Source organism: Streptomyces sp. NPDC051909 (assembly GCF_040681095.1).
Lineage (GTDB): Bacteria > Actinomycetota > Actinomycetes > Streptomycetales > Streptomycetaceae > Streptomyces.
In genome coordinates, this window is the sequence record NZ_JBFAYA010000003.1 from 394,639 (window position 1) to 445,821 (window position 51,183).

General features: G+C 74.6%; 39 protein-coding genes (1 of these 39 only partly in view). 24 read left to right on the top strand and 15 right to left on the bottom strand.

Going from position 1 to position 51,183, the window contains the following annotated elements; genetic code table 11:
- Positions 1–1,084: the 3' portion of a phosphotransferase family protein gene (locus AB0M18_RS07355; RefSeq protein WP_365755832.1), read on the top strand. Its footprint begins 20 nt before the window's first position; the window shows 1,084 of its 1,104 coding nt (coding positions 21–1,104); its start codon lies off the left edge, out of view; it ends in the stop codon at positions 1,082–1,084.
- A gap of 22 nt (positions 1,085–1,106) precedes the next feature.
- Here AB0M18_RS07355 and AB0M18_RS07360 read toward each other — a convergent pair whose 3' ends face one another.
- Positions 1,107–1,475, bottom strand: coding sequence for a hypothetical protein (locus AB0M18_RS07360; protein ID WP_365755833.1), 369 nt, complete (start codon positions 1,473–1,475; stop codon positions 1,107–1,109).
- A 235-nt stretch (positions 1,476–1,710) separates the two neighbouring features.
- Between AB0M18_RS07360 and AB0M18_RS07365 the strand changes: the two genes are divergently transcribed.
- The 4 genes from AB0M18_RS07365 (at position 1,711) to fxsA (ending at position 5,721) form a co-directional block, all read left to right on the top strand.
- Positions 1,711–2,151 (top strand): Lrp/AsnC family transcriptional regulator, encoded by a 441-nt coding sequence (locus AB0M18_RS07365; protein ID WP_189976755.1) that lies wholly within the window; start codon positions 1,711–1,713, stop codon positions 2,149–2,151.
- A 70-nt stretch (positions 2,152–2,221) separates the two neighbouring features.
- Entirely contained in the window at positions 2,222–3,844 is a 1,623-nt protein-coding gene (locus AB0M18_RS07370) for an amidohydrolase (RefSeq protein ID WP_365755834.1), read from the top strand.
- A gap of 402 nt (positions 3,845–4,246) precedes the next feature.
- Complete coding sequence (locus AB0M18_RS07375; RefSeq protein WP_365755835.1) at positions 4,247–5,020, top strand: polyprenol monophosphomannose synthase; 774 nt, start codon at positions 4,247–4,249, stop codon at positions 5,018–5,020.
- A gap of 107 nt (positions 5,021–5,127) precedes the next feature.
- Positions 5,128–5,721, top strand: a complete 594-nt coding sequence (fxsA, locus tag AB0M18_RS07380) for an FxsA family membrane protein (protein ID WP_365755836.1) — start codon at positions 5,128–5,130, stop codon at positions 5,719–5,721.
- Positions 5,722–5,839: 118 nt separating this feature from the next.
- Here fxsA and AB0M18_RS07385 read toward each other — a convergent pair whose 3' ends face one another.
- From AB0M18_RS07385 to AB0M18_RS07400, 4 genes are all read right to left on the bottom strand, one after another.
- On the bottom strand, positions 5,840–6,214 hold the full coding sequence (locus AB0M18_RS07385; protein WP_026278069.1) for an RNA polymerase-binding protein RbpA: 375 nt from the start codon (positions 6,212–6,214) through the stop codon (positions 5,840–5,842).
- A 255-nt stretch (positions 6,215–6,469) separates the two neighbouring features.
- Positions 6,470–7,843 carry an MFS transporter gene (locus tag AB0M18_RS07390; protein ID WP_365755837.1) on the bottom strand — a complete coding sequence of 458 codons (1,374 nt, stop codon included), beginning with the start codon at positions 7,841–7,843 and terminating at the stop codon, positions 6,470–6,472.
- 85 nt (positions 7,844–7,928) lie between these two features.
- A complete protein-coding gene (locus AB0M18_RS07395; protein WP_365755838.1) occupies positions 7,929–8,696 on the bottom strand; it encodes a glycerophosphodiester phosphodiesterase in 768 nt (255 codons plus the stop codon).
- Positions 8,693–9,361, bottom strand: coding sequence for a hypothetical protein (locus AB0M18_RS07400; protein WP_365755839.1), 669 nt, complete (start codon positions 9,359–9,361; stop codon positions 8,693–8,695). Before AB0M18_RS07400 ends, AB0M18_RS07395 begins: the two co-directional genes overlap by 4 nt.
- A 147-nt stretch (positions 9,362–9,508) precedes the next feature.
- Here AB0M18_RS07400 and AB0M18_RS07405 point away from each other — a divergent pair, with 147 nt between their 5' ends.
- On the top strand, positions 9,509–11,011 hold the full coding sequence (locus AB0M18_RS07405) for a PLP-dependent aminotransferase family protein (protein WP_365755840.1): 1,503 nt from the start codon (positions 9,509–9,511) through the stop codon (positions 11,009–11,011).
- A 71-nt stretch (positions 11,012–11,082) separates the two neighbouring features.
- Here the strand turns inward: AB0M18_RS07405 and AB0M18_RS07410 are convergent, their stop codons facing one another.
- Both AB0M18_RS07410 and AB0M18_RS07415 read right to left on the bottom strand, forming a co-directional pair.
- Positions 11,083–12,726: a hypothetical protein gene (locus AB0M18_RS07410; protein WP_365755841.1), complete on the bottom strand. Its 1,644-nt coding sequence runs from the start codon at positions 12,724–12,726 to the stop codon at positions 11,083–11,085.
- A gap of 37 nt (positions 12,727–12,763) precedes the next feature.
- Positions 12,764–12,958: a hypothetical protein gene (locus AB0M18_RS07415; protein ID WP_128976945.1), complete on the bottom strand. Its 195-nt coding sequence runs from the start codon at positions 12,956–12,958 to the stop codon at positions 12,764–12,766.
- Between the two features lie 351 nt (positions 12,959–13,309).
- On the opposite strand from AB0M18_RS07415, the gene AB0M18_RS07420 reads away from it, so the two are divergent.
- The 10 genes from AB0M18_RS07420 (at position 13,310) to AB0M18_RS07465 (ending at position 31,476) form a co-directional block, all read left to right on the top strand.
- Positions 13,310–13,720 carry an ankyrin repeat domain-containing protein gene (locus AB0M18_RS07420; protein ID WP_365755842.1) on the top strand — a complete coding sequence of 137 codons (411 nt, stop codon included), beginning with the start codon at positions 13,310–13,312 and terminating at the stop codon, positions 13,718–13,720.
- Between the two features lie 231 nt (positions 13,721–13,951).
- Entirely contained in the window at positions 13,952–15,373 is a 1,422-nt protein-coding gene (locus tag AB0M18_RS07425) for a HEAT repeat domain-containing protein (protein WP_365755843.1), read from the top strand.
- A 184-nt stretch (positions 15,374–15,557) separates the two neighbouring features.
- Complete coding sequence (locus tag AB0M18_RS07430; protein WP_365755844.1) at positions 15,558–16,685, top strand: glycosyltransferase family 1 protein; 1,128 nt, start codon at positions 15,558–15,560, stop codon at positions 16,683–16,685.
- Positions 16,686–16,747: 62 nt separating this feature from the next.
- Positions 16,748–17,950, top strand: a complete 1,203-nt coding sequence (locus AB0M18_RS07435) for a glycosyltransferase (protein ID WP_365755881.1) — start codon at positions 16,748–16,750, stop codon at positions 17,948–17,950.
- 416 nt (positions 17,951–18,366) lie between these two features.
- A complete protein-coding gene (locus AB0M18_RS07440) occupies positions 18,367–19,530 on the top strand; it encodes an SGNH/GDSL hydrolase family protein (protein WP_365755845.1) in 1,164 nt (387 codons plus the stop codon).
- Positions 19,531–19,947: 417 nt separating this feature from the next.
- Positions 19,948–23,541, top strand: a complete 3,594-nt coding sequence (locus AB0M18_RS07445; RefSeq protein ID WP_365755846.1) for a hydantoinase B/oxoprolinase family protein — start codon at positions 19,948–19,950, stop codon at positions 23,539–23,541.
- A 210-nt stretch (positions 23,542–23,751) separates the two neighbouring features.
- Entirely contained in the window at positions 23,752–25,299 is a 1,548-nt protein-coding gene (locus AB0M18_RS07450) for a hypothetical protein (protein ID WP_265867067.1), read from the top strand.
- Positions 25,296–25,805, top strand: a complete 510-nt coding sequence (locus tag AB0M18_RS07455; RefSeq protein WP_365755847.1) for a hypothetical protein — start codon at positions 25,296–25,298, stop codon at positions 25,803–25,805. The genes AB0M18_RS07450 and AB0M18_RS07455 overlap by 4 nt, the downstream gene beginning before the upstream one ends.
- Entirely contained in the window at positions 25,802–26,698 is an 897-nt protein-coding gene (locus AB0M18_RS07460; protein ID WP_365755848.1) for a hypothetical protein, read from the top strand. Before AB0M18_RS07455 ends, AB0M18_RS07460 begins: the two co-directional genes overlap by 4 nt.
- 59 nt (positions 26,699–26,757) lie before the next feature.
- Positions 26,758–31,476 carry a hypothetical protein gene (locus tag AB0M18_RS07465; RefSeq protein ID WP_365755849.1) on the top strand — a complete coding sequence of 1,573 codons (4,719 nt, stop codon included), beginning with the start codon at positions 26,758–26,760 and terminating at the stop codon, positions 31,474–31,476.
- Between the two features lie 80 nt (positions 31,477–31,556).
- On the opposite strand, the gene AB0M18_RS07470 is transcribed toward AB0M18_RS07465, so the two are convergent.
- Positions 31,557–31,991 (bottom strand): hypothetical protein, encoded by a 435-nt coding sequence (locus tag AB0M18_RS07470; protein WP_365755882.1) that lies wholly within the window; start codon positions 31,989–31,991, stop codon positions 31,557–31,559.
- Between the two features lie 427 nt (positions 31,992–32,418).
- Between AB0M18_RS07470 and AB0M18_RS07475 the strand changes: the two genes are divergently transcribed.
- Genes AB0M18_RS07475 through AB0M18_RS07490 form a run of 4 tightly spaced genes read left to right on the top strand, consistent with a single transcriptional unit; the run spans position 32,419 to position 36,604 of the window.
- Entirely contained in the window at positions 32,419–35,151 is a 2,733-nt protein-coding gene (locus AB0M18_RS07475) for a nitrate- and nitrite sensing domain-containing protein (RefSeq protein WP_365755850.1), read from the top strand.
- A complete protein-coding gene (locus AB0M18_RS07480; protein ID WP_365755851.1) occupies positions 35,148–35,585 on the top strand; it encodes a roadblock/LC7 domain-containing protein in 438 nt (145 codons plus the stop codon). Before AB0M18_RS07475 ends, AB0M18_RS07480 begins: the two co-directional genes overlap by 4 nt.
- Positions 35,586–35,601: 16 nt before the next feature.
- The gene (locus AB0M18_RS07485; protein ID WP_361579798.1) at positions 35,602–36,015 is read left to right on the top strand and encodes a DUF742 domain-containing protein; all 414 of its coding nucleotides are present in this window, start codon (positions 35,602–35,604) and stop codon (positions 36,013–36,015) included.
- Positions 35,996–36,604 carry an ATP/GTP-binding protein gene (locus AB0M18_RS07490; protein WP_365755852.1) on the top strand — a complete coding sequence of 203 codons (609 nt, stop codon included), beginning with the start codon at positions 35,996–35,998 and terminating at the stop codon, positions 36,602–36,604. Before AB0M18_RS07485 ends, AB0M18_RS07490 begins: the two co-directional genes overlap by 20 nt.
- Before the next feature lie 22 nt (positions 36,605–36,626).
- Here the strand turns inward: AB0M18_RS07490 and AB0M18_RS07495 are convergent, their stop codons facing one another.
- Genes AB0M18_RS07495 through AB0M18_RS07505 form a run of 3 tightly spaced genes read right to left on the bottom strand, consistent with a single transcriptional unit; the run spans position 36,627 to position 39,095 of the window.
- Complete coding sequence (locus AB0M18_RS07495; RefSeq protein WP_365755853.1) at positions 36,627–37,814, bottom strand: lipid-transfer protein; 1,188 nt, start codon at positions 37,812–37,814, stop codon at positions 36,627–36,629.
- Entirely contained in the window at positions 37,811–38,296 is a 486-nt protein-coding gene (locus tag AB0M18_RS07500) for a zinc ribbon domain-containing protein (RefSeq protein ID WP_365755854.1), read from the bottom strand. The genes AB0M18_RS07495 and AB0M18_RS07500 overlap by 4 nt, the downstream gene beginning before the upstream one ends.
- Positions 38,297–38,333: 37 nt before the next feature.
- Positions 38,334–39,095, bottom strand: coding sequence for a M15 family metallopeptidase (locus AB0M18_RS07505; RefSeq protein WP_365755883.1), 762 nt, complete (start codon positions 39,093–39,095; stop codon positions 38,334–38,336).
- Positions 39,096–39,286: 191 nt separating this feature from the next.
- Between AB0M18_RS07505 and AB0M18_RS07510 the strand changes: the two genes are divergently transcribed.
- A complete protein-coding gene (locus tag AB0M18_RS07510; protein WP_365755855.1) occupies positions 39,287–39,805 on the top strand; it encodes an NUDIX domain-containing protein in 519 nt (172 codons plus the stop codon).
- A 378-nt stretch (positions 39,806–40,183) separates the two neighbouring features.
- Here AB0M18_RS07510 and AB0M18_RS07515 read toward each other — a convergent pair whose 3' ends face one another.
- Positions 40,184–42,556, bottom strand: a complete 2,373-nt coding sequence (locus AB0M18_RS07515) for a glycoside hydrolase family 31 protein (RefSeq protein ID WP_365755856.1) — start codon at positions 42,554–42,556, stop codon at positions 40,184–40,186.
- 216 nt (positions 42,557–42,772) lie between these two features.
- Between AB0M18_RS07515 and AB0M18_RS07520 the strand changes: the two genes are divergently transcribed.
- The gene (locus AB0M18_RS07520) at positions 42,773–44,737 is read left to right on the top strand and encodes an acetoacetate--CoA ligase (RefSeq protein ID WP_365755857.1); all 1,965 of its coding nucleotides are present in this window, start codon (positions 42,773–42,775) and stop codon (positions 44,735–44,737) included.
- A gap of 62 nt (positions 44,738–44,799) precedes the next feature.
- On the opposite strand, the gene AB0M18_RS07525 is transcribed toward AB0M18_RS07520, so the two are convergent.
- A complete protein-coding gene (locus tag AB0M18_RS07525) occupies positions 44,800–46,119 on the bottom strand; it encodes an aminotransferase class I/II-fold pyridoxal phosphate-dependent enzyme (protein WP_365755858.1) in 1,320 nt (439 codons plus the stop codon).
- A gap of 47 nt (positions 46,120–46,166) precedes the next feature.
- Here AB0M18_RS07525 and AB0M18_RS07530 point away from each other — a divergent pair, with 47 nt between their 5' ends.
- Entirely contained in the window at positions 46,167–47,474 is a 1,308-nt protein-coding gene (locus AB0M18_RS07530; RefSeq protein WP_365755859.1) for an MFS transporter, read from the top strand.
- A gap of 34 nt (positions 47,475–47,508) precedes the next feature.
- A complete protein-coding gene (locus tag AB0M18_RS07535; RefSeq protein ID WP_365755860.1) occupies positions 47,509–48,438 on the top strand; it encodes a hypothetical protein in 930 nt (309 codons plus the stop codon).
- A 68-nt stretch (positions 48,439–48,506) separates the two neighbouring features.
- On the opposite strand, the gene ptsP is transcribed toward AB0M18_RS07535, so the two are convergent.
- Positions 48,507–50,177, bottom strand: a complete 1,671-nt coding sequence (ptsP, locus tag AB0M18_RS07540) for a phosphoenolpyruvate--protein phosphotransferase (RefSeq protein ID WP_365755861.1) — start codon at positions 50,175–50,177, stop codon at positions 48,507–48,509.
- A gap of 81 nt (positions 50,178–50,258) precedes the next feature.
- Positions 50,259–50,708 (bottom strand): PTS glucose transporter subunit IIA, encoded by a 450-nt coding sequence (locus tag AB0M18_RS07545; RefSeq protein ID WP_365755862.1) that lies wholly within the window; start codon positions 50,706–50,708, stop codon positions 50,259–50,261.
- Between the last annotated feature and the right edge of the window lie 475 nt (positions 50,709–51,183).

Genomic DNA, 51,183 nt, shown 5'->3' on the forward strand with positions numbered 1-51,183 from the left:
ACCCCGTACCTCCACCCGAGACCCCGAGGAACTGGGCCGCCGGCTCGCCGCGTGGCTCGACGCGCGGCTGCCCGGCGCCCGGGTCACCGGCCTCGCCGTGCCCGGGTCCAACGGGATGTCCAGCGAGACCCTGCTCTTCGACCTGGAGCACCCGGACGCGCCGGTACGGGGCTGCGCCCTGCGGCTGGCCGCCGACCCCGCCGCGTACACCGTCTTCCCCGTCTACGACATGGCCCGCCAGCACCGGGTGATGCGACTCGTCGGCGCGCACACCGACGTGCCGGTGCCGCGCGTGCTGTGGCTGGAGGAGGACCCGGGGCCGCTGGGCGCGCCGTTCTTCGTGATGGCCCGCGCCGAGGGCCGGGTTCCGCCGGACGTCATGCCCTACACGTACGAGGGGAACTGGCTGCACGCGGCGAGCGACGCCGAACGGGCGCGCCTGGAGGCCGCGTCGGTCGCGGTCCTGGCCCGGCTGCACGACCAGTTCCCCGCGAAGCGGGCGGAGTTCCTGCTGCCCGAGGGACCGGGGAGTCCGCTGCGCCGTCATGTCGACGCCCAACACGCCTACTACGCCTGGGTGGTGGACGGTCTGGCCCGCTCGCCGCTGATCGAGTCGGCCTTCGACTGGCTGGAGGCGCACTGGCCGACCGACGAGGGTCCGGCCGTGCTCACCTGGGGCGACGCCCGGATCGGGAACATCGTCTACGACGGCTTCGAGCCCGCCGCCGTCCTCGACTGGGAGATGGCGGCCTGCGCCCCGCGCGAGGTCGACCTCGGCTGGACGGTGTATCTGCACCGCTTCTTCCAGGACCTGACGGTGAGCTTCGGCCAGCCCGGCCTGCCGGACTTCCTGCGCCGCGACGCGATCGAGCGGCGGTATGCCGAACTCACCGGGCACACGCCCCGGGACATGGAGTTCCACACCCTGTACGCGGCGCTGCGGCACGCGATCGTGATGCTCAGGATCGCGTACCGGCAGGCGTACTTCGGCGAGGTGGAGGTGCCGGTGGACGCGGAGTACGCCGACGGCCTGATCCTGCACCACGCCACGCTGGCGGCGATGGTGCAGGGACGCTACTGGTGAGGGCCCCGGGCCCGGCGAGGGATCAGGCCGCGCGGCGCAGCTGGGCGGGCTTGATCGGGCGCGAGCCCGGGCCGCCCACGTGCGAGAACGGCTGCATCCGCCAGTCGAGGCCCTGGGGCAGCGTCAGGAGCAGGGCGGTGTCCTGCTCCTGGACCTCCAGGGTGTCGTCGGCGGCGCGGGCCCCGGCGGCGGCGCGGCCGGTGCCGGAGCAGACCGTGAGCACGAAGGGGTTCCACGGCGTCGGGCAGAGCGCGTGCTCCGGCAGGACGTCCTCGTCCGCGAGCAGCGCGATCGGCTGCTCGCAGTCCGGGCAGATCACCCGGTACATCTCAAAGGTGTCGTACGCGTCGAGCTCGTCGACGGTGTCGACGGAATCAACAGGCTCCTGCATGGAGAATCTCCCCCTCGGACGGGTCGGCCGGATCTGAGTGGCCTCGACCACAGCAAGCAATTCCCATGCGGCCCGCCGCATAACCGTGAGGTCACGCCCCAGACCCCGAGATGCCTGTGGCGTTCGTCACATGCCCCTCGCAGGTGCCTCCCGGATGCCCCGAACACCGGCGAACAGCGGCATACGGGCCGCCCCCGGCTGTGCCCCGGTACCGCCGGGGCAATAGGGTCACCGCATGGAGGAGCTGGATCGTCAGATCGTCGAGTTGCTCGTCAAGGACGGGCGCATGAGCTACACCGACCTGGGCAAGGCCACCGGCCTGTCCACCTCGGCGGTGCATCAGCGCGTCCGTCGCCTCGAGCAGCGCGGAGTCATCCGCGGCTACGCCGCCGTCGTCGACCCGGAGGCCGTCGGTCTGCCGCTCACCGCCTTCATCTCGGTGAAACCCTTCGACCCGAGCGCCCCCGACGACACCCCCGACCGGCTCGCCGACATCCCCGAGATCGAGGCCTGCCACAGCGTCGCCGGCGAGGAGAACTACATCCTCAAGGTGCGCGTCGCCACCCCGCTGGAGCTGGAGCACCTGCTCAGCCGCATCCGCTCCCAGGCCCATGTCTCCAGCCGCACCACGGTCGTCCTCTCCACGCCGTACGAGGCCCGCCCGCCCCGCATCTAGAACGCCCCGGCCGGAGCACCCCCGGGACCCGGCGGACAAACCGGGTCTCCGCAGGTCCTAGCCTGGTGGGATGAGCGCGAACGAACACCGCACCGTGCTGCTGCGCGGTGGAGAAGTCCACAGCCCCGCCGACCCCTTCGCCACCGCCATGGTGGTGGAGCGCGGGCACGTCGCCTGGGTCGGCTCGGAGGGCGCGGCCGACGCCTTCGCCGCCGGTGTGGACGACGTGGTCGACCTGGAGGGCGCGCTCGTCACCCCCGCGTTCGTCGACGCCCATGTGCACACCACCGCCACCGGCCTGGCGCTGACCGGCCTCGACCTGTCCGCCGCGGGATCGCTCGCCGAGGCCGCGGAGCGGATCCGCGGCCACGCCGAGGCCCGCCCGGCCGACCGGATCCTCATCGGGCACGGCTGGGACGCCGCCCGCTGGCCCGAGCGCCGCCCGCTCACCCGCGCGGAGCTCGACGAGCTCACCGGCGGCCGGCCGCTCTACCTCACCCGGATCGACGTCCACTCGGCCGTCGTCACCACCGCGCTGCTCGACCTGGTGCCCGGCGTCCGCGCGCTCGACGGCTTCCACGACGGGCAGCAGCCGCTCACCGGCGACGCCCACCACGCCGTACGGGCCGCCGCCTACGCGGCCCTGTCGCCGAGTCAGCGCACCGAGGCCCAGCGGGCCGCCCGGGAGCACGCCGCCTCGCTCGGCATCGGCACCCTGCACGAGTGCGGCGGCCCGGAGATCTCCTCCGAGGAGGACTTCACCGGTCTGCTGGACCTGGCCCGCAGCGAGCCCGGTCCGCGGATCGTCGGCTACTGGGCCGACCTGGACGTCGAGCGGGCTCGCGCCCTCGGCGCCCTCGGCGCGGCCGGCGACCTGTTCGCCGACGGCTCCCTCGGCTCGCACACCGCCTGCCTGCACGCCCCGTACGCCGACCACCCCGGCGCCGGGCACACCGGCACCGCCCACCTGGACGCGGCCGCCGTCGCCGCCCACATCGTGGCGTGCACCGAGGCCGGCCTCCAGGGCGGCTTCCACGCGATCGGCGACGCCGCCGTGGACGCGGTCGTCGAGGGCGTCCGGGCCGCCGCCGAGAAGCTGGGCCTGGCCCGCGTCCGGGCCGCCCGGCACCGCGTCGAGCACGCCGAGATGATCAGCCCGGAGTCGATCGCCGCCTTCGCCGAGCTCGGCCTGACCGCCTCCGTGCAGCCGGCCTTCGACGCGTACTGGGGCGGCGAGGAGGGCATGTACGCCGACCGCCTCGGCGTCGAGCGGGCCCGCGGCCTCAACCCGTACGCGGCGCTGCTGCGGGCCGGCGTGCCGCTCGCCTTCGGCTCGGACAGCCCGGTCACCCCGCTGGACCCGTGGGGGACCGTGCGGGCCGCCGCCTTCCACCGCACGCCCGAGCACCGGGTCTCGGTGCGGGCCGCCTTCACCGCGCACACCCGCGGCGGCTGGCGCGCGGTCGGCCGCGACGACGCCGGCAGCCTGGTGCCGGGCGCCCCCGCGGACTACGCGATCTGGCGGACCGGCGAGCTGGTGGTGCAGGCGCCGGACGACCGGGTGGCCCGCTGGTCGACCGACCCGCGCTCCGGAACGCCCGGACTGCCCGATCTGTCCCCCGGTGGCGATCTTCCGGTCTGCCTGGAGACGGTCGTCTCCGGACAGACCGTGTTCGTGCGGCCGAACGAGTGACCTAAGGACATTTCGCACCGCCGCGTGAACCCCGCCGCGCTCGCCCGCGACCTGCGGATCTTCGTCCCCGGCCTGCAGTGACGGTTCATCGCCGCAGGTCAAACGGGTGTTGACAGCGCACGGGCCGCGGCCGGTAGGTTCGCAGCGTCCACCAAGGACGTCCGACCGGTTTCAAACCTCCACGCAGGCACCGAACGCCGCCCGCGCCTCGGGGGCGAGGGAAGGTTTTTCCGGCGGAGGGTGCGACCCGGGTGGGGCCCCGGCGTTCAGTAGACAACGGCCTCGGTCGATCCGCAGCCAGCGGATCCCGGGTCGGCCCGAAGGACGCCGGGCCCCGATCCCGCACCCCGTGCGCACGGCTCGCTATGGTGGGGGCTCGCGTATGTATCCGAAGGGGCAGTAGTGAACGACGGTGGCCAGAGGCGTTACGGCCCGCTCGGCGAGGCCTTGGTGATCATCCCGACCTACAACGAGGCGGAGAACATCAAGCCGATCGTCGCGCGCGTGCGGGAGGCCGTACCCGAGGCGCACGTACTCGTCGCCGACGACAACAGCCCCGACGGCACGGGCAAGTTCGCCGACGAGATCGCGGCCGAGGACGACCATGTCCACGTCCTGCACCGCAAGGGCAAGGAAGGGCTCGGCGCCGCCTATCTGGCGGGCTTCCGCTGGGGCATGGAGCACGGCTACGACGTCCTGGTCGAGATGGACGCCGACGGCTCCCACCAGCCCGAGGAACTGCCCCGGCTGCTCACCGCCCTCAAGGGCGCCGACCTGGTGCTCGGCTCCCGCTGGGTGCCCGGCGGCCGGATCGTGAACTGGCCCAAGTCCCGCGAGTTCATCTCGCGCGGCGGCAGCCTCTACTCCCGGCTCATGCTCGACGTGCCGATCCGCGACGTCACCGGCGGCTACCGGGCCTTCCGCAAGGAGACCCTGCTCGGCCTCGGTCTGGACGACGTCGCCTCGGCCGGCTACTGCTTCCAGGTCGACCTGGCGCGCCGCGCCGTCGCCGCCGGCTTCCACGTCGTCGAGGTGCCCATCACCTTCGTCGAGCGGGAGATCGGCGACTCCAAGATGAGCCGGAACATCGTCGTCGAGGCGCTGTGGCGGGTCACCGGCTGGGGTCTGACGGCCCGGGCCGAGAAGGTCGGCAGGCTGCTGGGCCGCAAGCCCTGATCTCTCCTGGTGCGCCCCTGATCTCTCCCGGCGCGCCCTGCTCTCCGCTTCGCGCCCTGATCTCTCCTTTACGACGTTCCTGCGGGCCGCCAGGCACACTGGGGTGCATGACGACCGGCGCACCGCCCTCCCATGCCCCCCGGCGCTCCCGCGCCCGCACCTTCCTCCCGCTGGGCCTCGCGGTCTGGCTGGTCCTGGAGATCTGGCTGCTCACGCTCGTGGCGGACGCGGCGGGCGGGTTCACCGTGTTCCTGCTCCTGGTGGGCGGTGCCGTGCTCGGCGGCGCCGTCATCAAGCGGGCCGGCCGACGGGCCTTCGCCAACCTCACCGGCACCTTCCAGCGTGCCCAGGAGGCGGCGCAGCGCGGCGAGGTGCCCCAGGCGCCCGACCGGGCCGGTGCGCAGGACCGCAACGGCTTCCTCATGCTCGGCGGACTGCTTCTGATGATCCCGGGCCTGATCTCCGACGCCCTCGGCCTCCTCCTGCTGGTCCCGCCGGTGCGCACGGCCGTCGGGCGGTACGCGGAGCGGATCGCGGAGCGCCGGATGAACGCCGCGCCGCCCGGCAGCCTCCAGGACGCCTTCCAGCAGGCCCGTATGCGCCGGCCGGACGGCAAGGTCGTCCAGGGCGAGGTCATCCGCGAGGACGCGCCCCAGGGCCCCGCGCGGCCCCAGGAGCCCCGTCCGCCCCTGCTGCCCTGACCCCGGGGGCTGACCCCCGGGTCCGCACGAGATACGCCGCGGGGCCCGGTACACGTGATGTGTACCGGGCCCCGCGGCGTATCTCTCGTGGCCGTGCCACCGGCCTGGTCTCAGCCCGTCAGGCGGACTTGCGGCTGTCGCGCGGATGCACGGCGATGTTCATGGCGCCGGACCGAAGGACCGCCAGCCGCTCGGCCAGCACCTCCTCCAGCTCCTCGCGGGTGCGCCGCTCCATGAGCATGTCCCAGTGCGTACGCGCAGGCTTGCCCTTCTTCTCCTCGGGGCCGTCCCCGTCCACCAGGAGTGCCTGGCTTCCGCAGACCTTGCACTCCCACTCCGGCGGAATCTCCGCCTCGACCGAGAAGGGCATCTCGAAACGATGCCCCTTCTCGCATGCGTACTCCACCGCCTGGCGCGGGGCCAGATCGATGCCGCGGTCGGTCTCGTAGCTGGTCACCACGAGGCGCGTGCCGCGAAGAGCTCGCTCACTCATGAATCGTGCCTCCCGGGCTTGTCGCCCACAGGACAGGTGTCGCTGTCGTCGTCATCCGGTCAACGTCCGGTCGGCGGTAAAGATTCCCGTTCCGGGTCATGCGTCGCCCGTCGTGCCGCCCCTTTTTGTACCCACCAGTGCCCGTTTTGTCACATCTGGCATGAGATGTCACTCAACGTCTTCACCAAGTCAGTACGCAGTAACGGTCCGCCTGGCAGGCCAAACGCGTACACTACCGCCCTTTCACTCCTGCGTCTAAATCCGGGCCGGAACGGGATTGCCCGCGGCCGCCACCGCGGCCCGAACCGGCACCCGTGCCAGGAGCACGAAGCCGATCCCGAAGAAGATCACCAGGGAGATGATGGCATCCCGATAGCTTCCGGTCAGCTGATACGCGAGACCGAACACCAATGGCCCCAGCCAGCTCAGCCCGCGGTCGCTCATCTCGTACGCGGAGAAGTACTCCGCCTCCTTGCCGCGCGGCACCAGGTGCGAGAACAGCGAGCGCGACAGCGCCTGGCTGCCGCCCAGGACCAGTCCGATGGCCCCCGCCAGGCAGTAGAAGAAGACGGGCGCGCCGGCCGGCAGGAAGTAGCCCGCCGCCAGGATCGCCGTCCACACCGCGAGCGAGCCGAGGATCGTGCGCTTCGCGCCGTACGAGCGGGCCATCCGCCCCATCCCGAGCGCCCCCGCCACCGCGAGCACCTGGACCAGGAGCACCGCCGTGATGAGCGTCGTCTGGTCCAGGCCCAGCTCCTCGGAGCCGTACACCGAGGCCTGCGAGATCACCGTCTGCACGCCGTCGTTGTAGATGAGGTACGCGAGCAGGAAGGACAGCGTCAGCGGGTGCCGCCGCATGTCCCGCAGGGTGGCCCGCAGCTGCTTCCAGCCGCTGCCCACCGAGCCCTCGCCGGGGGCGCCGCCGGCCCGCTCGACCCGCCGGTCCCGCAGCGCGCGCAGCGGCACCAGGGTGAAGGCGCCCCACCACAGCCCGGCCGAGGCCAGACAGATCCGCACGGCCGTGCCCTCCGACAGGCCGAGGGACTCGTGCCCCGAGTACACGATCAGGTTGAGCACGAGGACCAGGGCACCGGAGGTGTAGCCGAAGGCCCAGCCGCGCGAGGAGACCGCGTCCCGCTCGTCGGGCTCGGCGATCTGCGGCAGATAGGCGTTGTAGAGCACCATCGACACCGAAAGCGCCGCGTTCGCCACGATCAGCAGGAACGCGCCGAGCAGATAGCGCTGCCCGTCCAGGAAGAACATCCCGGTCGTCGCCGCCGCGCCCACGTACGCGGAGGCCGCGAGCAGCGGCTTCTTCCGGCCCGAGCGGTCCGCCGCCGCGCCGACCAGCGGCATCACCAGGACCGCGACGACGATCGACGCGGAGACGGCGTACGCGAACAGGGAACCGGCCCGCACGGGGATGCCCAGCGGGTGCACGAAGCCCTCGGGGTCCGCCGCCGCCTTCGCCACCGAGGTCAGATACGGCCCCAGGAACACGGTGAGGACGCTCGTCGAGTAGACCGAGCAGGCGAAGTCGTAGAAGTACCAGCCGCGCTGTTCGCGGCGCCGCTCGGCCGGATCGGCCGCCCGGCCGTCCGGCTGCCCGTCAGTGTCGACGTCGGTCAAGGCCGCGCCCCCTCGCTCGTCCCCGCGGTGCTCCATGGCGCCACGGGGTGCCCCGTTCTGATGATGTGCTGCACGCTCTGAACGCTCAGGCCCACAGTCCCCGGTCGGTGAGGACGGCCCGCAGCGTCTCCAGATGATCGGTCATGATGCCGTCCACGCCAAGGTCCAGGAGGGCGTGCATGCGTTCCGGCTCGTTGATCGTCCACACGTGCACCTGCAGACCGCGGGCGTGCGCCGCGCGCAGGAAGCGGCGGTCCACCACCGGGATGCCGCCCTGGCTCTCCGGGACCTGGGCAGCGACCGCGCCCGCGCGCAGCGGCGCGGGGATGCCGAGGGAGCGCAGCCGCAGGGCGGCGACGCCCGTCATGCCGTACGAGGTGGCGAGCCGCGGTCCGGCGAGCTTCTGCGCCCGCGCGATCCGCGCCTCGGTGAAGGAACTCACACAGACCCGGTCCCAGGCATCGGTCCGGCCGATCAGTTCGATCAGCGGGGCGAGGGCCGACTCGGCCTTCATGTCCACGTTCCAGCGGGCTCCGGGGAACTCGTCCAGGAGGTCCTCGAAGAGCGGCAGCGGCTCCTTGCCGGCCACCCGGGCCTCCGCGACCGCCGCCCACGGCAGATCGCGGATCCGGCCGCCGGTGTCGGTCACCCGGTCGAGGGTCGCGTCGTGGAAGGCGACGAGCCGCCCGTCGGCGGTGGTGTGCACATCGGTCTCGAAGTACCGGTAACCGGCCGCGGCGGCCCGCCGGAAGGCGGCCGCCGTGTTCTCCAGGCCGTCCGCCGTGCCGCCGCGGTGGGCGAAGGGCAGCAGCGGGGCCGGGTGGTCGAGATAGGGGTGGCGATCGTGAGTCACCGCCGCAGTATGGCCTGCCCCGGTGTCCCCGAGACGACGGGAGTGCTTCCGGTGCTCTCCCCGGGCACGGCGAAGAAGCGCAGGAAGAACTGCGCGAGCGGGCCGATGGCCAGGGCGTAGAGGATCGTGCCCACGCCGAACGAGCCGCCGAGCAGGAAGCCGGTGGCGACGACGGCGATCTCGATCGCCGTCCGCACCAGCCGGATCGACCGGCCGGTCAGCCGGTGCAGGCCCGTCATCAGGCCGTCGCGCGGGCCGGGGCCGAAGCGGGCCGCGATGTAGAGGCCGGTGGCCACGCCGTTGAGCACGATCCCGAGGAGCATCAGCGCGATCCCGGCCGGCAGCCCGTCCGTCTCCGGCACCACGGCCAGCGTGCCGTCCATCGCGAGGCCGATGACGAAGACGTTGGACACCGTGCCCAGGCCCGGCTTCTGCCGGATCGGGATCCACACGAGCAGCACGAGCGCGCCCACGACGATCGACACCGTGCCGATGCTCAGACCGGTCCGGTCGGCGAGCCCCTGGTGCAGCACCCCCCAGGGCTCCAGACCGAGCCCGCCGCGCACGAGCAGCGCCGAACTGACGCCGTAGAGCGCCAGGCCGGCGTAGAGCTGGACGAGCCGACGGGTGAGGTGCCGGCCGCGGAGACCGGAGGCGATGGACAAAGGAATGCCCCCTTGTGTGACGGCTCGGACGGAGACCGGTTGGTGCCGGACGGAGCCTGGGTGGTGAAGGTGGACTGGCTCATGACACTCTGTGGCGGGGGACGACATGCCAACCATGGCCAATTCGCGGAAGGTGGACTGATTTCCATGGCCCAGTGGACCTCGGCCGTGGGGCCGGCCCAACTCGCCCGGCAACTACAGGCCCAGCAGCCCCGGCCCACCGCCCCCGGCGCCCGCAAGCCGCCCGCCTACCGCGCCCTCGCCGACGGCATCCGGCTGCTCGTCCTGGAGGGCCGGGTCCCGGTCGCCGCCCGGCTGCCCGCCGAACGCGAACTGGCCCTCGCCCTCACCGTCAGCCGCACCACCGTCGCCGCCGCCTACGAGGCGCTGCGCACCGAGGGCTTCCTGGAGTCCCGGCGCGGTGCCGGCAGCTGGACCGCCGTCCCGGCCGGCAACCCGCTGCCCGCCCGCGGTCTGGAGCCGCTGCCCCCGGAGTCCCTCGGCTCCATGATCGACCTCGGCTGCGCCGCGCTGCCCGCGCCCGAGCCCTGGCTCACCCGCGCCTTCCAGGGCGCCCTGGAGGAGCTGCCGCCGTACGCGCACACCCACGGGGACTACCCGGCCGGACTGCCCGCGCTGCGGCAGATGCTCGCCGACCGGTACACCGAGCGCGGCATCCCCACCATGCCCGAGCAGATCATGGTCACCACCGGCGCGATGGGCGCCATCGACGCGATCTGTCATCTCTTCGCCGGGCGCGGCGAGCGGATCGCCGTCGAGTCCCCCTCGTACGCCAACATCCTCCAGCTGATGCGCGAGGCCGGCGCCCGGCTCGTGCCCGTCGCCATGGCCGAGGGGCTCGGCGGCTGGGACCTGCCCCGCTGGCGCCAGGTGCTGCGCGACGCCGCGCCCCGCCTCGCGTACGTCGTCGCCGACTTCCACAACCCCACCGGCGCCCTCGCCGACGACGACCAGCGCCGGCAGCTCGTCGAGGCCGCCCGCTCGGCCGGCACGGTGCTCGTGGTCGACGAGACGATGACCGAGCTCTTCCTCGACGAGGACCTGGACATGCCCCGCCGGGTCTGCGCCTTCGACCCGGCCGGCGCCACCGTCCTCACCGTCGGCTCCGCCAGCAAGGCCTTCTGGGCGGGCATGCGGATCGGCTGGGTGCGGGCCGCGCCCGACGTCATCCGCTCCCTGGTCGCCGCCCGCGCCTACGCCGACCTCGGCACCCCCGTCCTGGAGCAGCTCGGCGTCAACTGGCTGATGCGCGCCGGTGGCTGGGAGGAGGCCGTCGGCCTGCGCCGTGCCCAGGCCCGGGAGAACCGCGACGCGCTCGTGGCCGCGGTGCGCAGGGAGCTGCCCGACTGGGAGTTCGAGGTGCCACGCGGCGGGCTCACCCTCTGGGTGCGCACCGGCGGCCTGTCCGGCTCGCGGCTCGCGGAGGTCGGCGAGCGGGTCGGCGTCCGGGTGCCCTCGGGCCCGCGCTTCGGCGTGGACGGCGCGTTCGAGGGCTACGTCCGGCTGCCGTTCACCGTCGGCGGCCCGGTCGCCGAGGAGGCCGCCGTGCGGCTCGCAGCGGCCGCCCGCCTGGTCGAGTCCGGCGCGGGCGCGGGCGGCGAGGCCGGCCCGAGGTCCTTCGTGGCGTAGACCCGGAACAGGAGGGCGGCCGCACCCCGGTGGGTGCGGCCGCCCTCTTCACGTCGGCGTACGTACGGAGCTCAGCCCTCCGCCGGTACGGGGGAGGGGAACGCCGTGGTGCCCGGCTCCTTGCGCGGGGTGGGCGCCGTGTCCGTGTCCAGGTCCGGTTCCGGCTCCGGCGCCGAGCCGGGCACCGTCTCGACCGAGGCGGCGGTCGCCGTGCGGCGCTCGGGCAGCAGCTCCAGGACCGCCCGGCGGTGCGCCTCGCTGGTCGCGTCGTCGTACGGATCGGGGGTCGCCGGCACCTGCAGGCGCAGCACCGGGCCGGCGCCGAGCCGGGCGTACCCGCGGCCGGGCGGGACGTCCGGGACCGGGGTGGTGTGCGGGGCGGTGCCGAGCACCGCGGAGATCTGGTCGGGCGCGGCGGGCCCGAGCACGATCCGGGCGCGGGTGTGCGTCCGTACCGTCTCGCCGAGCGCGTCCACGCTGTCGAACTGCTCCGCGACCACGACCGTCACCGACGCGGCCCGGCCGTGCCGCAGCGGCACCTGGAGCAGGTCCTGCGGGTCGGGGCGGCCGTCCGCGGCGGCCAGATGGCCGAGCACGGTGGGCCGGTCGAGCAGCAGCCACAGCGGGCGGCGGGTGTCTTCGGGCGCCGGGTGGCCGGCCTGCCGGGCCCGGTTCGCGGCGATCAGCCGCCGCTCGGTCTCGTGCGCGGCCCACTCCAGGCTGGCCAGCGCGCCGGCCAGGCCGCACTCGACGGCGAGCACGCCGTCCCGGCCGACGAGGCACGCGTACTCGCCGGTGCCGCTGCCCTCGATCACCAGGACGTCGCCGTGCGGCAGCGCCTGGAGGGCGATCGAGCGCAGCAGGGAGCTGGTGCCGCTGCCGGGCTGGCCGACGGCGAGCAGATGCGGCTCGGTGGAGCGGGGGCCCGTGCGCCAGACCACGGCCGGGGCGTCCTCGGCGCCGTCGGAGGCGCGCACCGGCACGGTGCGCTGCACGGCGTCGGCGTCGGTGAAGCCGAGCACCGTCTCGCCCGGCACGGTCACGAAGCGCTGGGCGGCGATCGTGGTGGGCAGCGCGGGCAGCACGCGCATGGTGAGCCGGTTGCCCTCCTCGTCCCAGTCGAAGAGGTACTCGCGGCCCCGGCCCGACTTGGCGTGCAGCAGCTGCTCGATCCGGGCCCGGGCGGCGGGCTCGCCGTCGGTGAAGTAAGGGGGGTAGGAGATCCGCAGCCGGGTGATCCGGCCGTCCTCGTCGAAGGCGTGGTCGCCGAAGACGGTGGCCCAGTCGCCGCCGTGGGCGAACAGCGGCTCGGGGTCGTCCGGGTGGGACAGGTACGGCACCAGGGCCTCGTAGAGACCCTTGAGCCGGGCGATCTCGGCGTCGTCCGGCCCGGTCTTGACGACCGGGCGCTCACGTCCCTGCCAGGCGGCCGCGCCCATCAGCGCCACGAGGGCGAGCAGCGGTCCGTACGGCACGAGGGCGACGACCAGGACGCAGGCCGCGACCAGGAACAGCGTGGGACCGCGCCGTTCCTTGGGGGTCGCGGCCCACTTGGCTCGCGCGGTCGCGGCCAGCTTCCGCAGACCACGCGAGAGGGTGATCAGCGGATGGAGCACGTCGGTGGCGCTGTCGGCGGCCGTTCGCGCGATCTCTCGGCTGCGCGCGAGCTGCGCGCTGCCGCTGCTCAGAATGCGGGGGAGTGGGCGCCGGGCCACGTCGTACTCCTGAAGGGGTGGAAGGGGCTGGGGGACGTCAGAACTTGATCCCGCCCAAGAGGCTGGCGAGGCTCTGGCCGCCGGCGGTGATGCTCGGGGCGATGGCGGTGCCGGCGAGGTAGAAGCCGAACAGCGCGCAGACGAGAGCGTGCGAGGCCTTGAGCCCGTCCTTCTTGAAGAACAGGAAGCAGATGATGCCGAGCAGGACCACGCCTGAGATGGACAGGATCATGAGGTGTTCTCCTGGTTGAGGGGACAGTCACCTTGAGTCCTTCCAGGTTCACAGCAAGTATCTATGTGACTAAAGGTGCATACGGGTGAATCTCGGGCCGTTTCACTTGACCGGTCGACGCCGGGTGCCCCTCCGGGTGACGGAACGCGCGCGCTGAGGTAGTGCACCGGTCCGGGGCGGACCGCGATCATCCTTGCCGCGGACGGGGCCCCTCATGTGCTGCGGCGGGCAGTACCCTGTCGATTCACTCGTACGGCCGCCGTCACCGTGCGCGGTCGGGCATGACAGGTGCGCAGCACGACAGGTGCGCAGGGTGACGGGTACGCAGGGCAAGGAAAGGCAGGCGCCACGATGAGCGAGCACGAGACCCCGGACCCCGAGGTCGTCGAACTGGCCGGCAAGGTCTTCTACCTGGCCAGGACCGGCGACGCGGCGACCCTCGCCGCCTGTCTCGACGCGGGCGTTCCGGCGAACCTCGGCAACGAGAAGGGCGACACGCTCGTCATGCTCGCCGCCTACCACGGGCACGCCGAGGCCGTCACCGCCCTGCTCGCCCGCGGCGCCGACGCCGACCGCGCCAACGACCGCGGCCAGACCCCGCTCGCCGGTGCCGTCTTCAAGGGCGAGGACGCCGTGATCCGCGCCCTCCTGGCCGGCGGCGCGAATCCGGAAGCAGGAACTCCGTCCGCCGTGGATACCGCGCGGATGTTTGGGAAGACGGAACTCCTGGAGCTCTTCTCCGAATCGGTGAACGAGGGCTGAACCCCAGGTGAGACGGCGCCGTAAATGTGGTCGCGGTGGCGAAATGGGTGGGTCATCATGACGTCGGGCCCGCAGGGGGCCACCGACGAGAGGCAGAGGAAGATGGTCACTGGCAAGCGCAGGACGACGGGCGGCCCGACATGTTGCCGCACGGCCTAGGCGAACAGCCTGCCCCGGTTCATCCCGGGATTCCCCCCGGTCGTGTCGACAGCTTGATGTGAGGCGTCTTCCATGTTCGATCCAGTCATAGCGCCGAGCGGCACCTTGCTCGGTCTGCTGCAGAGGGGCCGCGGCGACGGCACCCTCCACGCGCTCGCCGCACCACGCGCCGAGGCCCTCGCGGCCCTGAACCACTGCGTGCTCGACGACCCTCGCCACGACTGGCGGGTCGAGAACCGCTCCCTCTACTACGCCCGGCTCTTCCTGGACCTCCACGGAGGTCTGGAGCAGATCGAGGCGCACCTCTTCGCGGCCGAGGACCACCTCGACACCGAGGAGTCCCGGACCGGGCTCGCGCTCGCCGTCCTCGGCCACCTCGCGTCCTACGGACGCCAGGACGCCCTCGCGCTGCTCCGGCGGTACGCGGCGGGCGGCGCCAACTGGGCCTGGGCCCTGGACGAGCTCGCCCTGCGCGACGACGACGCGGGCCTGCGCGCCCTCGCCGAACCCGTGCTCGCCCGCTTCCCGGCCACCCCCGAGGGCGAGGCCGAGCTGGCCGCCACCGTCCGCGACGCCTACGAGCCCCGGCCCTGGCGCCTGTGGGCCGAGGACCCGCGGCCCGCCGTCGGCGCCCGCATCACGGCCGCCCGCGAGCAGGGCTCCTTCGACCGCTGGCAGCGCCAGCTGCGCCCCACCGGCCCCCGGCCGGGCTGGAGCGTGCGCGCCGTCCTCGACTGGGCCCAGGAGGGCCACGAGCGCGGCGCCGAACTGCACGGGCCCGCCGCCCGCTGCCTGGTCGCCGTCGCCGGACCCGAGGACCGCGAGACGATCCTCGACGCCGCCCGCGGCGGCCCCGACGGCGCCCGCTGCGCCGCCCTGCACTACCTCGCCGAGGCACAGGACCCCGCAGTCCTCGACCTCGTCGAACGCGCCGTCGGCGACGGCTCCCGCACCGTCGCGGACGCCGCAGTCGCCGCGTACGGCCGGATGTGCGGCGAGGCCGCCGTCGACCGCGCCCGCGGCTGGATCCACCGCCCCGACGAGCTCGGCGCCGCAGCCGCCGGGACGCTCGCCTGCCGCGGCGGCTCCGAGGACTCCCCCCTCGTCCTCGGCGCCCTCCGCGAGACCGTGCGCTCCCAGGGCCCCGACGCGCCCGCCCTCTACCCCCTGGTCGACGGCGCCGGCCGCCTCGGCATCGTCTGCGCCGCCCCCGTGCTGCGCCACGTCTACCGCGAGACCGCCTCCTCCCAGCTGCGCGGCCGCACCGCCCGGGCCCTCGCCGCCACCGACGCCGGTTTCCCCACCGGCTTCGCCGTCGAGTGCCTGTGGGACTGCGAGGAGACCACCCGCGAGGTCGCCGCGCAGCACGCCGAGACCGGCGACGCGCGCGTCGCCGAACGGCTGCGCAGGCTCGCCGCCGACCCCGCCGAGGAGGCGGAGGTCCAGACGGCGGTGCGCAATCGGATAGGGCCGGACCTCGACCTGCAGGTCTGAGGACCTGGGGTACGAGACGAGTACGACGGGGGTGGCCGGTGACGGCCACCCCCGCGTGCGTGCAGGGATGAGGGAGCGGCGGGCCCGCCGGCCGCGGCTCGTCGGGGAAAACGCTCATGGGACGTTTTCCGGCCGTCCAGATCCACTTTGACGGGGACACGCCGGGTCCGACGACAACACGGGTATGCGTGTCGTCATCGTCACCGAGTCCTTCCCGCCCGATGTCAACGGCGTGGCCCACACGGCCCTGCAGACCGCCCGCCACCTCGTCTGCCGCGGCCACGACCCCCTCGTCGTCGCCCCCGCGGTCCCCGCATCCGCCCCGGGAACGGACGCCGACGCGCCCTGTCCCGTCGTCCGCGTCCCCTCCCTCGGCCTGCCCGGCTACCCCCAGGTACGGGTCGCTCTGCCCAGCCGCCGCGTGGCCGCCGCCATCGCCGCGCACCGCGCCGACCTCGTCCATCTGGCCAGCCCCTTCGTCCTCGGCGTGCGCGGCATGACCGCCGCCACCCGGCTCGGCCTGCCCGCCGTCGCCGTCTACCAGACCGACCTGGCCGGCTACGCCCGCACCTACATGGGCGCCGGAGAGTCCGCCGCCTGGCGCCGGCTGCGCGCCGTGCACGGCGCCGCCGACCGCACCCTCGCTCCGTCCACCGCCGCCGTACGGGACCTGGAGGCGCACGGCATCGGCCGGATCCGCCTGTGGGGACGCGGCGTCGACACCGAGCGCTTCCGCCCGGAGCTGCGTGACGAGGCGCTGCGCCGCGAACTCGCGCCCGGCGGCGGGACGATCGTCGGTTACGTGGGCCGGCTCGCCCCCGAGAAGCGCGTCGACCTGCTCGCCGGGGTGTGCGAACTGCCCGGCGTACGGGTCGTGGTCGTCGGCGACGGCCCCAGCGAGCCGGGCCTGCGCGCCGCCCTGCCCGGCGCCGTCTTCCTCGGCCGGCGCACCGGGGCCGACCTGGCGCGGATCTTCGCCTCGCTCGACGTCTTCGCCCACACCGGGCCGTACGAGACCTTCTGCCAGACCGTGCAGGAGGCGATGGCCAGTGGCGTGCCGGTGGTCGCCCCCGCCGTCGGCGGCCCCCTCGACCTCGTCGCCCACCGCACCACCGGCCTCCTCGTCCCGCCCTGCGACCCGGACGCGCTGCGCACCGCCGTCGCCTCGCTGGCCGGAGCACCCGCGCTCCGCACCGGGTACGGCAGGGCCGGCCGGGCCGCCGTGGAGCGGCGCACCTGGGAGGCGATCGGCGACGAACTGATCGGCCACTACCGGGAGGTGCTGCGCGAGCGGACGGCGGTGGCGGCGTGAGGGGCGAGGTGCGGGAGGCCGGGAGGATCGGCGCGGGCGCGGGTGCGGGCGTGGGTGCGGGCGTGGGCACGGACTCCGGCCTCGCCGGGGGCCGGGACGCCGACGAGGCCGGGCTGCGGATCGTCCGGCTCGCCAACTTCGTCACCCCCACCTCCGGGGGCCTGCGGACCGCGCTCGACCGGCTGGGCCGCGGCTACCGCGCCGCCGGCCACGAACCGGTCCTCGTCGTCCCCGGCGAGACCGCGAGCGACGTCGACACCGACCAGGGCCGGGTCATCACCCTGCCGGGCCCCGAACTCCGGGGCACCGGCGGCTACCGCGTCCTCACCGACCGGCGCGGCCTGCGCCGGCTCCTGGAAGAGCTCGCCCCCGACCGCCTGGAGGTCTCCGACCGCACCACGCTGCGCTGGACCGGCGAGTGGGCGCGGCGCGCGCGGGTGCCGTCCGTGATGGTCTCCCACGAGACCGCCGACGGGGTGCTGCGCACCTGGGGCGTGCCGGGCGGGCTCGCGGAACGGGCCGCGGACCGGCTCAACCGCCGTACCGCGTGGGCGTATTCGCGGGTCGTCTGCACCACGGAATGGGCGGAGCGGGAGTTCGTACGGATCGGAGCACGCAATGTCGTCCGCGCCCCGCTCGGTGTCGACCTCGCCCACTGCCGGCCCGAGCGCCGCACCACGGCGACGCGCGAGCGGTACGCGGCGGGGGAGCGGGTGCTGCTCCTGATGTGCTCGCGCCTCTCCGTCGAGAAGCGCCCGCTGCTCGCTCTGGAGGCCCTCGCCGAACTGCGCGCCCAGGGCATGCGGGCCGCGCTCGTGGTCGCGGGCGACGGGCCGCTGCGGGGCGCCATGGAGCGCCGCGCGGCGGAACAGCGCCTCCCGGTGCGCTTCCTGGGCCATGTCGCCGACCGCGACACCCTGGCCGACCTCCAGGCCGCCGCCGACCTCTGCCTGGCCCCCGGCCCGGCCGAGACCTTCGGCCTCGCCGCCCTCGAAGCCCTCGCCTGCGGCACCCCCGTCGTGTGCAGCGCCTCCTCCGCCCTCCCGGAGGTCGTCGCAGACGCCGGCGCCGCCGCCCCCGACGACCCCGCTTCCTTCGCCCACGCCATCCGGACCGTCCTGTCCCGCCCGGAGGCGGACCGCCGCGCCACGGCCCGCGCCCGCGCCGAACTCTTCTCCTGGCCCCGCGCCACAGCGGCCTTCCTGGCGGCCCACGACGCCGCGCCCGCGCGGGCGCCGCGCGTGGGCCGGGAGGACGTGCGATGACGACCCGGGCGAAGGAGACGACAGAACCGGACGGCGCGCCGGGGAACCCGGACCGCCTGGGTGGGCCCCCGGCGCCGGCCGAGGTCGGCTCGGCGGCCGATCTGTTGTCCGGCCCGGCCGATGGCGGAGACTCGGCCGATCGCGGCCGCCCGCCGGTACCCGGCGCGGCCCGCCTGGCGAGGGCCGCCGAGTCTCCGCCTGGTCCGCCTGGTCCGGTGGACGCCGGCGCCCCCGTCGGGCCGGGCTGTCCCGGCAGGCCGTCGGCGTGTCCTACGGCTCCGGTGTCGGCAGCGGCCGGCTCCTCGGGCGCCCTGCTGCCCGGCCCGGCCGATGGCGGAGACTCCGCCGATCGCGGCCGCCCGCCGGTACCCGGCGCGGCCCGTCAGGCGAAGGCCGCCGAGTCTCTGCCTGGTCCGGTGGACCCCGGAGCGCTCGCGGGTCCGGGCCGTTCCGGCGCCTCGTCGGCCGTGGTCGGCACGGTGGCCGACCTGGCGGCGCGTGGCGCGGCGTCCGCCCTGGCGGGGCCGACCGTGCCCGGCGCGGCCCGTCCGGCGGACGCCGGAGTGTCCGCGCACCAGGACCGGCCCGCCGGCCGACCCCGGACCCACGGTTTCGCCGCGGCCGCGGCGCCCGCCCGCTTCGTCGCCCTCGGCGACTCCCTCAGCGAGGGCGTCGGCGACCGGGTCGCGGGGGGCTGGCGCGGGTGGGCGGCGCTGCTCGCGCAGGGGTTGGGGCCCTCCGGCGAAGGGGTCGCGTTCACGAATCTCGCCGTGAGCGGGGCGCAGAGCCAGGACGTGCTGGAGACGCAGCTGCCGGCCGCGCTGGCGCTGCGGCCGCACGTCGCGTCCGTGGTGGTGGGGGTCAATGACACGCTGCGGCGGACGTTCGACATCGGGCAGCTGGCGCGGCGGCTCGACCGGGTGTGCCGGGAGCTGGTCCAGGGCGGGGCGGTGGTGTTGACGGCGTGCCTGCCGGATCCGGGGCGGATGCTGGGGCTGCCCGGGCCGCTCGCCAGGCCGCTGGCGCGGCGGCAACGGGCCGTGAACGCCGTCGTGCACGCGCTGTCCGAGCGGTACGACGCGGTGCACCTGCATCTGGACGGCCCACGGTGGACCGACGACCGGGCGCTGTGGAGCGCCGACCGGCTGCACCCGGGGGAACGCGGGCACCGGGCGGTCGCGGGCGCGTTCCACCGGCTGCTGAAACAGCGCGGGCTCGCGCTCGGCCCGGCGCCGGCGCCCGAGCCGGAGCAGCCGCCCCCGACCCGTACGGACGCGGTGCTGTGGCTGGCCACCGCCGGCACCGCGTGGGTGGTACGGCGGTGCGGCGACCTGCTGCCGCAGCTGCTCGGCCTCGCCGCCGCCGAGCTGCGCCACTCCGCGACCGGCACCGGCGACCTCCTCGACGCCCGGGCCGAGCGCGCCCTGGGACGCGCCCTGCGGACCATGGCCGGGCCTGCGACTCCCGCGGAGCTTCGCCCGGCGGGGAGAACCCCCGGCGACGGCAGAGCGCCCACCCCCGCGCCGCCTCCCCCGCGCCCGGAGGCCCCGGGGACCCCCCGAGCCGAGGCGCTCCGATAGCCCGTTGCCGAGGCGCTCGGCCCGCGATGCTCCCTCTCGGCCCCGGCGGGCCGGGGAAGGTCCCGACCCTTGGGCCCTGGCGGCCCAGGGAGGCGCCCCCTCGGTTCTGGCGGCTCGGGGAGGTCCCGACCCGTGGGTCCTGCGGCCCGGGTCGGCCCCGAGCCCTCGATCCTGGCGGTCCGGGAAGGCGCCGACCCCTCGGCCCTGGCGGGCCTGGGAAGGCCTCGACCTCTCGCCCCCTGGGCCCTCGCGGACCTGACCAGGCCCCGCCCCCCTCGGGCCCTGCCCGCCCTGGGAAGCTCCACCCCTCGGGCCCGGCGGGCCGGCGAGGCCCCCACGCACCGGCTCCCGCGACCCCTCCCGCCCAACCCGCGAGACACCCCCACCCACACCCCTCGCCCCCGCCACAATGAGGGCATGACCGGACGCTGGGAGTTCTGGATCGACCGGGGCGGCACCTTCACGGACGTCGTGGGGCGGCGCCCCGACGGGCGGCTCGTGACCCGGAAGCTGCTGTCGCACGACCCGGGCCGCCGCCACGACGCCGCCGTCGCCGGCATCCGGCTGCTGCTCGGCCTCGGCCCCGACGAACCCGTCCCGGCCGAGCGGATCGCCGTCGTCAAGATGGGCACCACCGTCGCCACCAACGCCCTCCTGGAGCGGCGCGGCGAGCCGACCCTGCTGCTGATCACCGCCGGGTTCCGGGACGCGCTGCGCATCGCGTACCAGAACCGCCCGCGCATCTTCGACCGGCACATCGTGCTGCCCGAGGCCGTGTACGAGCGGGTCGTCGAGGTCCCCGAACGCGTCGACGCCCACGGCCGCGTCGTCACCCCGCTGGACGAGACCGCGGTCGCCGCCGCCCTGGCGGACGCCCACCGCGACGGGCTGCGCTCGGCCGCCGTGGTCCTGATGCACGGCTACCGCCACCCCGGCCACGAGACCCGGATCGCGGCGCTCGCCCGCGCCGCCGGGTTTCCGCAGGTCAGCTGCTCGCACGAGGTCAGCCCGCTGATCAAGCTGGTGCCGCGCGGGGACACCACCGTCGTCGACGCCTACCTGTCGCCGATCCTGCGCCGTTACGTCGACGAGGTCGCCCGCGAACTCGCCGGCATCCGGCTGATGTTCATGCAGTCCAACGGCGGCCTGCGGGAGGCCGCGCACTTCCGCGGCAAGGACGCCGTCCTGTCCGGTCCGGCCGGCGGGGTCGTCGGCATGGCCCGCACCTCCCGTCAGGCGGGCTTCGAGCAGGTCATCGGCTTCGACATGGGCGGCACCTCCACCGACGTCTCCCACTACGCGGGCACCCTGGAGCGCGAACTCGGCACCCAGGTCGCCGGGGTGCGCATGCGCGCCCCGATGACCAGCATCCACACCGTCGCCGCCGGCGGCGGCTCCGTCCTCCACTACGACGGACAGCGCTACCGCGTCGGCCCCGACTCGGCCGGCGCCGTCCCCGGCCCCGCCTGCTACCGGCGCGGCGGCCCGCTCACCGTCACCGACGCCAACGTGATGCTCGGCAGGATCCAGCCCGCCCACTTCCCCGCCGTGTTCGGCGAGCACGGCGACCAGCCGCTCGACGCCGACGTCGTGCGCGAGCGCTTCACCGCCCTCGCCGCCGAGATCGGCGGCGGACGCGGCCCCGAGGAGGTCGCGGCCGGCTTCCTGGAGATCGCCGTCCTCAACATGGCCAACGCCGTCAAGAAGATCTCCGTGCAGCGCGGCCACGACGTCACCCGCTACGCCCTCACCAGCTTCGGCGGCGCGGGCGGCCAGCACGCCTGCGCCGTCGCCGACGCGCTCGGTGTCGACACCGTGCTCGTGCCGCCGCTCGCCGGCGTCCTCTCCGCGTACGGGATCGGGCTCGCCGACGCCACCGCCATGCGGGAGCAGTCGGTCGAGGCGGAGCTCGACGCGCCCGGGACGCCCGAGCGCGTCACCCGGCTGTGCGACGACCTCGCCGACCGCACCCGGGAGGAGCTGCGCGCCGACGGACTGCCCGAGGACGCGATCACCACGCACGCGCGCGTGCTGCTGCGTTACGCCGGCACCGACGCGAGCCTGCCGGTACCGCTCGACGCGCCGAAAGCGATGAAAACCGAGTTCACAGACGTTCACCAGGCGCGGTACGGCTTCACCACGGACGCGCCGGTCGTCGTCGAGGCCGTCTCCGTGGAGGCGATCGGTGCCGCCGGGCCGCACGGACCCGTCATCGTGCCCGAGGGAACCCACGTCGGCGACCTCGTACCGCGCGCCACCGTCACCACGTACGGCGGCGGCCGAGCCGTCCCCACCCCGCTGCACCGCCGCGAGGACCTGCGCCCCGGCGACGCCGTCACCGGACCCGCGATCCTCGCCGAGGCCGACGCCACCACCGTCGTCGACCCCGGCTGGGAGGCCACCGCCACCGACACCGGGCACCTGCTGCTGCGCCGCGTCGTCCCGCGTCCCGCCCGCACCGCCGCCGGCACCGACGTCGACCCGGTCCTCCTGGAGGTCTTCAACAACCTCTTCATGGCCATCGCCGAGCAGATGGGCGTGCGCCTGGAGAACACCGCCCACTCCGTGAACATCAAGGAGCGGCTCGACTTCTCCTGCGCCCTCTTCGACCCCGAGGGCAACCTCATCGCCAACGCCCCCCACATCCCCGTCCACCTCGGATCCATGGGCGAGTCCATCAAGGAGGTGCTGCGCCGCAACGAGGGCGGGCTGCGCCCCGGCGACGTCTACGCGGTCAACGACCCGTACCACGGCGGCACCCACCTGCCCGACGTCACCGTCGTCACCCCCGTCTTCGACCCCGACGGCACCGAACTGCGCTTCCTCGTCGCCTCCCGCGGCCACCACGCCGAGATCGGCGGCATCACCCCCGGCTCCATGCCCGCCTTCAGCCGCACCGTCCACGAGGAGGGCGTCCTCTTCGACAACTGGCTGCTCGTCCGCGACGGACGGTTCCGCGAGGCCGAGACCCGGGAGCTGCTCACCGGCGCCCCCCACCCCTCCCGCGACCCCGACACCAACCTCGCCGACCTGCGCGCCCAGATCGCCGCCAACGAGAAGGGCATCGAGGAACTCCGCAAGACGGTCGACCAGTTCGGCCTCGACGTCGTCCACGCCTACATGCGGCACGTGCGCGCCAACGCCGAGGAGTCCGTCCGCCGCATCGTCGCGCGCCTGGACGACGGCTCGTACCGCTACGAGACCGACGGCGGCGCCGAGATCCGGGTCGCCGTCACCGTGGACCGCGAACGTCGTTCCGCCGTCCTCGACTTCGCCGGCACCTCCGCCCAGCTGCCCGGCAACGCCAACGCGCCCACCTCGGTCGTCATGGCGGCCGTCCTCTACGTCTTCCGCACCCTCGTCGACGACGACATCCCGCTCAACAGCGGCTGCCTGGCCCCCCTCGACGTGCGCGTCCCGGCCGGCTCCATGCTCGCCCCCGCCTACCCGGCCGCCACCGTCGCCGGCAACGTCGAGACCTCGCAGGCGGTCACCGGCGCCCTCTACGCGGCGCTCGGCGTTCAGGCGGAGGGCTCCGGCACGATGAACAACCTCACCTTCGGCAACGACCGCGTCCAGTACTACGAGACGATCGCCAGCGGCTCCGGCGCCGGGGACGGCTTCCGCGGGGCCGACGCCGTGCAGACCCACATGACCAACTCCCGGCTCACCGACCCCGAGGTCCTGGAATGGCGCCACCCGGTCCGGGTCGACGCCTTCTCCGTCCGCGAGGACAGCGGCGGCCGCGGCCGGTGGCACGGCGGCGCCGGCGTCGAACGCCGCATCCGCTTCCTCGAACCCATGACGGTCGCCCTCCTCACCGGCCACCGCCGGATCCCGCCGTACGGCCTGGCCGGCGGCGAACCGGGTGCGCTCGGCGCCAACACGGTCGAACGGGCCGACGGCACCGTCGACCTCCTGGACGGCGTCGACACCACCGACGTCGGCCCCGACGACGTCCTGGTCGTCCGCACACCGGGGGGCGGAGGGTACGGCCGGCCGCCCCTGTGACGGGACCGCGCCGAACCGCTGCTCGCCGGCCGCCTCGACGACTCCCGGACCCTGATCGTCGCCGCGTACGCGAAGGCGGTCGACGCCCCCGCAGACGTGACGGGCGCCACAGGTCCGCCCCGGCACACGGCCCCCGCCGAGGGGCGCACACCCCCGGTCGTATAAGCGCCGTTTCGACCGTTGTCAGTGCGAGGACCTACTCTGTGCACCGTGACTTCGCCTGCCTCGACGGACCTCGCTCCGCCCCAGCTCAGCGCGGGGCCGCGGCCCGCGCAGGGCCCGGCCGCCGACGAAGGGCTCGCGCGGCGCCTCCGCGCGCTCGCGTGCACCGCCCCGCTGCACGACCTCGACGCGCGCAAGGCCAACCTGGCCGGCGAGTACTCGGTCTACGCGATGGCCGAGGTCGCCCTCGCCGCGATCGACCTGGTCACGCTCAACATGGACTTCGACACCGGCGCGGACCACGAGCAGATAGTGGCCCGCCTGCTGCCCCGCGTCGCCGCCCAGGCCCCCGAGCGCCCCGCCGCCGAGCACGAGCGTGTCGCCCGCTGGGTCCTGGAGAACCTGATCAACGTCGGCAGCGTCGACCGCGGCTTCCGCGCGGTGTACGGCACCTTCGGCGCCGACGGCGTCTACACGCGTCGCGACTACGACTTCAAGCTCATCGAGGAGGTCCCCGGCTACGGCGGCGGGGTCTATCTGCGCACCACCGACGAGGCGGTCAACGTCCTCGTCGGCGCCCTCGACACCGACGTCACCAGCGCGCAGATCGCCGCCGAGGTCAAGCTGGAGGTCCTGATCAGCAGGGGCCGCCTCGCCGACGCGCAGCTCGCCGCCGAGCAGGCCCGCTACCGCACCGTGCAGTACGCGGAGACCCTCCGGAAGACCCTGGAGGCCACCCGGCGCAACGTCCGCGCGGTCGACTGGCTCAACACCGTGCCCGACATGATCGCCGAGGCGCTCGACCACGTCGCCGACCGCTACCGCCACGAGAACGCGATCCTCACCAACATCCGCAAGGCCCGCGACGAGGCCGAGGCCGCGACCGACGCCAGGACCGCCGAGCACAAGCGCCGCGCCGCCGAGCTCGTCGACATCGTCAAGGACTGCATCCGCCGCCACACCCAGCTGCAGTCCCGCCTCCTGGAGGCCGGCCCGCTGTTCCGTGCCGAGCAGGACCGCCAGGCCTTCGCCGCGCCCACCGCGTACACCGGACTCGACCTCTACGGGCAGCTGGTCGCCCCGGTCCTGCCGCTCCCCGTCGAGCAGGCCACCCGGGTCACCGACGCCTTCTTCGCCCGCGGCACCGGCCTGCGCACCCCCGCCGCCGTCCGCGTCGGCGACCTGGTCGACCTGCTCCTCACCCCGCCCGTGGAGCGTCAGCACCTCGGCGCCGAGATGCCCGAGCCGGATCTGATCGCCACCCCCGACGACAGCCGCTTCAGCGACGAGCAGCTGGCCGCCGCCATGGAGCTGCTCGACCTGGAGCACGACGCCCCGCGCCGGCTCTCCGGACTGCTCGCCGAGGCCCGCCGCGGCGGCGACCCCGACCTGGCCTACCTGGTGGCCCTGCTCGCCGTGCACGCCGCCAGCCCCCCGGTCGGCACCGCCTACCGCCAGGGCGAGGAGCGGCTGCTCTTCGCCGTCGACGACGGCACCCCGCTCGACGACCCCGAGTTCGGCGGCGCCGACCTCATCGTGGGCACCGCGCTGCTCGACGCCGTGGGCATGGCGGCCGACCGCACGGAGGCCTCGTGACCGCGCCCGAGGCGATCACCCCCGACTCCGTCCCCGTCGCCGACTCCGTTCCCCCCGCCGTACCGGCCGTCCCCGTGCCCGTCCCGGCCCCCGCCGGCGAGCGGGCGCCCGGTCCGCGCGTCACGCCCGTCGTCATCGGCCGCCCGGCCGCCGAGGACCCCGGACCCGCCGGGGACGGACCCCGGGTCGCCACCGTCGAGACCGGCACCGCACCCGTCGGCGGCACGGACCGGCCATACGTCCGGGCCGTGCCGCTGCGCCGCCGTCCGCGCCCCGCCGGGGAGCCGGTGCCCGCCGTGCCGACCGTCGCCGTCACCCCCGTACGCCTGCCGCTGCCCGAGACCGTGCCCCTGCCCGGGACCCGGACCGGCACGCGGGCCGGCACCGAGCCCGCCCGCACCGAGCCCGGCCGTACAGATCCCGCCCCCACCGAGCCCGCGCCGACGGACCCCGCGTCGACCGCCCCCGCGTCACCGAACCGCCGCACCGAGGAGCCCCAGCCGTGAGCGAACACCACGTCGAGCACACCGACGCGTGGAGCGAGCCGGAGGCCCCCCGGACGCCGGCCGCGCCCGCACCGCTGACCCCCGCCGACGCGGCCGACGCCGCACGCCTCGTCTCCTTCGGGCTCCAGCCCAAGCTGCTGCCCGCCCGCGACCACGAGTACGCGGAACTGCTGCGGCGCTACCGCGAGGACACCGCCTTCGCCCGGCTCGCCGACGCCGTCGCCACCGGCCTGGGCCTGGTCGTCCTGGAGGTCTCGCCGCGCGCCGGCATGGCCGTGACCGCCGGCGAGGACTCCGTCTTCGCCGTCCGCATGGGCGACTACGCCCGCCGCGCCTCCACCGACTCCGCCGACCGCTTCCTGCACGGCCTCGCCCACCTGGCCATCGCCGCCATGGCCTTCCCCCGCCCCGAGGACCTCGCCGACGACGGCTACATCGGCCGGCTCACCGTCAACGGCGTCGACGCCTTCGTCCGTCAGGCCTGCCGCCGCCTGGAGGAGCGCGCCGAGCGGGACGGCGAGAACACCGACCCGGCCACCGACGCCCCCGGCCTGGAGGCCGCCTGGCGGATCTACGCCCGGCGCAGCTCCACCGGCGCCACCAAGGACGCCCGCCGCCTCGCCGGCTCCACCACCGGCATCGTCGGCAAGGCCGTCGCCTTCCTCACCGACTCCGGCTTCCTCCAGCGCACCGGTGACGAGTCCGGCGGCTCCTACCGCACCACCGCCCGCTACCAGCTCCAGGTCCGCGACATGGCCGGCAGCGCCGCCCTCGCCGAACTCCTCGACCTGGGCGTCGTCCCCGTCAGCGACGGCTCCGCGACCCTCCTGCCGCCGCCCGAGGGCGACGACCTGGAGATCGCGGCCGACGCCGGTCTGCCCTTCCACGGCTGACGGCGCACGCCCCGCCCCCGCCCGCGTAACCGATCACTCCCAGTACGAGAGTCCGCCGCATGTACGAGCTGTCCCGGGTCCGCCTCTACTCCATCGGACCGGCCGGTGCCCGCTACGCCGACACCGTCCTGGACCTGCGCGGGGTCGGCACGCCGGTGCCCCACCCCGCGCCCACCCAGGCGGAGTTCTTCGAGGAGGAGCCGGTCGGCCCGCCGCGCCGCCCCGCCCCCGCCGGCGTGCTCTTCCTGGAGAACGGCGGCGGCAAGTCCGTGCTGCTCAAGCTGATCTTCTCGGTCATGCTCCCGGGCCACCGCAACACCCTCGGCGGCGCCAGCTCCGGCGTGCTGCGCAAGTTCCTGCTCGCCGACGACTGCGGCCACGTCGCCCTGGAGTGGCAGCACACCCTCACCGGCGAGCTGGTCGTCGTCGGCAAGGTCAGCGAGTGGCGCGGCCGCCAGGTCTCCAACGACCCGCGCAAGTTCGCCGAGGCCTGGTACTCCTTCCGGCCCGGGCCCGGCCTCAGCCTGGACAACCTGCCGGTCGCCGAGGCCACCTCCGTGCGCCCGTCCGCCGAGGGCGCCTCCGGCGCCACCGGCCGCCGCCGCACCATGAAGGGCTTCCGCGACGCCCTCACCGAGGCGGGCAAGGCCTACCCGCACCTGGAGGTGTCCTGGGAGGAGATCCACGACCGCTGGAACGAGCACCTGGGCGAGCTCGGCCTCGACCCCGAACTCTTCCGCTACCAGCGCGAGATGAACGCCGACGAGGGCGAGGCCGCCGGCCTCTTCGCCGTCAAGAAGGACTCCGACTTCACCGACCTGCTGCTCCGCGCCGTCACCGACACCCGCGACACCGACGGCCTCGCCGACCTGGTCAGCGGCTTCGGCAACAAGCTCGGCCGACGGGCCGAACTCACCGCCGAGCGCGACTTCACGGCCGGTTCCGTGGACCTCCTCGGCCGGATCGTCGAGGCCGCCGGGACCCGCGCCCGGGCCCGCGACGTGCACGCCGGTGCCGAGCGCCGCACCCGCACCCTGGCCCGCCGGCTCTCCGCCCGCGCCGCCCAGGAGCGCGGCCGGACCGCCGAGCTCGCCCAGCAGGTCACCTCCGCCGCCCACGCCGTCTCCGAGGCCGAGACCGCGCGCGGCCGCAGCGCCCTCGTCGCCGCCGAACTCGCCTACCGGCACGCCTCGCTGGCGCTGACCGCCGCCGAGAAGGGCGCCGCCGCCCAGCGCCGCGAGCTCACCGACGCCCGCACCCTGCACTCCGCCTGGCAGGCCGCCGAGTCCGTGCTCCGCCACCGCGCCGCGAGCGACCGCTCCGCGCGCGTCGCCGCCGCCATCCGCGAGGCCGAGCGGGACGCCGCCCCGGCGCTCGCCGCGCGTGCCAAGGCCGCCGCCGATCTCGTACGGGCGCTGGCCTCCGCCGCAGAGGAGGGCGAGCGGCAGGCCGCCGAGGAGGAGGAACGCTCCGCCGCCCTCCAGGAGGCCGGCGAGGCCGCCCACCGTGACGCCACCGCCGCCGCCACCGACGCCCAGCGCGCCCGCAGCGAGGTCGGCCATCTGCGCCAGCGGCTCGCCGAGGTCGAGCAGGAGACCGCCGAGGCCGTCCGGGCCGGCTGGCTCGACGACACCGTGCCCGACGCCGACCCGGCCCGCGCCGCGCTCGCCGCCAGCGACGCCGAGAAGACCACCGTCGCCGCCTGGGACGCGGCCCGCGAGGCCGCCCGCACCGCCACCGAGCGGGCCCGCGAGGCAGCCGCCGCCGAGTCCCGCGCCGAACTCGCCGCCGCCCGCGCCGCCGACGCGGCCGAGGCCGCCGAGAACGCCTACGACGCCGAGCGCCGCGCCGCCGAGTCCCTGGCCGCCGACCCGCGCCTGACCGAACTGCTGAGCCTGCCGGGCGCCGCACCGGACGCGGGCGGCTCGGCGCTGCCCGGGCAGCGCGGGACCTCGGGCACGGGGTCCGCCGCCGGCCGGGCCGCCGACGGCGCCGGAGACGGCCGCGGCTCCGCGGGCGGCGACGCGCTCGCCCGCACCCCCGGCGACCCGCTCACCGTCACCGACTTCGACCGGTACGCCGACGAACTGCGCGGCCTGCTCGACCAGTCGATCGCCTCCGCCGAGCGCCGGCTCTTCGACCTGCGCACCGCAGCCGCCGACGACAACCGCATCCTCGGCGCCCTCGGCGACGGCGGCCTGCTGCCGCCCGGACCCGACGTGCTCGCCACCGTCGAGTACCTCGGCGAGCACGGCATCCCGGCCCTCCCCGGCTGGCGCTACCTCGCCCAGGCCGTCGACCCGGCCGACCACGCGGCCGTTCTCGCCGCCCGCCCCGAGCTCGTCGACGGCGTCGTGATCACCGACCCCGTCTCGTACACCCGGGCCCGCGAGGTACTCGGCGGCGCCGCGCTGCTGCCCCGCTCCACCGTGGCCGTCGGCACCGCCGCCGCCCTGCTCGCGCCGGTTCCCGCGCCCGAGAGCGGCCAGGACACGGACGTCTTCCTCGTCCCGCCGAACCCGGCCATGCACGACGAGCACGCCGCCGACGAGGAGCGGCAGGCACTGCGCGCCCGCGCCGCCGCCCGCGACGAGGACATCCGCACCCTCGCCGCCCGGCTCACCGGCGACCGCTCGCTCGCCGCCCGGATCGGCGCCTGGCGCGCGGACTGCCCGCCCGGCATGCTCACCGAGCTCGCCTCCGTGGCCGCCTCCGCCCGCGCTGCCGCCGAAGCCGCCGACGCCAACCTCGCCGAAGCCCGTACGGTACGGGCCGAGGCCGACGAGGCCGCCGCCGACGCCACCCGGGTCCGCGACGAGCGCCAGGACGCCGCCCAGCGCGCCCGCCGCGCCGCCGACGCCCTGGCCGGACTCGCCTTCCGGCTCCGCGAGCGCTCCGCCTGGCAGGCCAGGCTGCGCGAACTCGCCGACGAGGCCACCGAGTCCGAGGCCCGCGCCCAGACCTGCCTGGAGCGCGCCCGCGCCGCCGACGAGGACCGCCGCGCCGCCCAGCGCGCCGCCGACGACGCCCACCGCACCGCCCGCGCCCTGCGCGCCGAGCGCGCCGAGATCGCCGGCGCCCCCGAGAACCTCCCCGAGGAGGACGCCGACGCCCCGCGCGCCGCGCTCCCCACCCTCCGCGAGGCCTACCGGGCCGCGTCCCAGGTGTACGAGAAGGTCGGCGTCGGCGCCGACCTGCGCGCCGAGCAGGCCCGCGCCGAGAGCGACGAGTCCGCCGCCCTCGCCGAGCTCGACCGGCTCACCAACAAGGTGCGCACCCGCGCCGAGCAGCTCCTGGAGTCCACCGACGGCGCCGACGGCCCGTCCCGCCAGGCCGCCGCCGCCCGCGCCGAGGCCCTGGTGCAGAAGCTGGAGACCCGCGCCTCCGAGGCCAGCGAGAAGCTGGGCCGGCTGCGCGGCGAGGCCGAGCGGCTCGCCCCCGAGGACGCCGAGGCGCACACCGAGCTGCCCGAGGAGCTCGTCCCGGCCGACGCCGAGCACGCCCAGACCCTGCTGCGCGGAGCCACCGCCGAACTCGCCGCCCGCACCGACGCCCTGGAGGCCGCGCGCGCCGCGCACACCGGTCTGCTCCAGGCCCACCGGGCCGCCGAGGACGCCGCCGGCGGCTTCGACGAGACCGCCGCCCTCCTTCGCGACCTGCTCCGCGACCACACCGAGGAGGAGCAGGAGGAGCCCGAGCCGTACCCGGGCCCGCTGGCCGAGGCCCGTACCTCGGCGGCGGAGGCCCGCCGTTCGCTGCGCGGCTGCGCCGCCGACCTGTCCGCCGCCGACGCCGCCGTCCGCGAGGCCGGCGACATCCTCGTACGGCACGCCAACGCGACCCGCTTCGAGCAGGTCCGCACCCCGGCCCGGCAGCAGATCCGCGAACTGCCCGCCGCCGCGCTGCCCGAGCACGCCGCCAAGTGGGCCGAGGCCTTCGCGCCCCGGCTGCGGGTGCTCACCGACGAGCTGGCACAGCTGGAGCGCAACCGCGACTCGATCGTGGACCGGCTGCGCGGCCTGGTGGAGTCGGCGCTCACCACGCTGCGCTCCGCCCAGCGGCTGTCCCGGCTGCCCGAGGGCCTGGGGGAGTGGTCCGGCCAGGAGTTCCTGCGGATCCGCTTCGAGGAGCCGGACCAGGCCACGCTCACCGAGCGGCTCGGCGAGGTCATCGACGAGGCCACCCGCTCCGCCGTCAGGAAGAACTCCGACCTGCGCCGGGACGGCATGTCCCTGCTCCTTCGCGGTGTCCAGGCCGCCCTGGAGCCCAAGGGCATCGCCGTGGAGATCCTCAAGCCGGACGCGGTGCTGCGCGCCGAGCGCGTCCCCGTCGGACAGATGGGCGACGTCTTCTCCGGCGGCCAGCTGCTCACCGCCGCCATCGCCCTCTACTGCACGATGGCCGCGCTGCGCTCCAACGACCGGGGCCGTGACAAGCACCGGCACGCCGGCACCCTGTTCCTCGACAACCCGATCGGCCGCGCCAACGCCACATATCTGCTGGAACTCCAGCGGGCGGTGTCGGACGCGCTCGGCGTCCAGCTACTCTACACGACCGGTCTGTTCGACACGACCGCGCTCGCCGAGTTCCCGCTGGTGATCCGGCTGCGCAACGACGCGGACCTGCGGGCCGGTCTGAAGTACATCAGCGTGGAGGAGCACCTGCGCCCGGGCCTGCCGCAGCAGCGCACCGAGGGCGAGACGATCCACGGCGAGATCACGGCGACCCGGGTGTTCCGCCGTACCCCGGCCGAGCCGGCGCCCGACGCCGAGCAGTAGCGGACAGGACGCACGACGGCCCGGCCTTCCCCGAAGGGAAGCCGGGCCGTCGGCCGTCCGCGTGCACCGTCGTCCGTCGCTCAGGCGGCGTCGGTCAGCACCCGCTCCTCGGCGGCGCGCTCCTCGGCCGCTTCGCCGCCCTTCTGCTCGCCGCCCTTCTTCGCGTTCGCGCGGGCGGCGCGCTCCTCGCGGCGCCGCTCGCGCCGCGCTTGGCGCGCCACGCTGCTCGGCTCGGACACGACGCCGTTGCGCTGGCGCCAGACCTGACGGGTGACCCAGACATCCAGGACGCTCCAGGTGGCGACCACCGTGCTCGCGACGGTCGACACGGTCAGGGGGAAGGCCAGCCAGGAACCGGTCACCGAACAGAAGAAGGCGACCATCGCCTGTATCAGCGTCACCGAGGTGAGGAGCACGGCCCGCACCGCGGCCCTGCGCACCGGATCCGGCAGCCGGCTCCGGCCCCGGTCGTCATCCACCCACAACTGCCGCACCGGCCGCGCCTCGTGGCCCATCGCGCCCTCACTCCCCACCACGGATGTCTCCGGGGAGACTGCTGCCCGTCTTGGGTCGCTTTACGCGGACACAACCCCCCCCGGTACAGAATGACGTACCCGTGAGGGAAAAGGTTTCACCGGGGCCCCCTTCCCGTCCGCTTGCGGAAGGAACAGTTCCAGCCATCTGTCCGCAGCCGGGAATTGTCCCGTTGTCAGGTGTCGTACGCCACACTGCCGGAACCCAACTCCCCGAATACCGGGACATCTCATGATCAAGACTCACTCGACCGGCTGAAAATCGTCCGGACACGTCTTCGAGATGGCTGTGATGCAGTAGTAGGCTCGCGCGCGGTTTGTTGAAAATGAAGGTTGACGCCGCGTGTTGACGCCGGGCGTGACGACGTGAGAGACCTCCGTGGCCGCGGAGGCCGAGCTGGGGGAGGCCATGCGCTTTCGCGGGAAGTCCATCCGCAGGAAGATCGTGGCCCTGTTGCTCGTGCCGCTCGTCTCCCTCACCGGACTGTGGGGGTTCGCGACCGTCCTCACCGGGCGCGAGGCGCGCCAGCTCCTCGACGTCGCCTACATCGTCGAGAAGATCGGCTACCCGATCGAGGACACGGCCCGCGTCATCCAGAAGGAACGCCGCCAGTCCCTGATCTACCTCGCCGACCCGCGCGCCGCCGACGCCCAGACCCGGCTGCGCGAACAACGCGAGGCCACCGACCGGCAGATCGAGCTCATCCGCCGCAACGCCGCCGACAGCGGCGTGCGCGCCGACATGAACCCCGTCACCGCCCAGCGGCTCGACTCCTTCCTCACCGCCCTCGACGAACTCTCCTCACTGCGCCGCTCCGTGGAGAACCGCAGCATCGGCCGCATGCAGGCCCTGGAGTTCTACAACCGGCTCGTCGACCCCTGCTACGGCTTCCTCATGACGCTCCACGCCCTGGAGAACGTCGAGATGGACAAGCAGGGCCGCGCCCTCGTCGGCATCACCCGCGCCCGTGAACTCCTCTCCCGCGAGGACGCCGTCATCGCCTCCGCCCTCATCGCCGAACGCGTCACCGGCGAGGAGGCGCGCCTGGTCACCGACCTCGTCGCCGGCCGCAAGCTGCTCTACGAGACCAGCCTCGAAGTCCTGCCCGGCAGCGAGCGCGACCGCTTCGAGACGTACTGGTCCGGCGCCGACACCGCCACGCTGCGCAAGTCGGAGGAGGCCTTCATCACCGAGGGCGCCACCGCCCGCCCCCACTCCGTCACCGCCGAGCGCTGGCAGGAGCAGGCCGGCCCGGTCCTCGACTCCCTCGCCCGCGACAACTACGCGGCCGGCGACCGCTACCAGGAGCGCGTCCAGCCCGCCGCGTACAGCGTCCTCCTCAAGGCGGGCGTGGCCGGCGTCCTCGGCTTCGTCGCCCTGCTCGTCTCCGTCATCGTCTCCGTCCGCATCGGCCGCGAGCTCATCCGCGACCTGCGCCGGCTGCGCAAGGAGGCCCAGGAGGTCTCCGGCGTCCGGCTGCCCAGCGTCATGCGCCGGCTCGCCGCCGGCGAACACGTCGACGTCGAGACCGAGGTGCCCCACCTGCGGTACGAGGACGACGAGGTCGGCCAGGTCGGCCAGGCCCTCAACACCCTCCAGCGCGCCGCCGTCGAGGCCGCCGTCAAGCAGTCGGAGCTGCGTCGCGGAGTTTCCGAAGTATTCGTCAACCTGGCCCGCCGCAACCAGGTCCTGCTGCACCGCCAGCTCACCCTGCTCGACACCATGGAGCGGCGCACCGAGGACACCGAGGAACTCGCCGACCTCTTCCGGCTCGACCACCTCACCACCCGTATGCGCCGGCATGCCGAAGGCCTCGTGATCCTCTCCGGCGCCGCCCCCTCCCGCCAGTGGCGCAAGCCCGTCCAGCTCATGGACGTGGTCCGCGCCGCCGTCGCCGAGGTCGAGGACTACGAGCGCGTCGAGGTCCGCCGGCTGCCCCGGCTCGGCGTCGGCGGCCCCGCCGTCGCCGACCTCACCCACCTCATCGCCGAACTCCTCGAGAACGCCACCGTGTTCTCGCCCCCGCACACCGCCGTCCAGGTGCTCGGCGAGCGCGTCGCCAACGGCTTCACCCTGGAGATCCACGACCGCGGCCTCGGCATCAACCCCGACGCCCTGCTCGACGCCAACCTCCGGCTCGCGGAGACCCCCGAGTTCGAGCTGTCCGACACCGACCGGCTCGGTCTGTTCGTCGTCAGCCGTCTCGCCCAGCGCCAGAACGTGCGCGTCTCGCTCCAGCCCTCGCCGTACGGCGGCACCACCGCGGTCGTCTTCATCCCGGCCGCGCTGCTCACCGACGCCCCCGAGACCCAGGGCGCCGGCTTCCGCCTGGACCGCAAGACCCCCGAGCGCACGCCCGGCGGCACCCTCGACCGCAGCGGCGGCACCGGCCCGGACGGACTGCCGTCCCGCCGCCCCGCCCTCACCAAGGTGCCCGACCCGGCCCTCGAACCGGCCGCGCCGCTCCTCGACGGCCCCGTCGAACTCGAGGCCCCGCTCGGCTCCGAGAGCTTCGGCGACCTGCTCGGCGGCGCCGACGACCTGCTCGACTCCGAGAGCGAGCGCGGCGGTCTGTTCCGGGCCCGCGAGCACCGCCGCCGCGGCGAACAGCACCAGCAGACCCCGGAGCACTCCGGCGGCCGCGCCGCCGACGGTGCCCCCGCCCGCCCCGTACCGCTGCCGCGTCGCCGCCCGCCGACACTCGTCGTCGACCACGGCCGACGCCTCGACGAGGACGGCCGCGCCCACCCGGCCGGCGGCCCCGCCGAGGAGGACACCCCCGGCGCCCGGTCCGACGACACGATGGAGCTGGCCCGGGTCCGCCCCGCGCCCACCCTCGTGCCCGTCCCCGAGGACGACGGCCCGGCACCCTTCGCCGGACTGCCCCGCCGGGTCCGGCAGGCCAGCCTCGCGCCCCAGCTGCGCGACACCGGCACCGCCCGGGCCGACGACCGGCCGGCCGGCCGGACCGGCCCGGCCCCCGCCGACCGCACCGACTCCTTCGAGCGGGACGCCGAGGAGGTGCGCAGCCGCATGGCCTCGATGCAGCGCGGCTGGCAGCGCGGCCGCCGGCAGAACACCGAAACGACAGCACCCGGAACGACAGCACCAGGAACGACACCCGAGGGGGACGGTCGATGACCGCACCGAACGCCGCAGCCCACAGCTCCGCCCACGGCAACGGGGAGCTGAACTGGCTCCTCGACGAACTGGTCCAGCGCGTCGGCTCCATCCGCAAGGCCCTGGTGCTCTCCAGCGACGGCCTGGCCACCGGCACCTCGCAGGACCTCACCCGCGAGGACGGCGAGCACCTCGCCGCCGTCGCCTCCGGCTTCCACAGCCTCGCCAAGGGCGTCGGCCGCCACTTCGAGGCGGGCCGGGTCCGGCAGACCGTGGTCGAACTGGAGGACGCCTTCCTCTTCGTCACCGCCGCCGGCGACGGCAGCTGCCTGGCCGTGCTCGCCGACGCCGACTCGGACGTCGGCCAGGTCGCGTACGAGATGACCCTGATGGTCAAGCGGGTCGGCGCGCACCTCGCCACGGCCCCCCGGTCCGGACCGACCGCCGGAGGATGAGGAGAGGGGGGACGGCATGACCGACGCAGCAGCAGACCAGTCCCGCGAGGAGCCGGTCGCCCGCTGGTTCGACGACGAGGCGGGCCCGGTGGTCCGCCCGTACGCCATGACCCGCGGCCGCACCAGCGCCGCGACCCGCCACCGGCTCGACCTGATCGCCCTGGTGGTGCTCGACCCGGCCGCCGACGACCCGGGACGTGACCAGACGCTGTCCCCCGAGCACGTGGAGATCGTCGAACGCTGCGCCGAGCAGCCGCAGTCGATCGCCGAACTCGCCGCAGCACTCGACCTGCCCGTCGGCGTGGTACGGGTCCTGGTCGGCGACCTCGTCGACGACGAGCTCGTGCACGTGACCCGCCCCGTTCCGCCGGCCGAACTGCCGGACGTGAGCATCCTTCGCGAGGTGATCAATGGCCTTCGGGCGCTCTAGCTCCACCCGCCAGCAGCCGCCGGTCGAGCCGGTCACGCTGAAGATCCTGGTCGCGGGCGGTTTCGGGGTCGGCAAGACCACCCTGGTGGGCACGGTCAGCGAGATCCGGCCGCTGCGCACCGAGGAGATCCTCACCGAGGCGGGCCGGCCGGTCGACGACCTGCACGGCGTGGAGGCCAAGTCGACCACCACCGTCGCCATGGACTTCGGGCGGATCACCCTGCGCGAGGACCTGGTCCTCTACCTCTTCGGCACGCCCGGCCAGGACCGCTTCTGGTTCCTGTGGGACGAACTCGCGCAGGGCGCCCTGGGCGCGATCGTGCTCGCCGACACCCGGCGCCTGGAGGACAGCTTCGCCGCCATCGACTACTTCGAACGGCGCGGCATCCCGTTCACGGTCGCCGTCAACTGCTTCGAGGGAGCGAGCCGTTACCCGGCGGAGACGGTCCGGGGCGCGCTCGATCTCGACCCCGAGGTCGAGCTGGTGATGTGCGACGCACGCGACCGGGAGTCCGTGAAGAACGTCCTGGTCGCGGTCGTCGAGCACGCCCTGGTGCTCGCGGACGCGCCGAAGGCGCTCACGCCCTGAGGGGGAGGCGGGTGCGCTGTGCTCAGCGCACCGCCACCACCGCCGAACCGTGCCCGAACAGACCCTGGTTGGCGGTGATCCCGGCCCGCGCGCCCGGCACCTGCCGGTCGCCGGCCTCGCCCCGCAGCTGCCGGGTCAGCTCGCAGACCTGCGCGATCGCCTGCGCCGGCACCGCCTCGCCGAAGGAGGCGAGGCCGCCGCTCGGATTGACCGGGACGCGCCCGCCGAGCGCGGTGACTCCGTCCCGTACCAGCTTGGCGCCCTCGCCCGGCGCGCACAGACCGATGTCCTCGTACCATTCCAGCTCCAGGGCCGTGGACAGGTCGTACACCTCGGCGAGCGACAGCTCGCCGGGCCCGAGCCCGGCCTCCTCGTACGCGGCCCGGGCGATCGACGCCCGGAAGGAGAGCGGCGCGGGGGAGGCCGCGACGGCCGAGTCGGTCGCGATGTCGGGCAGGTCGAGGACCGCCTTCGGATAGGTCGGGGTGACCGTCGACACCGCCCGGATCCGGACCGGATCGGGATGCCCGTGCCTCCGGGCGAAGTCCATGCTCGACAGGACGAGCGCCGCGCCCCCGTCGGAGGTCGCGCAGATGTCGAGCAGTCGCAACGGGTCGGCGACCACGGCCGAGGCCGCCACCTCCTCCGCCGTCACCGGCGTGCGGTAGCGGGCCAGCGGATTGAGCGCGCCCGCCGCCGCGTTCTTCACCTTGACCAGGGCGAAGTCCTCGGGCGTGTCTCCGTACAGCGCCATCCGGCGGCGCGCGTAGAGCCCGAAGTAGGCGGGATTGGTCGCCCCGAGCACCCGGAAGCGCAGCCAGTCCGGATCGTCCGGCCGGTCCCCGCCGGCGGGGGCGAAGAATCCCTTCGGCGCCGCGTCCGCGCCCACCACCAGGACCACGTCCGCGAGCCCGCCGAGGATCTGTGCCCGGGCGGTGTTGACGGCCTGGGCGCCCGAGGCGCAGGCCGCGTAGACGCTGGTGACCCGCGCGCCCTGCCAGCCGAGCGCCTGCGCGAAGGTCGCGCCCGCCACGTAGCCGGGATAGCCGCCGCGCACGGTGTCCGCACCGACGATCGAGCCGATGTCCCGCCAGTCGAGCCCGGCGTCGGCGAGCGCGGCCCGGGCGGCCGCCGTTCCGTACGAGACGAAGCTCCGTCCCCACTTGCCCCAGGGGTGCATTCCGGCCCCGAGGACGGCGATGTCGTTCACGCGTGGGCCTCCGGGGATCCGTGGGCGGCGACCGGCCGCCAGTGCCAGGTGGTCCAGATGTGCTCGTCGTCCTCGTCGAGCACCCCCGGCACCAGCTCGACCTCGGCGCCGACCGCCAGATCCGCCGTGCGCACCCCGGGTGCCGCCTGGCCGAGGACGACCATGGCCTCCGCCGCCAGTTCGACCGCGACCAGGGTGTACGGCTCCCAGGGCGCGGCCGGGTCGGAGACGTACGGCGCGGGCGGCCGGTAGCGCCCGTCGGTGTACGACCAGACGCGGCCGCGCCGGGAGAGCGGTGTCTCGGCCAGTTCGCCGCCGCCCGGGCAGCCGGGGTTGCGGCACCAGTCGTCCACGCGCGGGAAGAACACCGAGGCGCAGGCCGTGCAGCGGGTGCCGAGGAGCCGGAACTCCCCGTCGGGGACCGGTCCTTCGGAGTCGTGGGTGAACCAGCCGGCCACCACCGGCCTGTGCGTCCGTGCCATCTCCCGGCCTCCCGCCCCACCGCAATCTGACGATTCGTCAGAAGTGTGCCACGGCCACGGACCTCCGTGCCACCGGGAAGTCGAAGAACGTCGACGGGAACGGCTCCGGCTTGAAGGTGAAGTGCCACCACTCCTCGGGCAGGTTGACGAAGCCCTGCGCCGCGAGCGCGTCCCGCAGCAGGTCCCGGTTGGCCCGCTGGACACCCGTGATCCGCGGATCGTCGGTGTGGGAGAGGGTGTCGAAGCAGTCGAACCCCGTCCCCATGTCGAGGGAGTCGTCCGGGAAGCGTTCGTCCCGCGGTGCGAAGCACGCGACCTGAGGCTCGCCCGGAACCCACCGGCGGGTCGGCGCGGCAGGCAGCGGCACGATGGTCAGGTCGACCGTCGAACCCCGGCTGTGCCCCGACTTCTCCGCGATGTACCCGTCCGCGAACAGCCGCGACTTGTCGACCAGCGGGTAGAACTCCCGCTTCATCCGCTCGTCGTCGAGGTCCTTCGCCCAGCGCACGAAGTGGTCCACGGCCCGCTGCGGCCGGTAGCAGTCGTACACCTTCAGGGTGTAGCCGCGGGCGAGCAGCCTCGTCTGCGCCCGGTGCAGTGCCTCGGCGGCCGGGCGGGTCAGGATGCACACCGGTTGCCGGTAGCCGTCGATCCGCTCGCCCACGAAGTTGTGCTCCGTGGTGTAGCGCATCTCCTGAAGGATCGTCGGGTCCACGCGGTCGAGCGCCACGAACTCCTTCGGGGCCTTCGGCTCGGGAGCGGCACTGGCCGAGGGGGCCGCGGCGGTGGCCGTCATCATCCCGGCGGTGGCGAGCGCGCCGAGGGCGCCGAGGGCGCGGACGGCGCGGACGGCTCGGAGAGCGACGGTGAGACGGTGTCCGGAGCGTCGAGCGGGACGGGTGCGTCGGGTGCGTCGAGTCAGTCCAGTCATGCGCACCGTCTATCAGTAACGGCGGCGCCGGGAAAGGGTGATCGCGTACGGTCGGCCGCGTGACCGACTCCGCTGCCGTCCCGCACTCGCACTGTTCCTCCTGCGGCGCCCGCTACCCGGCCGATGCCGGCTGGCCCCGCACCTGCCCCGCCTGTGGCGCCACCGCCTACCGAAACCCGCTCCCGGTCGCCGTCGCCCTGCTGCCCGTCACCCACCCCGACGGCACCGCCCTGCTCGTCATCACCCGCACCATCCCGCCGCAGACCGGCCGGGTCGCGCTGCCCGGCGGTTTCATCGACTTCGCCGAGGACTGGCAGGCGGCCGTGGTCCGCGAACTGCGCGAGGAGACCGGCATCGAGGCCGCCGCCGAGGACGTCCGCCTTGCCGACGCCCTCAGCTCCCCGGCCGGCCACCTCCTCCTCTTCGGCCTCCTCCCACCCCGCCCGGCCACCGCCCTCCCGCCCTCGGTCGCGACCTCCGAGACCAGCGGCCACCACCTCCTCCACGCCCCGGAGGAACTGGCCTTCCCGCTCCACACGGAGGCGGTACGACGCTTCTTCGCCGGGGCGTACGGGTAAGGGGCGGGGCGGACACGACCCCGCGCCGCCCGCCGGCTCCGTCCGGACGACCGGGGCGGGCCGGCCCCGGGGCCTCCGCTCCCGCGGCCGGCCGAGCCGGAGGCCCCGCGCCGCTGCCTGCGGCGCCCGCGCCCGGCCACGCCCCGGCCGGCGGACCGGAGCGCCTCGTGTCCCGGCCCGGGCGGACGGGCGCGCGGGCGCCGGGCCGGCCCCCCGACCCCGCGCCCGCCAGGGCGCCTAGGGCCTGTCCGGCGGATCATGGCCGGGTCCGCGACGCCTGGCACGGCACTTGGCCGCTTCCCCTAGGCCCTGGCGGGCCTGGGGAGACCCAGGCACCAGACGCCGCGGCCTGTCCGACCCTGATCCGCCGGACAGGCCCTACGCCCCCAGCCCCCGCACCCGGACCGGAAGGTCCGGCTCCGTCATGCCCTCGTCCGTGACCCGTTCCACCACCACCCGGCCGTCCACCAGACGCGACTGGTAGCGCTCGATCTCCGCCGGGTCCCAGCCGTCGCCGGTGTCGCGGACCACCAGGCCGCCGCCGGTGCGGCCCGGGGCCGGGGCCCACACCTCCAGGACCAGGTGCTCGCCCTCCTCGCCGCGCACCGGGAGCACCGCGCCCGCCCGGGCGAGCACCGGAATCCGCGAGGGCGGCGCGTCGAGGAGCACCTGTCCGGGGCCCTCGTACGCCTCGCCGGTCGCCGTGTCGTACCAGCGGCCGCGCGGCAGCCGTACCGCCCGCCGGTCCGTGCCCCGCGAGAGCACCGGCGCCACGAGCAGCGAGTCGCCGAGCAGGAACGCGTCCTCGCAGTCCCGCAGCGCCCGGTCCTCCGGTGCCCCCCACCACAGCGGCCGCACATACGGCGCGCCCGTCATCCGCGCGAGCCGTGACAGGGTGACGAAGTACGGCCGCATCCGCTCCCGTTCGGCCAGCGCCACGCGCGCGTGCGCGAGGACGTCCGGCCCGAACTCCCACGGTTCGCGGCGCCCCGCGTCGATCGCCGCATGGGTGCGGAAGAGCGGAAGCCAGGCCCCCAGCTGGTACCAGCGCAGGAACAGTTCGGGCGACGGGCTCCCGTCGAAGCCGCCCACGTCGGGACCCGAGTACGGCACCCCGCACAGCCCCAGGCCGAGCACGAGCGCCAGCGAGGCGCGCAGCCCCGGCCACCCGGTCGACACGTCGCCGGACCAGGTCCCGCCGTACCGCTGCATGCCCGCCCAGCCGGACCGGGAGAAGAGGAACGGCCGTTCCTCGGGCCGCAGCCGGCGCAGCCCCTCGTAGCCGGCGCGGGCCATCGTCAGGCCGTAGACGTTGTGCGCCTCGCGGTGGTCGCCGCCCCGCCCCTCCAGACAGTGCCGGGCCGAGCGGGGCAGCGTCCGGTCGCCGAAGGCGGCGAAGGAGACCGGCTCGTTCATGTCGTGCCACACCCCGGAGAAGCCCTGCTTGAGCCGCTCCTCGTACAGCGAGCCCCACCAGTCCCGCGCCGCCGGATCGGTGAAGTCCGGATAGGCGCACTCCCCGGGCCACACCACCCCGTGGACCTCCTCGCCCCGGTCGTCCCGGACGAACGCCCCGGCGGCCCGCCCGGCCTCGTACACCGGCTCGCCAGGCTCCGCCTTCACCGCCGGGTCCACGATCGACACCAGCCGCACGCCCCGCTCGCGCAGTTCGTCGGCGAGTCCCGGCAGGTCGGGGAAGCGCTCCTGATCCACCGTGAACACCCGGTGCCCGGCGTAGTGGTCGATGTCCAGATGCAGCACGGACAGCGGCAGACCGTGCTCCCGGTAGCCGTCGACCACCCGCCGCACCTCGCGCTCGCTGCCGAAGCCCCAGCGCGCGTGCTGCGGGCCGAGCGCCCAGGACGGCGGAAGCGCGGGCGGGCCGGTGAGCGCCGCCCAGCCGTGCAGCACGCGCGCGGGGGTGCCGACCACCACCCAGCAGCGCAGCGGGCCGCCGTCCATCCGCACCTCGCTGGTGCCCGGCCGGTCATGGCCGGAGCCCGCGCCCTCCTCGCCCTCGGCGAGCAGCACCCGCCCGTCCCAGGAGTTGTCGTAGAAGGCCAGATGGGTGCCCGCGTCCGCGACCACCAGCTGCACCGGCATGGTGATGTACAGCGGGTCGTCCGCCGGCCCGAAGGCCCCCTTGGGGTCGGTGTTCCACAGCCGGTACGAGCCGTCCCGCAGCCGCGGTCCCGAGGCCCGCCCGCCGAGCCCGAAGAACCGCGCGTCGGCCGGCACCTCGCTGCGCTGCACCCAGCGCGCCGCCCCCGGCGCCGCCGCCCCCTCGCGCACCGGCTCCCACCAGCGCGGCGGCAGGTCCCGGCGCAGCACCACACCGCCCGGCGTGCGCACCTCCACCGCCCCGTGCCGGGACACCGCGACCGTCACCCGCTCCGACACCACCCGCCAGCCGCCGTCGGTGTCCGGCTCCAGAACGGCCCGCGGGTCCGGCTCCGGCGGCTCGCCGGCCACGCCGTACGAGGGCAGCGGCCCGGCCCCGTCCCAGCCCCAGAACACCGTGCCGCCCGCCGACACCGAGATCCGCAGCTCCGAGCGGGCGAACCGGACGGTCCCGCCGCCCGGCGCCGGCTCCACCTCGTCCACCGGACCGGGCACCCGCGCCCGCTCCGCCCCCCTGCGCGGCAGCGCCCGCGCGTCCGTCCGCCGCTGCCGCCATGCCGCGCGCACCGCCCGCAACCCCTGCACCGAACCCATCACCCTCACCGCGCGCACCAGCTCACGACCGTCCATGCAGCTCACCCTGCCATCCGTGCCGGGCCGAGCGAGCTCCGTTCAACTGCCGTTCACCCGTGGTGGGAGCACATATTCAGCGACCAGACCATGGGCAGGGGACCCTGGACCGAACGAAGATCACATGGCATCGTCCCTGTCAGCCGCGTCACGCGCACACCCCAGCACGTGCGCGCGACACACGCAGACCCGCGTACAGCCAGGGAGCCGACCCACATGACATCGCAGACCGAGCCGCTGTGGCAGCCCGACGAGGACCGCGTCGCGGCGGCCGCCGTCACCCGCTTCCAGGCCTGGGCGGCCGAGCGCCACGGAGCACCCGCCGAGGGCGGCTACGCGGCCCTGCACCGCTGGTCCGTCGAGGACCTCGAGGGCTTCTGGGCGGCCGTCGCCGAGTGGTTCGACCTCCGCTTCGCCACCCCGTACGAGCGCGTCCTCGGCGACCGCTCGATGCCCGGCGCCGCCTGGTTCCCGGGCGCCACCCTCAACTACGCCGAGCACGCCCTGCGCGCCGCCGACGTGCGGCCCGACGACACCGCGCTGCTGCACGTCGACGAGACCCACGAGCCGCGGCCGATCACCTGGGCCGAGCTGCGTCGCCAGGTCGGCTCGCTCGCCGCCGAACTGCGCCGCCTCGGCGTCGAGCCCGGCGACCGGATCAGCGGCTACCTGCCCAACATCCCCGAGGCCGTCGTCGCCCTGCTCGCCACCGCCGCCGTCGGCGCCGTGTGGACCTCCTGCGCGCCCGACTTCGGCGCCCGCAGCGTCCTCGACCGCTTCCAGCAGGTCGAGCCGGTCGTCCTGTTCACCGTCGACGGCTACCGCTACGGCGGCAAGGAGCACGACCGCCGCGACACCGTCGCCGAGCTGCGCGCCGAACTGCCCACGCTGCGCGCCGTGGTGCACATCCCGCTGCTCGGCACCGCAGCCCCCGAGGGCGCCCTGGAGTGGTCCGCGCTCACCGCCGCCGACACCGCGCCGGTCTTCGCGCACGTGCCCTTCGACCACCCGCTGTGGGTGCTGTACTCCTCCGGCACCACCGGCCTGCCCAAGGCGATCGTGCAGTCGCAGGGCGGCATCCTGATCGAGCACCTCAAGCAGCTGGGGCTGCACTGCGACCTCGGCCCCGAGGACGTGTTCTTCTGGTACACCTCCACCGGCTGGATGATGTGGAACTTCCTCGTCTCCGGCCTGCTCACCGGCACCACCGTGGTGCTGTACGACGGCAGCCCGGGCTACCCGGACACCGGCGCCCAGTGGCGGATCGCCGAGCGCACCGGCGCCACCCTGTACGGCACCTCCGCCGCGTACGTCATGGCCTGCGCCAAGGCCGGCGTGCACCCCGGCCGCGACTTCGACCTGTCGAAGGTGACGTGCGTGGCCACCACCGGCTCCCCGCTGCCGCCCGACGGCTTCCGCTGGCTGCACGACGAGGTCCGCGAGGACCTGTGGATCGCGTCCGTCAGCGGCGGCACCGACGTCTGCTCCTGCTTCGCCGGAGCCGTGCCCACCCTCCCGGTGCACATCGGCGAGCTCCAGGCCGCCTGCCTCGGCACGGACCTGCAGTCCTGGGACCCCTCCGGCAAGCCGCTGACCGGCGAGGTCGGCGAGCTCGTGGTCACCAACCCGATGCCGTCCATGCCGATCCGCTTCTGGAACGACCCCGACGGCAGCCGCTACCGCGACAGCTACTTCGAGATGTTCCCCGGCGTCTGGCGGCACGGCGACTGGATCACGATCACCGACCACGGCTCGGTCGTCATCCACGGACGCTCCGACTCCACCCTCAACCGCCAGGGCGTCCGTATGGGTAGCGCCGATATCTACGAGGCGGTGGAGCGGCTCCCGGAGATCCGCGAGTCCCTGGTGATCGGCCTGGAGGAGCCGGACGGCGGCTACTGGATGCCGCTGTTCGTGCACCTCGCCGACGGCGCCACCCTGGACGAGGAACTGATCGGGCGCGTCAAGAGCACGATCCGCGCCGAACTCTCCCCGCGCCACGTGCCCGACGTCATCATCGAGGTCCCCGGCATCCCGCACACCCTGACCGGCAAGCGCATCGAGGTCCCGGTCAAGCGCCTCCTCCAGGGCACCCCGATGGCCAAGGCCGTCAACCCCGGCTCGGTCGACAACCTCGACCTGCTGCGCTTCTACGAGGAGCTGGCCCGCACCCGCAAGTAGCCCCCGGACACACGGAGAGGGCCCCGCGCACGCCGGTGCGCGGGGCCCTCTCCGTCTCCGCGCTAGCCGCCGTACGTCGCCTGCGCGTCGCCGAGCACGGCGGCGAAGTCGGCCGCGAGCCGTTCCGCGTCCGCCGGGGCGAGGGCGGCCGTGGTGATCCGTACGCCGGTGGGCGCCGCGATCCGGAAACGCGCACCGGCCGCCACCCACCAGCCCTGCGTCCGCAGCCCGTTCACCACCGCCGACTCGTCGCGCACCGGCACCCACAGGTTCATCCCGCTGCCCTCGGCACAGCGGATGCCGTACGAGCGGAGCGCGCCGGCCAGCGCCCCGCGCCGTTCCGCGTACGCCGCCTCCCCGGCCGCGACCAGCCGGGCCGTCCCCGGATCGGTGAGCAGTCCGGCGACCGTCTCCTGCAGGACATGGCTGACCCAGCCGGAGGTCATCAGCATCCGCCCGTCGTGCCGGGCGATCGTCACCGGATCGCCCGCGACCCCGGCCCAGCGCAGGTCGACGCCCAGGCGCTTGGAGACGGTGCGCACCTGCGCCCAGCGGTCGAGCCCCGCCGCGGCCAGGGTGGGCGCGGCCGGGCCCGAGAGCTCGGCCGTGTAGTCGTCCTCGACGACCAGGACCTCGGGGAACTCCCGCAGCCGTTCGACCAGCGCGTCGCGCCGGGCGGGGGAGAGGGAGGCCCCGGTGGGGTTCTGGGCGCGCGGGGTGCACACCACCGCCCGTACCCCGGCCCTGAGCGCCGCGCCCAGGGCGTCCGGGGTGATGCCCTCGCGGTCCACCGCCACCGGCACCATGCGCAGCCCCAGGGCCGGGACCAGGTCGAGGAGGTGGTGGAAGCCGGGGTCCTCGACCGCGACCGCGTCGCCCGGGCGGAGTTCGACCGAGAGCAGGCGGGCGATGCAGTCGAGCGCCCCGTGCGCGAAGCTCACCCGCTCCGCCGGGACGCCGTCCCGGGCGTACCAGACGCGGGTCAGCTCCTCCAGGGCGGCGAGCCGCGGCGCGGCGCGGTGCGAGCCGAACACCGGACGCACCTCGGCCGGCGGGTGCAGCACCGGCAGGAACGCGGGGTCCGGGTGCCCGCCGGCCAGGTCCACCAGGCCCTCCGGCACGCGCGGCGGTCGGCGCGAGGCCACCGAGGGCGCCTCCGCCACGACCGTGCCGCCGCGCCCGCGCGTCACCACCAGGCCGCGCTGCCGGAGTTCCTTGTACGCGGTCGCCACCGTGCCCGGGCTGACGCCGAGGTCGTCGGCCAGCCGTCGTACGGGAGGCAGCGCGTCGCCCGGCGCGAGCTCGCCCTCGGAGACCCCGCGCTCGACGGACGCGGCGATCCCCTTGGCCGTCGTCCCACTGATCGAATATTGTGTTGCCACGTACAGAAGTATGTATCAATACATAACTCGCGTCAAGGGGGAACCGAGTGAGCCGCCCGACTCCATGGCACCGCACCGCGCTCGACCGCATACCCGGCGGCCGCGACGGCCGCCGGATGCTGATCGTCAGCATCATCGACAAGACCGGCACCGGCCTCTGGGCCGGCTGCACCGCGCTCTACTTCACCTACGTCTCCGGACTCGGCCTCGGCCAGGTCGGCCTCCTCATGACCGTCTCCGGTGGAGTCGGCATCGCGGGCGCACCCCTCGCCGGCCGGCTCGCCGACCGCTTCCCCCTCGTCCGCGTCATCGTCGCCACCCAGGTCATGCGCGCCGCCGCCCTCCTCGCCCTCCTCACCACCGACCACTTCCTCCTGCTCACCCTCTACTCCGCCCTCGGCGCCCTCCCCGACCGGGCCGGCAGCGTCCTCATCAAGCTCTACGCCGCCCGCCTCGCCGGACCCGAACGCGTCCGCTACCAGGCCATCCAGCGCACCACCGTCAACATCGGCTGGTCCATCGGCGGCCTCGGCGCCGCCGGCGCCCTCGCCACCGGCAGCGTCCACGCCTACCCCCTGCTCCTGGTCGGCAACGTCGTCTCCTACGCCGTCATCGCCGCCCTCACCCTGCGCTGCGCCGAACCCCCGGCCCCCACCCACATCGCCGCCATGTCGTCGGCCTCCGACGGCGGGACCACCGGCACCCCCGCCCCGCGCCGCGCCAACCCCTGGCGCGACCGCACCTTCCTCGGCTACACCGCCACCGACGCCGCCCTCTACCTCGACGACACGATCCTCCAGGTCGCCGTCCCCCTCTGGATCGTCCACGCCACCGCCGCCCCCGCAGGCCTCGCCCCGCTCCTCCTCGTCCTCAACACCGTCCTCGTCGTCCTCTTCCAGGTCCCCCTCGCCCGCTTCGGCGCCACCACCCCCGCCGCCCGCCGACTGATCGTCCCGCTCTCCGGCCTCTTCGTCCTCGGCACCCTCGCCCTCGCCGCCTCCGCCGCCGGCGGCCGAGCCCTCGCCATCGGCGCCCTCGTCGTCGCCGTCATCGCCCTCACCTTCGCCGAGATCATCCACGCCACCGCCTCCTGGGAACTCTCCGTCGCCCTCGCCCCAGCCGACGCCCAGGGCACCTACCTCGGCGTCCACGGACTCGCCCCGTCGGGCCAGCGCTTCGCCGGCCCCCTCCTCGTCACCGCCGTCATGACCGCCGGCCCCCTCGCCTGGCCCGTCCTCGGCCTCGCCCTCGCCGGCGCCGGAGCCGCCCAGCACCGCCTGATCCGCGACCGCGTCACCAGGTCCGAACCCGCCCAGCCGTCACTGTCAGTGCCCCCGGTTACGGTGAGTGAGTAGTCAGTCGCATCGACGACAACACCCAGGGGGACCCATGACCGACCACCGCACCACCGACCGCACGAGCAACCACGTCACGGACCGCACGACCCGCGCGGTCCTCCGCCGCGCCCTGCGCCGCGAAGTCGCCGGCACCGTCGCCCTCCTCGCCGACGAGGAGGACTTCACCGCCATGCGGCAGTACCCGACCTTCGCCTTCGACGACCACCACAGCTACCTCGCCCACGTCGAAGCCCTGCTCGAAACCCTCCACGCCCGCGGCGGCCACACCTCCGTCACCCTCTTCGACCCCGAGGACTACGCCGAACACTGCGCCGCCACCGGCCGCGACTCCGACCACCCCACCAGCCGCGCCGCCTACACCGCCGAACGCGCCGCCACCGGCCCCCGCGTCACCTACACCGGACAACCCCTCACGACCCTCGTCCCCACCCTCGTCGACACCGCCGTCCGCCACGCCACCTGGGAGTACGCCACGATGCTCCTCACCGACGCCGGACCCTGCGCCGACTGCGGCCAGGACATCGGACGCGCCTCCTTCGACCGCGCCTCCCACCTCCTGCTCCGCCTCCTCGACGGCGCCGGACCCGGCACCCACCACCTCGTCTGCAGCGTCCCCGCCGAGGACGACCAGCTCATCGCCACCCTCCACACCACCCGCGACACCACCGGACCCGCCCGCCTCGACACCGCCGAAGGCGCCGAGTTCCTCAGCGTCCTCGCCGCCGGCATCGCCCTCGGCAGCCCCGGCGGCCTCGTCCTGCGCACCACCACCCCCGGCGTCCCCGACCGACTCCACGGCTGGCGCCTCCACGACGGCCGCCTCCACCCCCTCACCGAGGCCGAGGTCTTCGACGCCTACTGCACCGACGCCCGCACCGGCGAGCCCATCGCCCCCGAACCCCACGTCGACTACCGCGCCGGCTTCCCCCTCGGAACCACCGACGACCCCCACCCCCACTGACGCCGAAGGGGCTCCTCCCGCCACGACGGCGGGAGAAGCCCCTTCGAAACCGACCACACGGCCGGGAATCACTCCCCGGACAGCACCGCCTGCGCGGCGATCCGCGCGTCGTGCGCCGTGTCCGCGGCACGCGCCGCGGACGCCGCACGCTCACACTGCGCCAGCGTGTACTTCGCCAGCGTCGCCCGCACATACGGAATCGACGCCGCACCCATCGACAGCGAGGTCACACCCAGACCCGTCAGCACACACGCGAGCAGGGGATCCGCCGCGGCCTCACCACAGACACCACAGCTCTTGCCCTCGGCCTTGGCCGCCTCGGCCGACAGCGCCACAAGGTCGAGCAGCGCCGGCTGCCACGGATCCTGCAGCCGCGACACCGCACCCACCTGACGGTCGGCCGCGAAGGTGTACTGCGCCAGGTCGTTCGTGCCCAGCGACAGGAACTCGACCTCCTGCAGGATCGAACGCGCCCGCAGCGCGGCCGACGGAATCTCCACCATCGCACCGAACTTCGCCCGCAGCCCCGCCTCACGGCACGCGTCGGCGAACGCCTTCGCATCCGTGCGGTCGGCCACCATCGGCGCCATGACCTCCAGATACACCGGCAGACCCTCGGCGGCCTTCGCCAGCGCGGTCAGCTGCGTCCGCAGCACCTCCGGGTGGTCGAGCAGCGTCCGCAGACCCCGCACACCCAGGGCCGGGTTCGGCTCGTCGGAAGGCGTCAGGAAGTCCAGCGGCTTGTCCGCACCCGCGTCGAGCACCCGCACGACCACCCGGCCCTCGGGGAACGCCTCAAGCACCTTGCGGTACGCCTCGACCTGCTTCTCCTCGGACGGCGCCTTGGCACTGTTGTCCAGAAACAGGAACTCGGTACGGAACAGACCCACGCCCTCGGCACCGGCCTCGACCGCCGCCGGCACGTCCGCCGGACCACCGACGTTGGCGAGAAGCGGCACCTTGTGCCCGTCCGAGGTCGCCCCCGGACCGCTGGAGGCGGACAGCGCCGCCTTGCGCTCCTCGGCGGCCTTGGCCAGCGCCGCCTTCTTCTCCTCGCTCGGATCCACGAAGATCTGGCCCGTGGAACCGTCCACCGCGATGACCGTGCCCTCGGCGATCTCGCCCGCACCCGGCAGCGCGACCACGGCCGGTACGCCGAGCGCACGCGCCAGGATCGCGCTGTGGCTGGTCGGCCCGCCCTCCTCGGTCACGAAACCGAGCACCAGCGCCGGGTCGAGCAGCGCCGTGTCCGCCGGCGCCAGGTCCCGGGCGATCAGTACATACGGCTCGTCGCTGTCCGGCACACCCGGCATCGGCACACCGAGCAGCCGCGCCACGATCCGGTTCCGCACGTCGTCCAGGTCGGCCACCCGGCCGGCCATGTACTCGCCGGCACCCGCGAGCAGCTCCCGGTAGTGCGAGAACGCGTCGAAGACGGCCCGCTCCGCCGTGCTGCCGACCGCGACCCGGCGGTCCACATCGGCCATGAGCTCCGGGTCCTGCGCGATCATCGCCTGAGCCTCGAGCACCGCCTGGGCCTCGCCACCGGCCAGATTGCCGCGCGCAATCAGGTCGGCGGCCACAGCCTCGACGGCCTGACGGGCGCGCCCCTGTTCGCGCTCCGCCTCGTCGGCGCCGATCTGCTTGGCCGGCGGCTCCAGGACCGCCGTGCCCATGTGCCGGACCTCGCCGATCGCCACCCCGTGGCTGACGCCGACGCCTCGCAGCGTTGTCTCCATCTCACCCGTCTCCGATAGAGCGGCGGCCGGGCCGCCGCGTTGAATGTCGTCTGCGCGCTCGTCAGTGGGACGAGCCGACGGTCAGCTCCAGGAGAAGAGCTGGTCGCCGGCCTTCACGTCCCCGTCCTCGCGGAGATCGGAGAGGGAGTCGGCCGTGGCCTCCAGGGCGACGACAGGGCAGACGGGGGACTTGCCCGCCTCTTCGACCGCAGCGGGGTTCCAGCGCACGACGGCCTGTCCGCACGTCACGGTGTCACCCTTGTTGACGAGGAGCTCGAAGCCCTCGCCATTGAGCTGAACGGTGTCGATGCCGAGGTGCGTCAGCACCCCGTGGCCCTCGGCGTCCACGACGACGAACGCGTGCGGGTGCAGCGAGACGACGACCCCGTCGATGGGCGAGACGGCCTCGCCGGGCTCACGCACGGGGTCGATGGCGGTGCCGGGACCGACCATCGCGCCGGAGAAGACCGGGTCGGGAACTGCGGCGAGACCGATGGCGCGTCCAGCGAGTGGCGACGTCACGGATGTCATGGGAAGCCTCCCAGGGGCGGAGATATTCGGCGCCGTCACTACCTGTCCTGGACGGCGTACTGTTCAGAAGCGTATGTCATGGGAAGTCCGGGTTCCGCCCGGGACGTCCCGGTTAGCGGACCTAGAGACCACCCGGAAACGATTTGCTTCTAGTGATGGTGGGATGTACTGTCGTAGTCCTGCCTGACCCCAACGCGGCTTTGAGTCGCGGGTCGGCAGCACCTATCAAGCCAGATCCTAACCCCAGTGGTCTACACCTCTGCGTGCTCGCAGGGGGAGTGGTCGGGGGGAGCGGGAAAGCCTGGTAGTGTTTGACCCCGCCGAAGGAACCCCAGGTGAATTCCTGGAAAAGGGACCGGAAAGCACCGAGGAAATCGGATCGGAAAGATCTGATAGAGTCGGAAACGAAGGAAGCGCCCGGAGGAAAGCCCGCGAGGGTGAGTACAAAGGAAGCGTCCGCACCTTGAGAACTCAA

Excerpts from the sequence above, each read along its gene's own strand:
- AB0M18_RS07360 (WP_365755833.1), bottom strand. The coding sequence starts at position 1,475 with ATGCAGGAGCCTGTTGATTCCGTCGACACCGTCGACGAGCTCGACGCG.
- AB0M18_RS07365 (WP_189976755.1), top strand. The coding sequence starts at position 1,711 with ATGGAGGAGCTGGATCGTCAGATCGTCGAGTTGCTCGTCAAGGACGGG.
- AB0M18_RS07370 (WP_365755834.1), top strand. The coding sequence starts at position 2,222 with ATGAGCGCGAACGAACACCGCACCGTGCTGCTGCGCGGTGGAGAAGTC.
- fxsA (WP_365755836.1), top strand. The coding sequence starts at position 5,128 with ATGACGACCGGCGCACCGCCCTCCCATGCCCCCCGGCGCTCCCGCGCC.
- AB0M18_RS07385 (WP_026278069.1), bottom strand. The coding sequence starts at position 6,214 with ATGAGTGAGCGAGCTCTTCGCGGCACGCGCCTCGTGGTGACCAGCTAC.
- AB0M18_RS07405 (WP_365755840.1), top strand. The coding sequence starts at position 9,509 with ATGGCCCAGTGGACCTCGGCCGTGGGGCCGGCCCAACTCGCCCGGCAA.
- AB0M18_RS07415 (WP_128976945.1), bottom strand. The coding sequence starts at position 12,958 with ATGATCCTGTCCATCTCAGGCGTGGTCCTGCTCGGCATCATCTGCTTC.
- AB0M18_RS07420 (WP_365755842.1), top strand. The coding sequence starts at position 13,310 with ATGAGCGAGCACGAGACCCCGGACCCCGAGGTCGTCGAACTGGCCGGC.
- AB0M18_RS07425 (WP_365755843.1), top strand. The coding sequence starts at position 13,952 with ATGTTCGATCCAGTCATAGCGCCGAGCGGCACCTTGCTCGGTCTGCTG.
- AB0M18_RS07430 (WP_365755844.1), top strand. The coding sequence starts at position 15,558 with ATGCGTGTCGTCATCGTCACCGAGTCCTTCCCGCCCGATGTCAACGGC.
- AB0M18_RS07445 (WP_365755846.1), top strand. The coding sequence starts at position 19,948 with ATGACCGGACGCTGGGAGTTCTGGATCGACCGGGGCGGCACCTTCACG.
- AB0M18_RS07465 (WP_365755849.1), top strand. The coding sequence starts at position 26,758 with ATGTACGAGCTGTCCCGGGTCCGCCTCTACTCCATCGGACCGGCCGGT.
- AB0M18_RS07470 (WP_365755882.1), bottom strand. The coding sequence starts at position 31,991 with ATGGGCCACGAGGCGCGGCCGGTGCGGCAGTTGTGGGTGGATGACGAC.
- AB0M18_RS07475 (WP_365755850.1), top strand. The coding sequence starts at position 32,419 with ATGCGCTTTCGCGGGAAGTCCATCCGCAGGAAGATCGTGGCCCTGTTG.
- AB0M18_RS07480 (WP_365755851.1), top strand. The coding sequence starts at position 35,148 with ATGACCGCACCGAACGCCGCAGCCCACAGCTCCGCCCACGGCAACGGG.
- AB0M18_RS07485 (WP_361579798.1), top strand. The coding sequence starts at position 35,602 with ATGACCGACGCAGCAGCAGACCAGTCCCGCGAGGAGCCGGTCGCCCGC.
- AB0M18_RS07490 (WP_365755852.1), top strand. The coding sequence starts at position 35,996 with ATGGCCTTCGGGCGCTCTAGCTCCACCCGCCAGCAGCCGCCGGTCGAG.
- AB0M18_RS07500 (WP_365755854.1), bottom strand. The coding sequence starts at position 38,296 with ATGGCACGGACGCACAGGCCGGTGGTGGCCGGCTGGTTCACCCACGAC.
- AB0M18_RS07505 (WP_365755883.1), bottom strand. The coding sequence starts at position 39,095 with ATGATGACGGCCACCGCCGCGGCCCCCTCGGCCAGTGCCGCTCCCGAG.
- AB0M18_RS07515 (WP_365755856.1), bottom strand. The coding sequence starts at position 42,556 with ATGGACGGTCGTGAGCTGGTGCGCGCGGTGAGGGTGATGGGTTCGGTG.
- AB0M18_RS07520 (WP_365755857.1), top strand. The coding sequence starts at position 42,773 with ATGACATCGCAGACCGAGCCGCTGTGGCAGCCCGACGAGGACCGCGTC.
- AB0M18_RS07535 (WP_365755860.1), top strand. The coding sequence starts at position 47,509 with ATGACCGACCACCGCACCACCGACCGCACGAGCAACCACGTCACGGAC.
- ptsP (WP_365755861.1), bottom strand. The coding sequence starts at position 50,177 with ATGGAGACAACGCTGCGAGGCGTCGGCGTCAGCCACGGGGTGGCGATC.
- AB0M18_RS07545 (WP_365755862.1), bottom strand. The coding sequence starts at position 50,708 with ATGACATCCGTGACGTCGCCACTCGCTGGACGCGCCATCGGTCTCGCC.